Origin of the sequence: Roseibium sp. (genome assembly GCF_039982295.1) — a bacterium.
Lineage (GTDB): Bacteria > Pseudomonadota > Alphaproteobacteria > Rhizobiales > Stappiaceae > Roseibium.
In genome coordinates, this window is the sequence record NZ_JBDWYP010000039.1 from 56,746 (window position 1) to 113,535 (window position 56,790).

At 56.8% G+C, this 56,790-nt stretch carries 51 protein-coding genes and 1 tRNA gene (2 of these 52 cut by a window edge); 34 read left to right on the plus strand and 18 right to left on the minus strand.

The window, feature by feature from the left end:
* On the minus strand, positions 1 to 1,542 hold the 5' portion of the coding sequence (locus ABJZ52_RS07665) for a PAS-domain containing protein (protein WP_348184525.1). The gene continues 411 nt to the left of window position 1, outside the view; 1,542 of the gene's 1,953 nt are visible here — the first part of the coding sequence; it begins with the start codon at positions 1,540 to 1,542; its stop codon lies beyond the left edge, outside the window.
* A gap of 263 nt (positions 1,543 to 1,805) precedes the next feature.
* On the opposite strand from ABJZ52_RS07665, the gene ABJZ52_RS07670 reads away from it, so the two are divergent.
* The 10 genes from ABJZ52_RS07670 to ABJZ52_RS07715 all read left to right on the plus strand — a co-directional run bounded on the left by ABJZ52_RS07670 (position 1,806) and on the right by ABJZ52_RS07715 (position 13,143).
* The gene (locus ABJZ52_RS07670) at positions 1,806 to 3,791 is read left to right on the plus strand and encodes an AMP-binding protein (protein ID WP_348184527.1); all 1,986 of its coding nucleotides are present in this window, start codon (positions 1,806 to 1,808) and stop codon (positions 3,789 to 3,791) included.
* 23 nt (positions 3,792 to 3,814) lie between these two features.
* Complete coding sequence (locus ABJZ52_RS07675; RefSeq protein ID WP_348184786.1) at positions 3,815 to 4,609, plus strand: ABC transporter ATP-binding protein; 795 nt, start codon at positions 3,815 to 3,817, stop codon at positions 4,607 to 4,609.
* Between the two features lie 12 nt (positions 4,610 to 4,621).
* Positions 4,622 to 5,575, plus strand: coding sequence for a branched-chain amino acid ABC transporter permease (locus ABJZ52_RS07680; protein WP_153771856.1), 954 nt, complete (start codon positions 4,622 to 4,624; stop codon positions 5,573 to 5,575).
* A gap of 2 nt (positions 5,576 to 5,577) precedes the next feature.
* The gene (locus ABJZ52_RS07685; RefSeq protein WP_348184530.1) at positions 5,578 to 6,654 is read left to right on the plus strand and encodes a branched-chain amino acid ABC transporter permease; all 1,077 of its coding nucleotides are present in this window, start codon (positions 5,578 to 5,580) and stop codon (positions 6,652 to 6,654) included.
* Positions 6,655 to 6,763: 109 nt separating this feature from the next.
* A complete protein-coding gene (locus ABJZ52_RS07690) occupies positions 6,764 to 8,092 on the plus strand; it encodes an ABC transporter substrate-binding protein (protein ID WP_348184532.1) in 1,329 nt (442 codons plus the stop codon).
* Between the two features lie 91 nt (positions 8,093 to 8,183).
* Positions 8,184 to 9,026 carry an ABC transporter ATP-binding protein gene (locus ABJZ52_RS07695; RefSeq protein WP_348184788.1) on the plus strand — a complete coding sequence of 281 codons (843 nt, stop codon included), beginning with the start codon at positions 8,184 to 8,186 and terminating at the stop codon, positions 9,024 to 9,026.
* 22 nt (positions 9,027 to 9,048) lie between these two features.
* A complete protein-coding gene (locus ABJZ52_RS07700; protein ID WP_348184534.1) occupies positions 9,049 to 10,290 on the plus strand; it encodes an AMP-binding protein in 1,242 nt (413 codons plus the stop codon).
* 167 nt (positions 10,291 to 10,457) lie between these two features.
* Complete coding sequence (gene hemH, locus ABJZ52_RS07705; RefSeq protein WP_348184536.1) at positions 10,458 to 11,537, plus strand: ferrochelatase; 1,080 nt, start codon at positions 10,458 to 10,460, stop codon at positions 11,535 to 11,537.
* Positions 11,538 to 11,680: 143 nt separating this feature from the next.
* The gene (locus tag ABJZ52_RS07710; protein ID WP_348184538.1) at positions 11,681 to 12,676 is read left to right on the plus strand and encodes an SPFH domain-containing protein; all 996 of its coding nucleotides are present in this window, start codon (positions 11,681 to 11,683) and stop codon (positions 12,674 to 12,676) included.
* Entirely contained in the window at positions 12,673 to 13,143 is a 471-nt protein-coding gene (locus ABJZ52_RS07715) for an NfeD family protein (protein ID WP_348184540.1), read from the plus strand. Before ABJZ52_RS07710 ends, ABJZ52_RS07715 begins: the two co-directional genes overlap by 4 nt.
* 28 nt (positions 13,144 to 13,171) lie before the next feature.
* Here ABJZ52_RS07715 and ABJZ52_RS07720 read toward each other — a convergent pair whose 3' ends face one another.
* From ABJZ52_RS07720 to ABJZ52_RS07730, 3 genes are all read right to left on the minus strand, one after another.
* Positions 13,172 to 14,026: a flagellar motor protein MotB gene (locus ABJZ52_RS07720; protein ID WP_348184542.1), complete on the minus strand. Its 855-nt coding sequence runs from the start codon at positions 14,024 to 14,026 to the stop codon at positions 13,172 to 13,174.
* Positions 14,027 to 14,056: 30 nt separating this feature from the next.
* Positions 14,057 to 14,824, minus strand: coding sequence for a MotA/TolQ/ExbB proton channel family protein (locus ABJZ52_RS07725; protein WP_348184544.1), 768 nt, complete (start codon positions 14,822 to 14,824; stop codon positions 14,057 to 14,059).
* 142 nt (positions 14,825 to 14,966) lie between these two features.
* Positions 14,967 to 15,983: a KpsF/GutQ family sugar-phosphate isomerase gene (locus tag ABJZ52_RS07730; RefSeq protein WP_348184546.1), complete on the minus strand. Its 1,017-nt coding sequence runs from the start codon at positions 15,981 to 15,983 to the stop codon at positions 14,967 to 14,969.
* Between the two features lie 201 nt (positions 15,984 to 16,184).
* On the opposite strand from ABJZ52_RS07730, the gene ABJZ52_RS07735 reads away from it, so the two are divergent.
* From ABJZ52_RS07735 to ABJZ52_RS07745, 3 genes are all read left to right on the plus strand, one after another.
* Positions 16,185 to 17,648, plus strand: a complete 1,464-nt coding sequence (locus ABJZ52_RS07735) for an outer membrane beta-barrel protein (RefSeq protein WP_348199882.1) — start codon at positions 16,185 to 16,187, stop codon at positions 17,646 to 17,648.
* A gap of 166 nt (positions 17,649 to 17,814) precedes the next feature.
* Positions 17,815 to 19,014 carry a lytic murein transglycosylase gene (locus ABJZ52_RS07740; RefSeq protein WP_348184790.1) on the plus strand — a complete coding sequence of 400 codons (1,200 nt, stop codon included), beginning with the start codon at positions 17,815 to 17,817 and terminating at the stop codon, positions 19,012 to 19,014.
* A 36-nt stretch (positions 19,015 to 19,050) separates the two neighbouring features.
* On the plus strand, positions 19,051 to 20,190 hold the full coding sequence (locus ABJZ52_RS07745; protein ID WP_348184550.1) for a GDSL-type esterase/lipase family protein: 1,140 nt from the start codon (positions 19,051 to 19,053) through the stop codon (positions 20,188 to 20,190).
* A gap of 94 nt (positions 20,191 to 20,284) precedes the next feature.
* On the opposite strand, the gene ABJZ52_RS07750 is transcribed toward ABJZ52_RS07745, so the two are convergent.
* Together ABJZ52_RS07750 and gltB are read right to left on the minus strand one after the other, a co-directional pair.
* A complete protein-coding gene (locus ABJZ52_RS07750; RefSeq protein ID WP_348184552.1) occupies positions 20,285 to 21,727 on the minus strand; it encodes a glutamate synthase subunit beta in 1,443 nt (480 codons plus the stop codon).
* Between the two features lie 91 nt (positions 21,728 to 21,818).
* Positions 21,819 to 26,555, minus strand: a complete 4,737-nt coding sequence (gene gltB, locus ABJZ52_RS07755) for a glutamate synthase large subunit (RefSeq protein ID WP_348184554.1) — start codon at positions 26,553 to 26,555, stop codon at positions 21,819 to 21,821.
* Between the two features lie 626 nt (positions 26,556 to 27,181).
* Between gltB and ABJZ52_RS07760 the strand changes: the two genes are divergently transcribed.
* From ABJZ52_RS07760 to ABJZ52_RS07780, 5 genes are all read left to right on the plus strand, one after another.
* Positions 27,182 to 27,481 (plus strand): DUF2282 domain-containing protein, encoded by a 300-nt coding sequence (locus ABJZ52_RS07760; protein WP_348184556.1) that lies wholly within the window; start codon positions 27,182 to 27,184, stop codon positions 27,479 to 27,481.
* Positions 27,482 to 27,555: 74 nt separating this feature from the next.
* Positions 27,556 to 28,458, plus strand: coding sequence for a DUF692 domain-containing protein (locus tag ABJZ52_RS07765; protein WP_348184558.1), 903 nt, complete (start codon positions 27,556 to 27,558; stop codon positions 28,456 to 28,458).
* A complete protein-coding gene (locus tag ABJZ52_RS07770) occupies positions 28,448 to 29,227 on the plus strand; it encodes a DNA-binding domain-containing protein (RefSeq protein WP_348184560.1) in 780 nt (259 codons plus the stop codon). The genes ABJZ52_RS07765 and ABJZ52_RS07770 overlap by 11 nt, the downstream gene beginning before the upstream one ends.
* Before the next feature lie 45 nt (positions 29,228 to 29,272).
* Positions 29,273 to 29,857, plus strand: a complete 585-nt coding sequence (locus ABJZ52_RS07775) for a DoxX family protein (protein ID WP_348184562.1) — start codon at positions 29,273 to 29,275, stop codon at positions 29,855 to 29,857.
* 45 nt (positions 29,858 to 29,902) lie between these two features.
* The gene (locus ABJZ52_RS07780) at positions 29,903 to 30,955 is read left to right on the plus strand and encodes a low specificity L-threonine aldolase (RefSeq protein WP_348184564.1); all 1,053 of its coding nucleotides are present in this window, start codon (positions 29,903 to 29,905) and stop codon (positions 30,953 to 30,955) included.
* Positions 30,956 to 31,023: 68 nt separating this feature from the next.
* On the opposite strand, the gene ABJZ52_RS07785 is transcribed toward ABJZ52_RS07780, so the two are convergent.
* Entirely contained in the window at positions 31,024 to 31,470 is a 447-nt protein-coding gene (locus ABJZ52_RS07785) for an Hsp20 family protein (RefSeq protein ID WP_348184566.1), read from the minus strand.
* Between the two features lie 254 nt (positions 31,471 to 31,724).
* Here ABJZ52_RS07785 and ABJZ52_RS07790 point away from each other — a divergent pair, with 254 nt between their 5' ends.
* Both ABJZ52_RS07790 and ABJZ52_RS07795 read left to right on the plus strand, forming a co-directional pair.
* Positions 31,725 to 32,147, plus strand: coding sequence for a hypothetical protein (locus tag ABJZ52_RS07790; RefSeq protein WP_348184568.1), 423 nt, complete (start codon positions 31,725 to 31,727; stop codon positions 32,145 to 32,147).
* A 118-nt stretch (positions 32,148 to 32,265) separates the two neighbouring features.
* Complete coding sequence (locus ABJZ52_RS07795) at positions 32,266 to 33,207, plus strand: alpha/beta hydrolase (RefSeq protein ID WP_348184570.1); 942 nt, start codon at positions 32,266 to 32,268, stop codon at positions 33,205 to 33,207.
* Positions 33,208 to 33,234: 27 nt separating this feature from the next.
* Here the strand turns inward: ABJZ52_RS07795 and hisN are convergent, their stop codons facing one another.
* Positions 33,235 to 34,026 carry a histidinol-phosphatase gene (gene hisN, locus ABJZ52_RS07800; protein WP_348184572.1) on the minus strand — a complete coding sequence of 264 codons (792 nt, stop codon included), beginning with the start codon at positions 34,024 to 34,026 and terminating at the stop codon, positions 33,235 to 33,237.
* Positions 34,027 to 34,345: 319 nt separating this feature from the next.
* Positions 34,346 to 35,266 (minus strand): N-formylglutamate amidohydrolase, encoded by a 921-nt coding sequence (locus ABJZ52_RS07805; protein ID WP_348184574.1) that lies wholly within the window; start codon positions 35,264 to 35,266, stop codon positions 34,346 to 34,348.
* Between the two features lie 191 nt (positions 35,267 to 35,457).
* Here ABJZ52_RS07805 and ABJZ52_RS07810 point away from each other — a divergent pair, with 191 nt between their 5' ends.
* From ABJZ52_RS07810 to ABJZ52_RS07825, 4 genes are all read left to right on the plus strand, one after another.
* Positions 35,458 to 35,817, plus strand: coding sequence for a response regulator (locus ABJZ52_RS07810; protein WP_153771877.1), 360 nt, complete (start codon positions 35,458 to 35,460; stop codon positions 35,815 to 35,817).
* A gap of 144 nt (positions 35,818 to 35,961) precedes the next feature.
* Positions 35,962 to 36,036: transfer RNA gene (locus ABJZ52_RS07815), tRNA-Val, on the plus strand.
* Between the two features lie 176 nt (positions 36,037 to 36,212).
* Positions 36,213 to 36,338, plus strand: coding sequence for a type B 50S ribosomal protein L36 (gene ykgO / locus ABJZ52_RS07820; protein ID WP_008551489.1), 126 nt, complete (start codon positions 36,213 to 36,215; stop codon positions 36,336 to 36,338).
* 86 nt (positions 36,339 to 36,424) lie between these two features.
* On the plus strand, positions 36,425 to 37,081 hold the full coding sequence (locus ABJZ52_RS07825) for a tetratricopeptide repeat protein (protein WP_348184577.1): 657 nt from the start codon (positions 36,425 to 36,427) through the stop codon (positions 37,079 to 37,081).
* 18 nt (positions 37,082 to 37,099) lie between these two features.
* Here the strand turns inward: ABJZ52_RS07825 and ABJZ52_RS07830 are convergent, their stop codons facing one another.
* Positions 37,100 to 37,321: a hypothetical protein gene (locus ABJZ52_RS07830; RefSeq protein ID WP_348184579.1), complete on the minus strand. Its 222-nt coding sequence runs from the start codon at positions 37,319 to 37,321 to the stop codon at positions 37,100 to 37,102.
* A gap of 79 nt (positions 37,322 to 37,400) precedes the next feature.
* On the opposite strand from ABJZ52_RS07830, the gene ABJZ52_RS07835 reads away from it, so the two are divergent.
* Positions 37,401 to 38,204 (plus strand): alpha/beta hydrolase, encoded by an 804-nt coding sequence (locus ABJZ52_RS07835; RefSeq protein ID WP_348184581.1) that lies wholly within the window; start codon positions 37,401 to 37,403, stop codon positions 38,202 to 38,204.
* Positions 38,205 to 38,247: 43 nt separating this feature from the next.
* Here the strand turns inward: ABJZ52_RS07835 and ABJZ52_RS07840 are convergent, their stop codons facing one another.
* The 3 genes from ABJZ52_RS07840 to ABJZ52_RS07850 all read right to left on the minus strand — a co-directional run bounded on the left by ABJZ52_RS07840 (position 38,248) and on the right by ABJZ52_RS07850 (position 39,738).
* A complete protein-coding gene (locus tag ABJZ52_RS07840) occupies positions 38,248 to 38,508 on the minus strand; it encodes a DUF2312 domain-containing protein (RefSeq protein WP_348184583.1) in 261 nt (86 codons plus the stop codon).
* Positions 38,509 to 38,611: 103 nt separating this feature from the next.
* Positions 38,612 to 38,908, minus strand: coding sequence for a DUF1244 domain-containing protein (locus tag ABJZ52_RS07845; RefSeq protein WP_348184585.1), 297 nt, complete (start codon positions 38,906 to 38,908; stop codon positions 38,612 to 38,614).
* Positions 38,909 to 38,922: 14 nt separating this feature from the next.
* The gene (locus ABJZ52_RS07850; protein ID WP_348184587.1) at positions 38,923 to 39,738 is read right to left on the minus strand and encodes an N-formylglutamate amidohydrolase; all 816 of its coding nucleotides are present in this window, start codon (positions 39,736 to 39,738) and stop codon (positions 38,923 to 38,925) included.
* Positions 39,739 to 40,008: 270 nt separating this feature from the next.
* Between ABJZ52_RS07850 and ABJZ52_RS07855 the strand changes: the two genes are divergently transcribed.
* The 3 genes from ABJZ52_RS07855 (at position 40,009) to pyk (ending at position 43,280) form a co-directional block, all read left to right on the plus strand.
* On the plus strand, positions 40,009 to 41,316 hold the full coding sequence (locus ABJZ52_RS07855) for a glycerate kinase (protein WP_348184589.1): 1,308 nt from the start codon (positions 40,009 to 40,011) through the stop codon (positions 41,314 to 41,316).
* 123 nt (positions 41,317 to 41,439) lie between these two features.
* Positions 41,440 to 41,847, plus strand: coding sequence for a DUF1036 domain-containing protein (locus ABJZ52_RS07860; RefSeq protein ID WP_348184591.1), 408 nt, complete (start codon positions 41,440 to 41,442; stop codon positions 41,845 to 41,847).
* Positions 41,844 to 43,280: a pyruvate kinase gene (gene pyk, locus ABJZ52_RS07865; protein WP_348184593.1), complete on the plus strand. Its 1,437-nt coding sequence runs from the start codon at positions 41,844 to 41,846 to the stop codon at positions 43,278 to 43,280. The genes ABJZ52_RS07860 and pyk overlap by 4 nt, the downstream gene beginning before the upstream one ends.
* A 77-nt stretch (positions 43,281 to 43,357) precedes the next feature.
* On the opposite strand, the gene ABJZ52_RS07870 is transcribed toward pyk, so the two are convergent.
* Complete coding sequence (locus tag ABJZ52_RS07870; RefSeq protein ID WP_348184595.1) at positions 43,358 to 45,178, minus strand: DUF882 domain-containing protein; 1,821 nt, start codon at positions 45,176 to 45,178, stop codon at positions 43,358 to 43,360.
* Between the two features lie 261 nt (positions 45,179 to 45,439).
* On the minus strand, positions 45,440 to 47,032 hold the full coding sequence (locus ABJZ52_RS07875; protein WP_348184597.1) for a sigma-54 dependent transcriptional regulator: 1,593 nt from the start codon (positions 47,030 to 47,032) through the stop codon (positions 45,440 to 45,442).
* A gap of 200 nt (positions 47,033 to 47,232) precedes the next feature.
* On the opposite strand from ABJZ52_RS07875, the gene ABJZ52_RS07880 reads away from it, so the two are divergent.
* The 5 genes from ABJZ52_RS07880 (at position 47,233) to ABJZ52_RS07900 (ending at position 52,672) form a co-directional block, all read left to right on the plus strand.
* The gene (locus ABJZ52_RS07880) at positions 47,233 to 49,059 is read left to right on the plus strand and encodes a M3 family oligoendopeptidase (RefSeq protein ID WP_348184599.1); all 1,827 of its coding nucleotides are present in this window, start codon (positions 47,233 to 47,235) and stop codon (positions 49,057 to 49,059) included.
* 37 nt (positions 49,060 to 49,096) lie between these two features.
* Positions 49,097 to 50,002 (plus strand): DUF3445 domain-containing protein, encoded by a 906-nt coding sequence (locus ABJZ52_RS07885; protein ID WP_348184601.1) that lies wholly within the window; start codon positions 49,097 to 49,099, stop codon positions 50,000 to 50,002.
* 94 nt (positions 50,003 to 50,096) lie between these two features.
* Positions 50,097 to 51,476: an AarF/ABC1/UbiB kinase family protein gene (locus ABJZ52_RS07890; protein ID WP_348184603.1), complete on the plus strand. Its 1,380-nt coding sequence runs from the start codon at positions 50,097 to 50,099 to the stop codon at positions 51,474 to 51,476.
* Between the two features lie 122 nt (positions 51,477 to 51,598).
* Positions 51,599 to 51,880 (plus strand): aa3-type cytochrome c oxidase subunit IV, encoded by a 282-nt coding sequence (locus ABJZ52_RS07895; protein WP_348184605.1) that lies wholly within the window; start codon positions 51,599 to 51,601, stop codon positions 51,878 to 51,880.
* Positions 51,881 to 52,000: 120 nt separating this feature from the next.
* Positions 52,001 to 52,672, plus strand: coding sequence for an RluA family pseudouridine synthase (locus ABJZ52_RS07900; RefSeq protein ID WP_348184607.1), 672 nt, complete (start codon positions 52,001 to 52,003; stop codon positions 52,670 to 52,672).
* A gap of 125 nt (positions 52,673 to 52,797) precedes the next feature.
* Here the strand turns inward: ABJZ52_RS07900 and ABJZ52_RS07905 are convergent, their stop codons facing one another.
* On the minus strand, positions 52,798 to 53,667 hold the full coding sequence (locus tag ABJZ52_RS07905) for a tetratricopeptide repeat protein (protein ID WP_348184609.1): 870 nt from the start codon (positions 53,665 to 53,667) through the stop codon (positions 52,798 to 52,800).
* A gap of 183 nt (positions 53,668 to 53,850) precedes the next feature.
* Complete coding sequence (gene rpsU / locus ABJZ52_RS07910; protein ID WP_348184611.1) at positions 53,851 to 54,081, minus strand: 30S ribosomal protein S21; 231 nt, start codon at positions 54,079 to 54,081, stop codon at positions 53,851 to 53,853.
* A gap of 334 nt (positions 54,082 to 54,415) precedes the next feature.
* Between rpsU and ABJZ52_RS07915 the strand changes: the two genes are divergently transcribed.
* Positions 54,416 to 55,810: an MATE family efflux transporter gene (locus ABJZ52_RS07915; RefSeq protein WP_348184613.1), complete on the plus strand. Its 1,395-nt coding sequence runs from the start codon at positions 54,416 to 54,418 to the stop codon at positions 55,808 to 55,810.
* Positions 55,811 to 55,844: 34 nt separating this feature from the next.
* Here the strand turns inward: ABJZ52_RS07915 and ABJZ52_RS07920 are convergent, their stop codons facing one another.
* Positions 55,845 to 56,790, minus strand: partial view of a 5-(carboxyamino)imidazole ribonucleotide synthase gene (locus tag ABJZ52_RS07920; RefSeq protein ID WP_348184615.1) — the 3' portion only. It continues 149 nt past the right edge of the window; the window shows 946 of its 1,095 coding nt (coding positions 150-1,095); its start codon lies off the right edge, out of view — the gene reads right to left on this strand; the stop codon is at positions 55,845 to 55,847.

The window sequence follows — 56,790 nt, forward strand, 5'->3', positions numbered from 1 at the left end:
AATCGCATCTGAAATCGGCAATGCAGGCAGAAAAAGCCTGACCCTCGTGCCGTTGCCGACGGTTGAAATAACCTCGATGGCTCCTCCCGATTGCCGCATGAAACCATAGACCATCGACAGCCCGAGTCCGCTTCCGGTCCCGAAGGTTTTGGTCGTGAAGAAAGGCTCGAAAATCCGAAGCTTGGTGTCCTCGTCCATTCCAGCGCCGGTATCGGCGACGTTGATACAGGCAAACCTTCCTGGTGTGACCTCCAGATCGGCAGCGCGCCGCTCGTCGATCTCGACCTCCTCGGACGAGATAAGCAGCTCTCCGCCCTCAGGCATGGCGTCTCGGGCGTTGAACGCGAGATTGATCAGGGCCGTTTCCATTTGAGTTGGGTCTATCCGAGCAGCCACGTTCGGCGAACAATCGTCCACAACAAGTTGGACGGGGAGAGGAAGAGATCCCTGCAGCAAGGCGGAGACGTTCTCCAAAACGGTAGCCAGGGACACAATCTGGGGATCAACTGGCCGGCCGCGGCTGAAGGAGAGAAGCCTTTGTGTCAGGTCCGCTCCCCTTTGTGTCGCCTGCATCATAGGCGAGAGACGTGCCTTCAAAACCTCGGGCTGCAGAGGCCCCTCCTGTCGGCTGAGGCTCAACAGGTTGCCCATCAAGATTGTCAGCAGATTGTTGAAATCATGGGCAAGGCCTCCGGTGAGCTTGCCCACTGCATCCATGCGCTGCGATTGCATTAGCGTTGCTTCGCTGCGTTTTTGCTCGGTCGCGTCCAGGGACAACACGAATACGCCCAGGGTACGACCGTCCTTGGTCATGTCCGGGATCAATGTTGAGCGCATGGACACGGTTTCGCCATCCGGGCGTTTGCGAACATATTCGTAAGACACAGCGTTGCCGCGAAACGCATGCTCTATATGTGGCGCGATCTCTCGAAAGAGCGCTTCCCCGACGACTTCGGCGGCGGGGCGATTTGCGACCGAGGCAATGGAATGTCCAAACCACTCCGCGTACCGCCGGTTGGCGAAACGAAAAATCGGTCCGGGCGCCATATACGCAATGAGTGCCGGGATATTGTCGGTCACGAGTCGGAGCCAGTCTTCACTTTGGCGTAGAGCCCGCGTGCGCTCCTCAACGGTTCTTTCCAGTTTTTCCTGCAATTTTCGGTCTTTGGTGACGTCGGTATAGGTGGTCACGAACCCGCCCTGAGGGAGAGGTGTTCCGCTTACCGAAATAATCTGGCCGTTGGGTCTGATACGTTCGAAGTAATGGGACTCGAACAGCCTGGCCCGATCCAGGCGGCGTTGGATCTTACCGCTCGTGTCGCCAGGGCCATATTCTCCACGTTCCGCATTGACGCGCAGAAACTCCTCAAGATGAGTTCCGCGCTTGGCGAGTGTCTGCGGAAAGTCGAGCATCTCCCAAAGCCCTCTGTTCCAGGCGACAAGACGCAAGTCCTTGTCGAAAACAGAGAAACCCTGATTTACGTGGTCCAGCGCGGCCTGTAGCAGGTCGATCTGCGATTGTGCGGTTGTTGTCTCCTTCATGGCCAAGACACTATTTCGGCAGATGGCGATTGACCAGAATCTTTCCCTATTGCAACGCGTTGAATGCGGCTGAAATAATTCGTCACAATTGAAACATACTGCGGCAATGTCGCCGTCCTAGCCTTCCCTCGGGCTCATCAGTCCGGTTGGCTGTTTCAATAAAAACAAAAAGGCCTTGAACGGCGCAGCCAATGGGTTGTTTGATGGGTTCATAAAATTCGACCCCGGCAAACGGGGCGAACCTAAAAGGGATGGAACACGCTATGGCAGGGTTGGCCGACGTCGCTTCGCGCGGCGAGGACACCTTTCCGAAGATTCTGCTGCGCAACGCGCGGGACTTCGGAACCCGGACAGCTTTTCGGGAAAAGGATTTCGGGATCTGGCAAAGCTGGACCTGGGCAAATGTTCTCGATGAGATTCGAAGCTTGTCGCTTGGTATGAAAGAGCTTGGGCTAACCAAGGGCGACAAGGTTGCCATCGTCGGCTCAAACCGACCGAGGCTCTACTGGTCCATGGTCGCAGCCCAGGCAGTGGGCGCGGTGCCGGTGCCCGTCTATGCTGATTCTGTTGCTGAAGAGATGGCATTCGTTCTCGGTCACGCCGAGGTGCGGTTCGCGGTCGTGCAAGACCAGGAGCAGGTCGACAAGCTTCAGTCGATGACGGATGAGGTGCCGAGCCTGACCGAGATCATCTACGACGAGCCGCGCGGATTGCGTGACTATGACCATAGCCATCTTCATCACTTCGAGTCCGTACAGGAGCGCGGCCGCGCCGTGCTGTCCGCCGATGCCGGTGCTGCTGATGCCTGGGTTGCAGGGTTTTCCGATGCCACGGGCCCCGACATCGCGGTGATGCTCTACACGTCAGGCACGACAGGCCGGCCGAAGGGTGTCATGCTGTCTTTCGACAACCTCGTGATTTCAGGGCGTAACGGAAACATCTTCGACAATCTCGACGAAACCGAGGAAGTCTTGGCCTATTTGCCGATGGCCTGGATTGGAGACCACGTTTTTTCCCTGGCGCAGGCTTTCACCGCGGCCTACTGCGTGAACTGCCCGGAAAGCATGGATACGATTGACGTCGACCGTCTTGAGATTGCGCCGACCTATTTCTTTGCGCCGCCTCGCGTCTTTGAAAACATGCTGACGTCCATTCTTGTCCGAATGGAGGATGCCGGAACGACCAAGAAAAAGATGTTCGACGTCTTTATGGGAGTGGCCAAGCGCGTCGGCGAAAGGATCCTCAACGGGGAACAGGTCTCTCTGAAGGACAGGGCTCTTTACGGTCTGGGCGAACTCCTTGTCTACGGGCCACTGAAGAACCGCATGGGTCTCACGCGACTGAAAGTCGGGTATACCGCCGGTGAAGCAATCGGTCCGGAGATCTTTCAATTCTACAGGTCGCTAGGCCTGAACCTGAAGCAACTCTACGGCCAGACAGAGGCCAGCGTCTATATCACGCTTCAGCCCGATGGAGAGATCTTTGGCGATACGGTGGGCAAGCCGGCGCCGGATGTCGAACTCAAGATCGCCGAAAGCGGGGAGGTGCTCTACCGCTCCCCGGGTGTCTTTGTCGGCTACTTCAAGAATGACGAAGCAACCCGTTCTACCAAGACGGAAGACGGTTGGGTGCACACGGGCGATGCTGGTTTCATCACCGATAATGGCCACCTGAAGATCATCGATCGTGCAAAGGACGTCGGAAAGCTGACTGACGGAGCCCTGTTCGCTCCCAAGTACATCGAGAACAAGCTGAAGTTTTTCCCGAACATCAAAGAGGCGGTTGCCTTTGGCAACGAGCGCGAAAAAGTTGGGGTGTTCATCAACATCGACCTGACTTCGGTCGGGTCCTGGGCTGAGCGCAATAACGTCAATTACGCCAGTTATCAGGAGTTGGCGGCTCATCCCGATGTCTATGAAATGATCGAAAGCCACGTGGACCAGGTCAACCGGGATCTCGCGAGCGAGCCGATGATGGCCGGGGCACAGATCCAGCGTTTCCTGATCCTGCACAAGGAACTCGACGCCGATGACGGCGAACTAACGCGGACGCAAAAGGTCCGCCGAACCTTCATTTCGGACCGGTATGCGACTTTAATTGAGGCGCTCTACGACGGCTCGAAAGAGAAATACGTTAAAACGGAAGTGACCTTCGAGGACGGTCGGACGGGGGCCATTGAAGCGACCGTCGAGATCCGGAACATGACGCCTCATTCTCGTGGTGCAGTCCACCAGGAGGCGGCAGAATGAACGCCATCACAAGCACTAGTGAAATGCCGCAAGAGGGCCGCGCTGTGGAACGGGAAGACCTCCTGAGAGTCGACAATGTCTCGCTGTCCTTTGGCGGTGTCAAAGCGATCACCAACATCTCGTTCGACATCAAGAAGGGTGAGATCCGTGCGATCATCGGGCCAAACGGCGCCGGAAAAACCTCGATGCTGAATGTCATCAACGGCTTCTATCATCCTCAGGAAGGGACGATCACCTGGCAGGGCAAGGTGCGCCGGAAAATGAAGCCCTATGAAGCGGCCAGCCAAGGCATCGCTCGCACCTTTCAGAATGTGGCGCTCTTCAAGGGGATGACGACACTCGACAACATCATGTCGGGTCGGTCTCTCAAGATGCGTAAGAATTTCTTCTTGCAAATGGCCTGGATCGGGCCTGCGCGGACCGAAGAGATTGAGCACCGGAAAAAGGTCGAGGAAATCATTGACTTCCTCGAGATTGAAGCAATCAGAAAGACGCCAGTCGGCAGATTGCCTTATGGCCTGCAAAAGCGCGTGGAGCTCGGCCGGGCTCTCGCCATGGAGCCTGATCTTCTGCTTCTCGATGAGCCTATGGCTGGCATGAACCTAGAGGAAAAGGAGGACATGAGCCGCTTCATTCTCGACGTAAACCAGGAATTTGGCACCACAATCGCCCTGATCGAACACGACATGGGCGTGGTCATGGATCTCTCTGATCGGGTGGTGGTCCTCGACTATGGCAAGAAGATTGCTGACGGGGCACCGGAAGACGTTCAGGCAAGCCAGGCTGTGATCGACGCTTATCTCGGCGTGAGCCACTGAGGGGGACCAGAGATGCTCTACGATATATTCATTGACCCCTTCGTTCAGATGGTCGAGATGCCCGACTTTTTCCTGCAGGTCTTGTGGGAAGGGTTTGTTGCGGGGATCCTCTATGCGCTTATTGCGCTCGGCTTTGTGCTGATTTTCAAGGCTTCAGGCGTCTTCAACTTTGCGCAGGGCATCATGGTGGTGTTTGCGGGTCTGACACTCGTGGGTCTTCATGAGAACGGCGTTCCAGCCTTCCTCGCGCTGATCCTCACCATCGGGGTCATGGGCGTTCTGGCCTATGGCATCGAGCGTGTGGTCATGCGCCCCCTTGTCAATCAGCCCGATATCATCCTGCTGATGGCCACCATTGGGCTGACTTATTTCCTCATCGGGTTCGGGGAATTCGTCTTTGGCGGTGAGCCGAAACGTATGATCGCCGAAGAGCTAGGCCTTCCGACCGGTTCTACTGCTTTCGAGATGGGCGAACGCGGTTTGGTCATCCTGCAGCACATTGATATTGCCGCAGCCGTGATCGCGATCATCATGGTGACTGCGCTTGGGATCTTCTTCAACAAAACGAGGATCGGGCGGGCACTTCGTGCTGTTGCAGATGACCATCAGGCGGCTCTGTCGGTCGGGATTTCACTCAATCAGATCTGGGCAATCGTGTGGTTTGCAGCGGGTCTTGTTGCCCTGGCGACGGGCATCATGTGGGGCGCGCGTTCGGACGTTTCCTTTGCGCTGGAGATTGTCGCGTTCAAGGCGTTGCCGGTCCTCATCCTCGGCGGCTTTACGTCTATTCCAGGCGCTATCATCGGCGGGCTGATCATCGGCTTCGGAGAGAAGATCGGTGAGATCTACTGGGGTGGTCTTGTCGGTGGCGGGATTGAATCCTGGCTTGCCTATATCATCGCCCTCATCTTCCTTTTGTTCCGTCCGCAGGGTCTCTTCGGCGAAAAAATCATCGAGCGGGTGTAATCATGTTTTATCGCGAAGCAGGCCAGTTCAAGACCAGCTATGAGGCGGATCAGTCACTCTTTCCAATTCGGCAAGACCGGATCGGATTGGCCGTCATCTTGCTCGTCGCTTTCATCGTCGTTCCGCTGACCGCCAATGACTTCTTCCTGACGTCCATCATGATCCCGTTCCTGGTGTTCTCACTGGCGGCGATCGGCCTTAATGTGCTCACCGGATTTGCTGGCCAGCTGTCCCTTGGGTCGGGCGCATTCATGGGTGTCGGTGCCTACGCCGCATATAAGCTGACCAGCATTTTTCCAGACGTGAATGTCATTCTTCTGGTTCTGGTCTCGGGGGTGTTCTCCGCCGGCGTGGGGGCAATTTTCGGATTGCCCAGTTTGAGGATCAAAGGCCTCTATCTGGCTGTTACCACTCTTGCAGCGCAGTTCTTTCTCGAATGGTGCTTCATCCGGATACCCTGGCTCTACAACGACAACGCATCAGGAGCGATCGAGATTCCCAGACGCGAGATGTTCGGGGTGACGATTTCGGGTGCCGAAGCCACGCCGATCGCCCGATACTTTGTGGTGCTCTTCATTACCGTCCTCATTGCAGGATTGATCGCCAATGTGATGCGCGGACGGATCGGTCGGTCCTGGATGATGATCCGGGACATGGACATCGCAGCTGAACTGATGGGGATCAGGCCTCTTCAGACCAAGCTGATGGCCTTTGCCGTTTCTTCCTACATCTGCGGTGTTGCCGGGGCGATGATGGTGTTCTTCTGGCTGAACGCTGCCGAACCGTCATCCTACTCCATCACTCTTTCGTTCCAGATCCTGTTCATGGTCATTCTTGGCGGCCTTGGAAGTATCGCGGGATCCTTCATGGGCGCTGCGTTTATCTGGATCCTGCCGGTGTTCCTGAAATTTGTGCCAGGTGCGATTGGCATCGAGATCGGTGCCGAGACCGTCGAGCATCTGACTTTCATGGTTGTCGGCGCCCTAATCATCTTCTTTCTGATCGTTGAGCCGCATGGTTTTGCGCGGCTCTGGCAAATCGGGAAGCAAAAGCTTCGAGTGTGGCCTTTCCCCTACTAGGCAGCTGCACTCTGACAACGCCATCCGGACTTCGAACCTGTCCGGGGAGGAATGGCGCAACCGGTTCGGCGGTCGCAATATCAATCAGCGACTGCAAGGGAGGAAATGGATGAAGAACTTCAAGCAATTTGCGATTGGCTCGGCCGTCGCACTTGCCATCGGGGCATCCGGATACGTTGCGGAAGCCGCTGCAGAGGATGGCAACTATGTGCCGCTCCTGACCTATCGGACCGGACCTTATGCCGGATCCGGCATTCACATCGCCAACGGCATGAATGATTACCTTCAGATGCTCAATGAGCGCGATGGCGGTATCGGCGGCGTGAAGATCGTGATCGAGGAGTGCGAGACCGGCTACAACGCTCAAAAAGGCGTGGAGTGCTACGAGGCGACCAAGGGCAAGAATGCGGTTGTCTACAACCCCTACTCGACCGGGATTACTCTGCAGCTGATCCCGAAGGCAGCTGTCGACAAGATCCCGGTTCTGTCCATGGGTTATGGCCTCTCGGCTGCTGCGGATGGCAACACGTTCCCATGGGTCTTTAATGTTCCTGACACGTATTGGGATGGTGCTTCCGTTGCCATCAAATACATCGGCGAGCAGGAAGGCGGCCTCGAGAACCTTAAAGGCAAGAAGATCGGTTACATCTTCCTGGACGCCGGATATGGCCGTGAGCCAATCCCGCTGTTTGAGCAGATGGCTGAGAAATTCGGCTTCGAACTCGTCAAATATGCGGTTCCGGGCAAGGAAATGCAGAACCAGTCTTCTCAGTGGCTGAATGTTCGCCGCGACCGTCCAGATTACATGATCATGTGGGGTTGGGGGGCAATGAGCCCGACTGCGATCAAGGAAGCGGTCAAGATCCGTTACCCGATGGACAAGTTCATCGGTGTCTGGTGGTCAGCCGGGGATGACGACGCTGCAGCTGGCGGTGAGGGTGCCAAGGGCTACAAGGCCATGAACTTCTCCGGTGTGGGCAGCGACTATCCCGCTATTCAGGACATCAAGAAACTCGTTGTAGATGCTGGAAAGTCTCAGACCGATCCGAAGAGCATTGGCTCGACGCTCTATAACCGCGGTGTCTTGAACTCGGTCATCATTGCTGAAGGCATTCGTGCCGCGCAGCAACTGACCGGAAAGAAGGTCATCACTGGCGCAGACATGCGTGCAGGTCTGGAGACGCTTGATCTCACAAAAGAACGTTTGGCCGAACTCGGTCTGACAGGCTTTGCCCATCCGATGAAGGTGACTTGTGAAGACCATGCGGGAAGCCACCCTGTCTTTATCCAGCAATGGGATGGAGAAAAGTGGGCCGTTGCCAGTGGATGGATCGAGCCAATGAAGGACCTCGTTCGCCCGCTGCTGGAAGCTGCGGCAAAGGACTATGCAGAAAAGAATGCACCGTGGCCAAAGCGCACGGAAGCCTGCCCGAACTGATCGGTCAGCACGGCCCGTTGCGGGTCACCTGTCCCGCCGCATGTCGCGGCGGGGCTCTTTCCGGAGTGATTTGAGAATGTCGATCCAAGCGATGACCAAGCCGAACGACGCACAGGCCGTCGACGCGGGCGCAGAAACGATCCTGTCGGTGAACAACATCGAGGTGATCTATGACCACGTCATCCTTGTGTTGAAGGGTGTCTCCCTGACCATACCGAAAGGTGGCATCGTCGCACTTCTCGGTGCGAACGGCGCTGGCAAAACCACGACGTTGAAAGCGGTGTCCAACCTGCTGGGCGCCGAACGCGGTGAGGTGACCAAAGGCAAGATCCTTTTCGACGGCGATGAAGTGCAATCACTTTCACCCAATGAGCTTGTGCGCCGTGGATGCATACAGGTCATGGAAGGGCGGCATTGCTTCGGCCATCTTTCGATCGAAGAGAACCTTCTGACTGGCGCTTACACACGTAAAGACGGTGCAGCCGCGGTTCGCGCAGATCTCGAGATGGTCTACAATTATTTCCCGCGTTTGCGAGAGCGCAGGCAGAGCCAGGCAGGCTACACGTCGGGCGGCGAGCAGCAGATGTGCGCGATAGGCCGAGCCTTGATGAGCCGGCCCAAAATGATCCTTCTCGACGAACCGTCAATGGGCCTGGCACCGCAGCTCGTCGAGGAAATTTTCGAGATCGTCAAACAGCTGAATGACAACGAGGGCGTGTCGTTTCTGCTGGCCGAGCAAAACACCAATGTTGCCCTGAGATACGCGACCTACGGGTACATCATGGAATCCGGACGTATCGTGCTTGACGGAGATGCCAAGGCACTTCGTGAGAACGAGGACGTCAAGGAGTTCTATCTGGGCGTCGGTGGCGAGGGGCGTAAGTCTTTCAAGAACGTCAAGCATTACAAGAGAAGGAAGCGCTGGCTGGCCTAGTCCTGCAACGCGGAGACCTATCATGAGCGATGAAATGTTTGATGCGCGCGAGCGGGTGCCGCCTGCTCAGCGCGAGGCGGAGCTTTTTGCCAAATTGCCGGAATTTTTGGCTTTCGCCTGCTCCAATGCGCCTGGTTGGGCACGGCATCTTGCTGGCCAGAACCTATCGACCGTAACCGATCGCAACGCCCTTGCGTCACTCCCGGTCCTGCGCAAGGCAGATCTCTTGCGGTTGCAAAAGGCCGAGCCGCCGTTTGGAGGTTTCTTGGCTGGGGACCTGACCGGCGTCGAGCGTGTGTTCATGTCTCCGGGGCCGATTTGGGAACCGCAGGCAGTCGGCGAAGACCCCTGGAACGGTGCACGCGCGCTTTTCGCCTCCGGGTTCCGAAAGGGAGACGTGGCTTTCAATGCGTTTTCCTATCACCTGACACCGGGCGGCTTTATTCTTGATCATGGTGCGCGTGCTCTTGGCTGCACGGTCTTCCCTGCCGGGGTTGGCAATACTGACATGCAGGTTGAAGCAATCGGGGTGCTCAGGCCCTCTGGCTTCATAGGCACTCCGGATTATCTCAAGGTGCTTATTGACCGTGCCGCTGAACAGGGACGCGATGTATCGTCGATCAAGAGAGCCCTCGTCTCCGGCGGTGCTCTGTTTCCCTCGTTGCGGGAGGAATACGAAGGGGCTGGCATTTCCGTCGGCCAATGCTACGCGACAGCTGATCTCGGTGTCATTGCCTATGAGAGTGAGGCGCGTGAGGGCATGATCGTCAACGAAGATTACATTGTTGAAATCGTGCGGCCTGGTACCGGCGACCCTGTTCCGGAAGGAGAGGTCGGAGAGCTTGTGGTTACCTGTTTCAATCGGACTTATCCGTTGATCCGTTTCGGGACTGGCGACCTGTCGGCCGTGCTGCCAGGACAGTCGGCGTGTGGCCGTACCAACAGCCGTCTGGCGGGATGGATGGGGCGCGCGGATCAGCGTACCAAAGTCAAGGGCATGTTTGTTGACCCTGCACAAGTCGCCGAGATTGTTGAGGCGTATGGTGAGATCGAGAAAGTGCGCCTGACTGTCAAGCGTCTTGGCGAAAGCGACGACATGATGCTTTCGGTTGAAACCACTTCCACCGAGGACGAAAACTTGCGCGAAAGACTGGCGCAGTCCTTGCGCGATGTGACCAAGCTCCGGGGCACGGTGATGCTCGTAAATCCTGGTGCTCTACCGAATGATGGCAAGGTCATCAGTGATGAAAGGGATTACGGCTGAGAGGCCCTGAATGACCTGATTTCGGGTCTTGGGACGGCCTTGCTTTAATTTAGAATCGTTATGATCTAAAAGCTGAGCTGAAGCGTAAGGAATTATGCCGCACTGGTGATAGCTACCTGCGCAGTCTAATGATCCCACGAGACCCATAGAAATTCGCCGGAAATCTCATGACCGTTCAACCGACTTCACCCGTTTCTGCAGATGTTGCAGCTGAGATGCGGAAGGTTCACCTTCCATCTGACCATCCTTCGGTCAAGACCGGCAAGATTGGGGTTCTTCTGGTCAATCTTGGAACGCCTGATGGCACCAGCTATTGGCCTATGCGGCGCTACCTGCGTGAATTCCTCTCGGACAAACGGGTGATTGAGTGGCCTCGAGCCCTTTGGTATCCGATCCTATATGGCATTGTCCTGATGACGCGCCCCGGCAAATCGGGCAAGGCTTACGAGGAAATCTGGAACCATGAACGCGACGAGTCGCCGCTTCGTACGATAACGCGGAGCCAGTCCGACAAGTTGTCGAAGATCATGGGTGATCAAGGCGGGCGGCTGTCGATTGACTGGGCGATGCGGTATGGGAATCCGTCGATCCGATCGCGGCTCGAAGCGCTCAAGGCGGATGGCCGCGACCGCATTCTGATCTTTCCACTCTACCCGCAGTATTCGGCCGCAACTACGGCGACGGTCAATGACGAGGTTTGCAAAGCGCTTTTGGATATGCGTTGGCAACCTGCGATACGAACAGTTCCGCCCTATCATGATGACCCGGTTTACGTGTCCGCGCTGGCCAGGTCGGTGGAACAACATCTGGCCAGTCTGGATTTTGAACCTGATGTGGTGTTGACGTCCTACCACGGCATTCCGCAATCCTATTTCAAAAAAGGCGACCCCTATCATTGCCATTGTCAAAAGACGACGCGGTTGATGCGAGACGTGCTCGGCTGGAGCAAAGACAAGCTGCAGGTTACCTTTCAGTCGCGCTTTGGGCCTGAAGAATGGCTGCAGCCCTATACGGATAAGACCGTTGAGAAGTTTGCAAAGGATGGGGTCAAGAACATTGCGGTTATGAATCCGGGGTTTGTAGCCGATTGCCTTGAAACGCTCGAAGAGATCGCTGGCGAGGCCGGAGAGATCTTCGAAGAAAATGGCGGAGAGAATTTTTCCCATATCCCTTGCCTGAACGACAGCGATCTTGGGATCGAGGTTCTTGAGCATATCGTTCGTCAGGAGCTCGGAGGCTGGATCTGATCAGATCTAGCTACGATTACATCCGTCTAGGGGAGCCCAGTGCTCCCCTTTTTTGTGTCTCACCGTATCTCACGGGGTGGCCTCAACTGCGAAACAAACGCATACTTGGAGAAAGTCCCAAGCCTCGCACTTTGGAGCACTAAATGCCTCAGGAATTTTTCGGTTTCGATATCGTTTTGCTCGTGGTTCTGGTTCTCGTCATTCTGGTCATTTTCGCCGGAGTGAAGACGATACCGCAGGGCTACAATTATACCATCGAGCGTTTCGGCAGGTATCGGCGCACACTTGCTCCCGGATTGAACTTTATTATCCCGTTCATTGACCGCGTTGGCCACAAACTGAACATGATGGAGCAGGTGCTTGACGTTCCTTCCCAGGAAGTCATCACCCGCGACAACGCCACCGTGACAGCGGATGGTGTGACTTTTTATCAGGTGCTCGATGCAGCTCGGGCCGCCTATGAGGTGCTGGGATTACAGAACGCGATCCTGAACCTGACCATGACCAATATTCGGTCAGTCATGGGCTCGATGGATCTGGATCAATTGCTTTCAAACCGCGATGAAATCAATGCCCGCCTGCTCCACGTTGTCGATGCGGCTGCGGAGCCATGGGGCATCAAAATCACACGAATTGAGATCAAGGACATCAATCCACCGCGGGATCTTGTTGAGGCGATGGGCCGCCAGATGAAGGCCGAGCGTGAAAAACGAGCCTCGATTCTGGAGGCTGAGGGCAAGCGTCAGTCTGAAATTCTCAAGGCCGAAGGTGAGAAGCAATCCTTGATCCTGCAAGCAGAAGGGCGTCGTGAATCAGCATTTCGGGATTCAGAGGCACGCGAGCGGGAGGCCGAAGCCGAAGCCAAGGCAACCAGCATGGTGAGCAAGGCCATCGCAGATGGCGACGTGCAGGCGATCAACTACTTCGTTGCAAACAAATATGTTGAGGCATTCCGTGAACTGGCGACGTCCCGGAACCAGAAGACGCTGATCCTGCCCATGGAGTCGACCTCTCTTCTTGGTGCTCTTTCCGGTATCGGCGAAATCGCTAAAGAGGCCTTTGGGGATGCTGAAGGCAAAGCCGCACGACGTTCGGGAAGAGTGCCGAATGCAAGAACAGGCGAGGGAACCGACAATTGAGCATTGTTGAACGGCTGATCGCCGAACTGGGTCCATGGAGCTGGTGGATCCTTGGATTGCTGTTGCTAGGCCTGGAGATCCTCGCTCCTGGAACCATCTTCTTGTGGTTCGGCGTTTCTGCAATCCTGGTTGGAACGCTGGCGTTGTTTATTGACCTGAGCTGGCAGACAGCGCTGGTCATCTTTTTGGTCTTGTCGTTCGTTAGTTTGATCGTCGGTCGACGATTGATGGCCAAGCTGTCTTCAGAGGCGGGAGATCCGGGTCTTAACCGCCGCGGAAGCCGCTACATCGGCCGTGTTTTCGTGTTGGAAACGCCAGTGTCGCAAGGAGCTGGGAAACTATCCGTCGATGATACGGTTTGGCGCATCACCGGCCCGGACCTTTCAGCTGGCACGAAAGTTCGTGTCACCGAGATCGATGGCGCACGGCTGGTGGTTGAAGCTGCAGACGAGGCGGCTGAGGCTTAGGCCGTCGCGCGGCGATTTGCCTCGTTTGTCAGAGCTTGTGACCGGGGGGGACAGGCGGCGCTTCGGCTTTCAAAAGAATGCCGATCCGCCTGTTGGCTGCCAGATAAGGGTCATTCGGGAACATCGGCTCTGTATCAGCCTTGCCGATGACGCCAAAGAACTGATCGTCGGGCACGCCATACTCATTCAGGATTTGCCGGGCGACATTTGCGCGCTCGGTCGACAGGTCCCAACCTGTATAGGACGGGTCTGGTGACTGACGGCCAGCGGTCGTGTGACCGGTGATTTCGATCCGATTTGGCATCTGGGACAAGACGGGAGCCATCTTGGCCAAGAGGCGTCGCGTCGTCTCATACGGATACTTGGAGCCTTCCCGGAACATCGATCGCCCGTCCTGGTCGATCAGGAGGATGTTCAATCCTTCTTCCGTCTCCTCCAGAATGATGTTGCTGGAAATCTCGGTGATTTCCGGCATTTCTTGCCAAGCTTGCCGCAATGAAGCGGCAGCCGTCGCAAACTGGCGTGGTTTCTCGATTTCAGCTTCGGTGGTGTCGTGGGTGTTTGCCTCGGGTCCCTGCTTGCTACGGCTGTCGTGGCGCACTTGAGAAAAATCGGAATCGGCTTCCTGAGGGACTTGTGTGATGTCCTTCATATATTGACGGATCGGGATGCCCTCAACTTCGATAATGCCGGTGCGCTTGGATGTATCCTTCACACCGAATGCTTCGCGCATTGAGCCCGCTACCACCTGGAGCTTTTCCTTGTCCTGAATGGAAAAGGAAATGATCAGAACGAAGAAACACACAAGCAGAGACATAAGGTCGGCGAAGGTCACCAGCCAATCAGGGGCACCGCCGCCGCCTTGCTGCTTCTTTTTCGCCATTGAGTGCGTCCTTTACCGTTTGAGCGCGAGTTAGGCGGCGTCGGCCATTTCGGCGCGTGCCTTATCCGGCAGGTAGGCGATCAACATTTCCTTGATCAGCGCCGGGCTCTTGGATTCGCGGATCTGAAGCACGCCATCAATGATGAGGGTCTGGTTCACTTCGTCGACATCGAACTTGGCATCTAGTTTCTCAACCAGCGGCAAACAGACGATGTTTGAAATCAGAGCGCCGTAGAGCGTGGTCAACAAAGCAACGGCCATCGAGGGGCCAATGGCCGCAGGATCGTCCATGTTGGCAAGCATCTGCACCAGACCGACCAGGGTCCCGATCATTCCGAATGCAGGTGCAGAATCTCCGAGTGCCTTGAACACGCGTTTGCCCTCGGAAAGCCGCGTGAGCTGAAGGTCACGCTCGCGTTCCATGGACTCCTTGATGAACTCTAGCTCGTAGCCATCGGCGATGTATTGAACGCCCTTTGCCAGAACCGGATCAGACACGTCCACGTTTTCCAGGCCGAGTGGGCCGGACTTGCGGACGATTTCACCGAGGTTCGTAATTTCAGAGATCAGGTCCCGTGGGCTGGCGCTCTTGCCTGCAAGGGCGACCTTGATGCCTGTCCCGAAAGCACTGCCGATATCAGAAAGCTGAAAACGGATCAGCGTCGCGAGCAAGCCGCCCCCGATCACGATGAGCATTGAGGGCACATCTATGAACTGGCCGAAGCTTCCGCCCAGGAAAATCGCGGTCACAACAATGCCAAAGGCACCTATAATCCCGACTAGCGTCGCCAGATCCATTACGCACACCAAAAACTACAGGCTCGAGAGCCGTTACAATTTGATGTTCATTCTAAGGTCAGCAAGGCTAATCAATTCCTAACCGCAGAAACCTAAGTGCATCCTGTACGGTAGAATTCTAGCAAGTATCGTCAAATGCCCGCTAGGCGGCGCCAATGCGCAGCAGGTCATGCAAGTGAATGATGCCGACCGGACGATTGTCCTCCACAACGAACACTGTTGTGATTTCGGAGGCGTTGATCATCTCAAGCACCGATCCTGAAAGCGTCGACGGATCGATGGTCTTTGGGCCCTTGGTCATGATTTCCTCGACCGGCTTGTCCAGGAAATCCGTACTGATATGGCGTCGTAGGTCGCCGTCCGTGATGATGCCGATGAGGCGGTGCAGTTCATCAGCAACGCCCAGGACACCAAATCCCTTCTGCGACATCAGAACAATCGCATCGCGCATTGGCAGACCAACGGAGGCAAGGGGGACAGCATCACCGCTATGCATGATGTCTCTGGCGGTCTTCAGGCTGGCGCCAAGGCGTCCACCAGGGTGGAAGGTCCGGAAGTCCTGAGCAGTGAAGCCACGGTTTTCCAGCAGAGCAATTGCCAAAGCATCGCCCGTTGCCATCTGAACAAGAGCGGAACTCGTCGGAGCAAGGCCATGAGGACAGGCTTCTGTTACCGCCGGCATCTTCAAAACAATGTCTGCGGCTTTGCCAAGTGTGCTGTTTTCTCGCGATGTGATGGCAACCAGCGGAACCTTGAAACGTCGTGTGAAGGCAACGATGCTTGCAAGCTCCTGTGTCTCGCCAGACCACGAGAGGGCGATCACGACATCGTCTCGTGTGACCATGCCCAAATCCCCATGGCTTGCCTCGGCCGCATGCACGAAGAACGCAGGAGTACCAGTCGAGGCAAGCGTGGCAGCGAGTTTCACGCCGATGTGGCCGCTCTTGCCGATGCCGGAGACAATGACCCGACCAGGAATTTTTGAAATCAACTCTGCCGCTTCCACGAATGATGCGGACAGACCATTCTGTAAAGCGGCGCGCAATGCACTCAGACCAGCAATTTCAGTTTCAAGCGTGCGTTCTGCCGTTGCGAGGAAACTTGGCGTTTCTGATCGTGAGGCTGCCGCTGCTGCTGAATCCTTGGAAAGGTCTGGCATTGGGTATCCCTGCTCTTTTACTTGTCCCCACGCATCGTGTCTAAGCCAGGTTTGATTGAGGTGCAAGTTGAAGTGCGCACCTCATCTGCGGCACCGAGCGATATATTTTGCTCATCGCCGATTTGCGAAAATCAACAAACAATTAACTATGATTGGGCACTTTGGCGGTACGTTCCATCAGCCTTTGCAAACCGGATATAAATGCAACGCCTTCCGCTCATATTCGCAAGCTTGCTCATGATTTCAAGCAGTCTGGCCAGCGCCCAGGATCTTGGGGCGGGCCTGCGCGGTGGCCTGTCTTCCGACGATAGCGGCAGTTCTGATGGTCTGAACACCGATGATGAGGGAGCAACCGGGGCTGCCGACCCGGGTGTCTTTGCACTTCGCGGTTCTTCCAACGATGCGACAGCAGAGAACGGATCGACTGGGTTAAGCGGGGCCGGCCGGGTGTCGCCTGCCCGTCCGTTTGCTGACCGGCTGGCTGCGGTTCGTCGGCTGCAGTCTGCTGGGGGACCGACGCCGGTCGATAGTGCGTTCGATGGTGACACGAGCTTTGATCAGGCAGAAGGTATTCGTCTTGGCACTTTTACGATTTTGCCTGATGTCACGATCTCAGGCGGCTGGACGGACAATACCTCTCAAACAGCCTCGGGAAGCTCGGGGAAGCAATACACGATTGCTCCGAACATAGCGGCGTCTTCTGGCTGGTCGCGTCATCAGTTGGACCTGGCTCTGCGAGGCAGCTATGTCAGCTATCCGGATGCGTCTGATGACGATGACCCGAACCTCACCGCATCAGCGGTCCTTCGGCTGGATCTGAACAGCCGGACCACCGTCAACGGCACTGCGTCCTATACATATTCTCGGGAGGACGCCTCGAGTGCTGAAAGCTCTGGAGACAATGATGACATCCATCAGCTTTCTGCAGGTCTCGGCGTCACACGGGACGCTGGCCTGCTGGCTGTGACCTTGCGTGGGGCGCTCGACCGAAATGTTTACACCGCGGATGACGATGGCAGCACCTCGAGTGGGCGCGACAACTCGCTCTATTCTGCCAATTTGCGACTAGACGCAAACACCGGTGCGTCGCTTTCGCCATTTGTTGAAGGTTCTCTCCTGGTCCGCCGGTATGATCGAAGCTGCAGCGATTCCATTTGCGAGAAGCGGGATGCAAATGGCTATCAGCTCCGCGGCGGCGTGAACATTGCATCAGGGCCAAAACTGTCAGGAGAGATTGGTGCCGGGTGGCGAATTGAAGATCTTGATGACGCGCGTCTGGACAGCCTCTCTGGAATGGTCGTGGATGCATCGCTGGTGTGGTCGCCGACACGTCTGACGACCGTAACCGGTGGTCTTGGAACGAGCTTCGAAGCGACGGACATCGACGGTGCGTCCGGCTCGATCATCTACTCCGGCGACCTGCGGGTCGCCCATGAGTTCAGTGATCGTATCGTTGGAGAAGCGGGTGCGGGGTACAATTACCGAACCTATCAGGGCGCCTCTATCGAAGAACAGACATTCACAGGTCTGGTCGGGATGACGTTTGCCCTGACGCAGAACATCGCTCTTCGCACTGAGTACAGCTATCAGAAATTCACCAGCTCGAGCGAGGGGGCCGATTATGACCAGAACACGATTCAAGCTGGTGTCCGGTTCCGTCACTGACGGTGTGAAACCGGCTCAACGACATGATTCTGCCGTGAGGCGGTGCCAGCATCTCACAAATCGAGCAGCTGGTTTTGAAACAGGAAGGCACTGGGAGGCCTCTATGAAAACTCTGGGAAGTTTCGCCGTGCCAATGATCTCGGACATAGCTAAGAAGTGGGCAGAAATGCGCCGAATTTCGTTGACACTTTTGGTAACCACTTTTGCTGCGCTTTTTTCGGCGGCTGCAATCGCAGACCAGAGATTTGACCGATTTGTTGCGGACTTCTGGCCAACTGCGAAGGCTTCTGGCATTTCGTCGTCGACTTACCGTTCTGTGTTTACGGGCATGGACCCGGATCCTGACACGCTACGACTGATGGAAAAGCAGTCCGAGTTCGTAAAGCCGGTCTGGGACTACCTTGATAGTGCCGTCTCCGAGGCGCGGGTGACCCGTGGTCGCGAGCTTTTGACTGAATATGATACTGTTTTGCGGAATGTCGAAGCCCGATATGGCGTTGACCGCGAGGCTGTATTGGCCATCTGGGGCATGGAGACCAACTACGGTGGCTTCATGGGCAAGCACAACGTTATTCGAGCGCTTGCAACCCTCGCCTATGCTGCCCCGCGGCGAACCAAATTCTGGCGTAGCGAACTGGTGAAGGCATTGTCTATCGTGCAGGCTGGCCATGTTCGTTTCAGCGATATGGAAGGTTCCTGGGCAGGGGCGATGGGCCACACTCAGTTCATGCCATCCAGCTGGGAAGCTTATGCCGCTGATTATGATGGTGATGGGCGGCGCGACATCTGGACGTCAGTTCCGGACGCGCTCGCGTCGACCGCCTATTATCTGAAGAAGCATGGATGGCAGACCGGCAAGACATGGGGCTATGAGGTTGTTCTGCCGCGCTCCTTCGATTTCCGTCTGGCGGATGATGATACGAGCCTGACGCTGGGTGATTGGCGTCGTCAGGGTGTTCGCCGGGCGAACGGGCGTGACTTTCCGCGGCCAGGTGACAAGGCAATCCTGGTCATGCCGGCCGGTGCCTCCGGACCGGCCTTTCTAATGCTGCGCAATTTCTACGTGATCAAGCGCTACAACAACGCGACCGCCTACGCACTTGCGGTTGGTCATCTGGCCGACCGGATTATCGGCGGTGGGACGCTGGCTGGCGACTGGTCGCGCGAGTATATGCCTCTCTCAAGGTCCGAGACGGCTGAGCTGCAGTCGGAGCTGAACCGACGCGGATTTAACGTTGGCGCAGCAGATGGCCGGATCGGTCCCGCGACCCGGCGTGGCATTCGAGCATATCAAATGGCGAGGGGATTGATCCCCGATGGTTATGCTTCTGTGGTTTTGCTGGCAAGGATCAAACTGGACAGCTAGAATTGCCGGCAATGCACTCCGGTTGGGACAGTTCCAGTGGCTCTTAGTCAGCTTGGCGCAAATTTCTCTCTGTTGGCTAACATTCGGCGCGCGTGCCTGATCGCGCTCACGCTTGTCTTTTGCGCGTCGATCTTTGGCGAGGCGATGGCGCAAAGCTCGGGAGCTGTTATCCGACCGGCGCCTGGGAAGTCGAGAAGCTTCAATCCGCTCAGTCCGTTTTTGAAGATGTTTGGTGTGGAGACCAGAAAGCGCCGCACCACGAGATCCAGGCCTGCGGATACAAGCACCCGTCGCACTTCGAGTGCGGCTACGCCACGTTTTGTCGAAACCCCCAAGGACCCTGATGCCGGCATTATTCTGGTCGTTGGGGATCGAATGGCTCGGGGTGTCGCCGATGGCCTTGCGTTCACACTTGCCGACAAACCCATGGTTCGTGTTGAAACCCTGACCGAGGACAAAAGCGGCCTTGCGGGCGACAACGCTCCGGACTGGAACGCACGTGTTCTTGCGAAGGTGCGCGGGGCCGACGTCAAAGCCGTTGTCATCACAATGGGCCGAGAAGATCTGGGCAAACGCTTTCCGTCCGAACCGCCGATAGAATTTGGTGTCGATGGCTGGTGGTCGACCTATGAGAAGAAGGTCGGCAGCCTCGTGAGAACCATCCGTCAGGAGCGCAAACCGGTTCTTTGGGTGGGTCTGGCGCCGACAGGCAATGCGCTTACCAACACCGACTTTGTCTTGTTGAACGAGATCTTTCGGGGCCAAACGGAAGCCGAGCGCGGATATTTCATCGATCTTTGGGACGTGTTTCTGTCGGATGCAGGCGAATATTCTTCTTACGGTCCGGACGTGGACGGCAAGAACCTGAGGCTGCGCACCAACGATAAAGTCGGCTTTACCTGGGCAGGATATCGGAAGGTCGCGTTCTTTGTTGAACGCCAGCTTTCACGTCTCCTTGGAGGCTATGGGGGCCTCGCTTTCGAGGGCGTCGAGGATGACCCTGATTTCATCGTTTTAACTGGGCGAACCACATCCCCGGAAGATGTGCTGCTTGGCGGTGATGTCGATCAGGAAACTGGTGAGGGTGAAACCCTGGCACACCAGTATTTCGTTGAGGGCAGGCCACTTCAATCAGTGGCCGGCCGCGTCGACAACACGGCACGGATTTCTCAATAGCGGGTGATTTCGGAATTTCGGTCTCGTCAGCATCAACCGAGCAAACAAAAAAGGCTGCCGTTTGGCAGCCTTTTCGTCAATCGTACTGAGAGTTCTAGACTGGCAGATTGGTCGAGCCAGTGAGGAACTTGTCGACAGCCCGTGCGGCCTGCCGTCCTTCCCGAATGGCCCAGACAACCAGTGACTGACCACGGCGTACGTCGCCTGCGGCGAAGACCTTGTCGATGCTGGTCTTATAATCTTCCGTGTTGGCTTTCACATTTGTGCGGCCGTCCAGCTCGAGCTTTTCGCCCGCCTGAGCGATATAGGTGTCGAGCCGAGGACCAGAAAAGCCGATTGCTGCGAGAACGAGATCTGCACGAAGAATGAACTCGGTGCCCTCGATTGGACGACGTTTTTCATCCACGCGCGCGCATTTTACGCCAGTCACATGTCCGTCTTCGCCGACAAGCGCGAGGGTTGCTGCCGAAAACTCGCGTTCAGCGCCTTCCGCCTGGGACGAGGATGTTCTGAATTTCGTTGGCCAGTAGGGCCAAACTGTCAGCTTGTCTTCCATCAGCGGCGGAATCGGCCGGATGTCCAGCTGTGTGACGGACAGCGCGCCTTGGCGGAAAGCGGTGCCCACGCAGTCTGATGCGGTATCGCCGCCACCGATCACGACAACATGCTTGCCTGCAGCCCAGATCGGGGCCTCATTGCTTGTGGCGCTAATTTCCGGCTCACCGCCGACACGGCGATTTTGCTGAACGAGATAGGGCATCGCCCAGTGGCAGCCCTCCAGCTCCATGCCACCGACTCCTGGATCGCGAGGGCGTTCCGCACCAGCGCATAGAATCACGGCGTCATGGCGCTCTGCGAGTTCATCGAGAGACACCGTGCTGCCTACATCGACGTTGTAATGGAAGGTGACACCTTCGGCTTCCAGTTGCGCCACACGCTTGTCGATGTAGTGCTTTTCCATCTTGAAGTCTGGAATGCCATAACGCAGCAGGCCGCCAGCCTTGGGTTCGCGCTCATAAAGGTGAACCGTATGACCGGCGCGAGCCAGCTGTTGTGCAGCAGCCATTCCCGCAGGGCCGGATCCCACCACGGCGACTGCCTTGCCGGTTTTGGATGCTGCCGGCTCGGGGACAATCCAGCCCTCGGACCAACCCTTGTCAGCGATGGCTTGCTCAACGGACTTGATGTTCACCGGAACGTCTTCAAGGTTGAGCGTGCAGGCTTCTTCGCAGGGCGCAGGGCAAATACGACCCGTAAATTCCGGGAAATTGTTGGTGGAGTGCAGATTCCGCACTGCTAGCTCCCAGTCACCCTGGAAAACAAGATCGTTCCAGTCTGGAATCTGGTTATGAACCGGACAGCCGGTCGGTCCGTGGCAGAACGGAATGCCACAGTCCATGCAGCGTGCTGCCTGGCGCTGAACTTCATCTTCGGCCAGAGGGATGGTGAATTCCCTGAAGTGGCGAATACGGTCGGAGGCAGGGGCGTATTTCTGTTCCTGCCGATCGATTTCCAAAAACCCGGTTACCTTGGCCAAGGTGACCTCCTCATAAGTCTCTTGTCACATTGTCGGCTGCGACCGGGCATTGGAAAATGCCCGAGAGCCGGTTCAAGTCCAGATTTACGCGCTATTCCGCCGCCACCATGCCGAGGCGCTTCTCCTCCATTTCACGGAGCGCACGGCGGTATTCGACAGGCATGACCTTGACGAACTTGGGACGATAAGTTGCCCAGTCATCAAGAATGGTCTGCGCCCGCGTCGAGCCGGTGTGAAGCACGTGCTTGGTCAAAAGCTGGCGCAGGCGTTCATCGTCATGGCGGGTCATGTCACAGCTGACGTCGACGCGGCCCTTATGCTCGATATCACCGCCATGGTGATGCAGCTTTTCAAGCAAGTCGTCTTCTTCAGACACAGGCTCGAGTTCAACCATTGCAAGATTGCACCGGCTGCCGAACGTACCATCTTCGTCCAGAACATAGGCGATGCCGCCCGACATGCCGGCCGCGAAGTTGCGCCCGGTCTGGCCAAGAACAACGATAACGCCGCCGGTCATGTATTCGCAGCCGTGATCGCCTACACCTTCTACGACGGCGAGAGCACCCGAGTTGCGCACCGCAAAGCGTTCACCAGCCACACCGCGGAAGTAGCATTCACCGGTGGTGGCTCCATAGAGCACGGTGTTGCCGACGATAATGGAATCTTCGGGTACAATCCGCGTGTTCTGCGGAGGCCTCACTATGATCCGTCCGCCCGACAAGCCTTTGCCGACATAGTCGTTGGCATCGCCTTCCAGGTTGAGCGTAACGCCCTTGGCAACAAAGGCGCCGAAAGCCTGGCCGGCGGTGCCCTTGAGCATGATTTTCAGGGTGTTGTCGGGAAGGCCTTTGGCGCCGTAGCGCTTGGCAATCTCGCCAGAGAGCATCGCGCCGGCGGATCTGTCAACGGAGCAGATTGTCTCTTCAACGATCGTCGGTTCCTTGGACTCCAGTGCAGGCTTTGCCGCAGCGATCAGGCGACGATCGAGGATGTCCGTGATCGGATGTTCCTGACGCTCGGTCCAGCGCGTTTCTTCCGGCTCGGCTTCCGGCTGGAAGAAGATACGGCTGAAGTCGAGGCCCTGAGACTTCCAGTGGCTGATTGCCTGTTCCTTGTCGAGGAAGTCAGACCGGCCGATGATCTCGTTGAGGTTCTTCGCTCCTAGAGCTGCCATCAGTTCGCGCAGTTCTTCTGCGACGAAGAAGAAGTAGTTGACGACGTGCTCAGGTGTGCCCTTGAACCGTTTGCGCAGGACCGGGTCCTGGGTCGCAATGCCGACAGGACAGGTGTTGAGGTGACACTTGCGCATCATCAGGCAGCCAGCGGCGATCAGCGGCGCTGTCGCGAAGCCGAACTCGTCCGCGCCAAGCAGGGCACCGACAAGGACATCCCGGCCTGTGCGAAGGCCGCCATCGACCTGCAGGGCAACGCGTGAGCGCAATCCGTTGAGAACCAGTGTCTGCTGGGTTTCAGCCAAGCCGATTTCCCAAGGGCTGCCGGCATGTTTGATCGAGGTCAGCGGCGAAGCGCCTGTTCCGCCGTCAAAACCCGAGACGGTGATGTGATCCGCGCGAGCTTTCGCGACGCCTGCGGCAACTGTGCCCACGCCGACTTCAGACACGAGCTTGACCGAGATGTCGGCCGCCGGGTTGACGTTCTTCAGATCGTAGATCAGCTGGGCCAGATCTTCGATCGAATAGATGTCGTGGTGCGGTGGCGGTGAAATCAGGCCAACACCTTGCGTCGAGTGACGGACCTTCGCGATGACCGCATCCACCTTGTGGCCTGGCAGCTGCCCGCCTTCGCCGGGTTTTGCACCCTGGGCGACCTTAATCTGGATCATGTCGGAGTTGACCAGATACTCGGTGGTCACCCCGAAGCGGCCAGAAGCAACCTGCTTGATTGCAGAACGCTGCGGGTTGCGGGAACCGTCGGGCAACGGATTGAACCGCTCCGGCTCCTCACCGCCTTCGCCGGTGTTGGACTTGCCACCGATCTCGTTCATTGCGATCGCGAGCGTGGAGTGCGCTTCGCGGGAGATTGAGCCAAAGGACATGGCGCCGGTCACAAAGCGTTTGACGATGTCTTCTGCCGGCTCAACTTCAGACAGGTCGATCGGGTTGCGACCCAATTCGTCCGCGCCCTTGATCCGGAACATGCCCCTGATGGAATAGCGGCCAGATTCCTTGTTCACCATGTCGGCGAAAGACCGGTACATGTCCGGTAGCTTTGAACGGACGGCATGCTGAAGGACGGCAATGGAGTCCGGTGTCCACATGTGGCTCTCGCCGCGCATGCGATAGGCATACTCACCACCGATCTCGAGCGAGCGACGCAGAACGGCCACATCGCCGAACGCTTCATCGTGGCGTTGAACGGTTTCGGAGGCGACTTCGTGCAGGCCGACGCCTTCGATCGTTGTCGCGGTGCCCGAGAAATACTTCTTCACGAACTCGCTCGACAGGCCGACAGCGTCAAAAATCTGCGCGCCGCAATAGGACTGGTAGGTGGAGATGCCCATTTTGGACATGACCTTCAAGATACCCTTGTCGATCGATTTGATGTAGCGCGACGCCACCTCGCCAGCATCGACTTCCTCAGGGAAATCGAGTTCGGCATGCATCGAGAGCAGGGTCTCAAACGCGAGGTAAGGGTTGATTGCCTCGGCTCCGAAACCGGCCAGAACACAGAAGTGATGGACTTCCCGCGCTTCACCGGTTTCGACGACAAGGCCGACCGATGTGCGCAAACCCTTGCGGATCAGGTGATGATGAACCGCTGCGGTAGCCAACAGGGCTGGCAGGGCGATCCGCGTGCGGCTGATCAGGCGGTCGGAAAGGATAATGATGTTGTCGCCGTACCGGACAGCTTTCTCGGCGCGCTGACAGAGTTCTTCCAGGGCAGCTTCCATGCCCTCGGAACCCTTTTCAGACGAATAGGTGATGTCGAGCGTTTTGGCGGAAAACTGATTGTCACCAATCTCGCCAATGGCACGGATCTTCTCCAGATCTTCGTTCGTCAGGATCGGCTGACGTACTTCCAGGCGCTTCGACGAGGACAGTCCCTTGAGGTCGAACAGGTTCGGGCGCGGGCCAATGAAGGACACGAGGCTCATCACCAGCTCTTCGCGGATCGGATCGATCGGCGGATTGGTAACCTGCGCAAAGTTCTGCTTGAAATAGGTATAAAGCAGCTTCGACTTGTCGGAGAGTGCCGACAATGGCGTGTCGGTGCCCATGGAGCCGATGGCTTCCTGACCAATGGTCGCCATGGGTGTCATCAGCAGCTTGATATCTTCCTGGGAGTAGCCGAATGCCTGCTGGCGATCGAGAAGGCTCTCGCCGGCAACAGGCGCGCGGCCACGAACTTCCGGCATGTCTTCAAGAACGATCTGAGTACGGTGCAGCCAGTCCTTGTAAGGATTGGCTGTCGACAGCTCCCGCTTGATTTCGTCGTCGGAAACAATGCGGCCCTGTTCGAGATCGATCAGGAGCATCTTGCCAGGCTGAAGACGCCACTTGCGCACGATACGCTCTTCGTCAACCGGGAGAACGCCGACCTCAGAAGACATGATGACAAAGTCTTCGTCAGTGACGATGTAGCGTGCTGGGCGCAAGCCGTTGCGGTCAAGTGTTGCGCCGATCTGGCGTCCATCGGTGAACGCAACGGCAGCCGGGCCATCCCACGGCTCCATGATCGCGGCATGGTACTCGTAGAAGGAGCGGCGGTTTTCATCCATGAGCGGATTGCCGGCCCAGGCTTCCGGGATCAGCATCATTGCCGCGTGGGCGAGCGAGTATCCGCCCATCACGAGGAATTCAAGGGCATTGTCAAAACAGGCCGTGTCCGACTGACCTTCATAGGAGATCGGCCACAGTTTCGAGATATCGTCGCCGAACAGCGGTGACGATACGGATGCCTGCCGCGCGGCCATCCAGTTGACGTTGCCGCGCAGGGTGTTGATTTCACCGTTGTGGGCGACCATCCGGTAGGGATGGGACAAGTCCCAGGACGGGAAGGTGTTGGTCGAGAAGCGCTGGTGTACCAGGGCGAGCGCCGAGATGAAGCGCTCGTCCTTCAGGTCCTTGTAGTAGGCACCCAGCTGATAGGCCAGGAACATGCCCTTATAGACAATCGTGCGGCTCGACAGGGAAACGTTGTAAAAACCCTTCTCAACCGCGTCGGTCTCCGCACGGATTGCGTTGGAAATCACCTTGCGCAGAACGAAGAGGCGACGCTCGAATGCGAGTTCATCTTCGTTTTCCGCGCGCCTGATGAAGACCTGGCGCGAGACGGGCTCGGTCGCTGCAATGTCAGGGGCTTTTGACAAGGAAGAGTTGTCGACGGGAACATCGCGCCAGCCGATGAGGCTTTGACCTTCGGCGTCGATTGCTCGTTCGATGATTTCCTCACACTTGGCGCGGAGGACATCGTCCTGAGGCATGAATAGGAAGCCGACGCCATAATCGCCCTGCTTGGGCAAGGTGATGCCCTGTGCTGCCAGTTCTTCGACGAAGAATGAATGAGGGATCTGTACCAGCATGCCTGCGCCATCGCCCATCAGGGGATCTGCGCCAACGGCTCCGCGGTGGGTCAGGTTCTCCAGGATCTGCAGGCCATCTGCAATCACGCGATGGGACTTTTCGCCCTTCATGTGAGCAATGAAGCCGACACCACAAGCATCGTGTTCGCGCGACGGGTTATAGAGCCCTTTGTCGGCGGCCTCGCCCAGTCGCGTGGCCAAAGAAGAATTGGTGACGGTGGTGTTCTCCGCTTCCAGTCCTTCGGCCTGCATGGCTGTGCTGGTCGTCAGCTCTGTCTTCGTCATGTGCGCCCTCACGTTTGCCCCAGTTTTACCGTAGCTAAAGCGTCGGGTCACGTTCGGGTCGCGTTCCTGTCCGGACGCGGCTCGTGCGACGACCCTGGCTGCCAGCCTCGGCTCTGTCGAAATATCTAACGTTTCGCCCCCATTAAAGCGAACCGTCGCATTGACGCAGCAGTTGCGTACTGCCACCGAGTGCCCGATCTCCGCCGGGCCTTCGCTTCAGAATTGCCCCGATTTGGCAATTCTCTGGTCGGCTCGGGATGAAAGCCTGTTTCTGTCCGCGCTTTTAAGCTGCCACAATCCGGGCGCGCTAAAAGGGACAGTGGTCCTGTCCTATTCCGAGCGGCGCGAACATGCCAGATTTCGAAGCGAGGAGCAAGAGCGTTTATATACTCTAAAATTATATTTGTTTCGCCTCTCAAGTTGCGAGTGGCCAATTTAATAAACTTAAACGCATTAGCGAGTAAGAATGTTGCGCGGCCGCGTTTGGGGATTGCTTCCTGCTCTCCCAAAGGTCACGGCCGTTTGATTTCCTATTGATGGAAGAAATGCTCATTTCTTTCTCATGACACGGCTGAATCAGGAACGAAGCCTGTCGTGTTCAGAGATCCTAGACGGAGGAAGTTTCGATGCAGAAAAAGGTCATGACTGCCGCGATCGTCGCGGGCGCTGTTGCAACAGCAGTTGCCGGTGTTGCGGCGCCAACAGCTGCGAACGCGCAGGCCAAGGAAAAATGCTACGGCGTTTCCCTGAAAGGCAAGAACGACTGCAAGGCAGGTGCAGGCACGACGTGCGCAGGCACCTCTACGGTTGACTATCAGGGCAATGCATGGACCCTCGTACCAAAAGGAACCTGTGTTTCCATGAAGTTGCCTGATGGCCGCAAGGGTTCTCTGACTGAACTCGACCGCGACCTTCCGAAAGCATAATATAGCTTTCATCGATCGTGTCCGGGCCGGGGAGACCCCGCCCGGAACCATCTCAATGCCCTATGAGTAGTCTGATGTCCCACTCATCCGCCGAGGAAATGTCCCGGGCCGACAGAGTTACGCCCCGGTTGCCGGCGAGAGCCGGTGCGGGTCTCAAGGGAGAGCATGTGCCGCAAATTCTCGAGGCCAGGCCAGATATCGGCTTTTTCGAGGTGCACGCTGAAAACTACATGGGCGCTGGTGGTGTGCCCCACCGCCAGCTCGAGGCTATCCGACGCGACTATCCGATATCTTTGCATGGCGTAGGCCTTTCGATCGGTGCGGAAGGACCGCTGGACACTGCCCACCTTCAGCGCCTCAAGTCTTTGAATGAGCGTTACGAGCCGGGTCTCTTTTCTGAGCACCTGGCCTGGTCGACCCATGACACGACCTACTTCAATGACCTCCTTCCGGTGCCCTATGACGAAGCGACCCTGTCGCGCGTTTGCGAACACATAGATGTGGTGCAAGAGACGCTCGGACGCCGGATGCTTCTCGAAAACCCGTCGACCTATGTTGCTTTCGAACAGAGCTCCATGACCGAGCTTGAATTTCTCAAACGGATTGCCGAGCGCACGGGCTGTGGATTGCTCCTGGACGTCAACAACGTCCATGTTTCTTGCGTCAATCATGAGAGATCTGCAGAAGACTATCTGGACGCTTTCCCCATGGCTGCGGTGGGGGAGCTCCATCTTGGAGGACATGCTCCGGATGTGGATGATGCAGGCCGACCGCTGTTGATTGACGCTCATGACCGGGCCGTGGACGATGCAGTCTGGCGACTCTACGAAAAGGTGATTGACCAGTGGGGCCCGCTGCCGACATTGGTCGAGTGGGACAATGACGTTCCCGCATGGCCCGTGCTGCTGGCAGAGGCCGAGGCGGCCGACTGTATTTTGGCTCGACGTGGAAAAGAGGAGGCGCGGCTTGTCGGCTGACGGTCAACCCGCTGCACCAGCTCTGCCTGCGTTCAGTGAGGCCCTTCTGGACACGTCCTTGCCAGTTCCAAGCGGTGTCATCGGGCCTGATGGAAAACCTGCGCCCAAGCGGTTCAGCGTTTATCGGAACAATGTCGTCGTCAGTCTCGTTGAAGCGATCGAGCAGACATTTCCCGCAGTCCAGCGCATGCTTGGAGAAGACTACTTCAAGGCGCTCGCGCGGGTGTTCGTTGTCGGGAACCCGCCGACATCACCGGTCCTGATGTGGTATGGGGCTGAATTCCCCGCCTTTTTGGAGACGTTCGAACCGTTGGCGGCTTATCCCTACCTCGCAGATGTTGCGCGGGTCGAGTGGAGTTGGCTGCGGGCGTATCACTCAGAAGATGCCATGCCGCTTTCTCCAGGAGAGCTTGGCGAAGTTGCCCCTGATACGCTTGGCAACATGACGCTCAAGATCCATCCGGCAGCAATCCTTGTGGAATCTGCCTGGCCAATCCTGTCCTTTGTGGCTGCGAACAGGTTTTTGCCGGATGATGACATGGCCATCGATCTGAATGATGCGCAAAGTGTTCTGATTACACGCCCGGATCTGGATGTGGAATTAATGCTCCTGCGTCCAGGAGGGGTTTTGTTTCTGGAGCAATTGACCTCGGGATCCACATTGGGCCAGGCGGCTGAGGCCGCAAGTGCCGAGGTTGAGAGTTTTGACCTGTCAGGTGTTCTGACAGATTTTTTATCCGCAGGGGTCTTTCGCACCTTTGCATCATGATGCTGTGCCGGCTTGGTTCTGGTCGCAATGCCAATTGGGGGAAATATGAGCACGATAATCGGACTACTCGTCAGTCTCTATCATACAGTCTTCGGCACGCTGGAGCGCCTCACTAACGGATGGTTCATCGGGCTTGCCGCCCGGTTTGTCTTTGCAAGCGTTCTTCTTGTCTATTTCATCAATTCTGCCCTCACAAAGATCGGTCCCGGAATTTTCGGCTTCCTGTCTCCAAGCTCTGGCGCATATGCGCAGATTCTCCCGGGGATGATGGAGCAGGTCAGTTACGATACGAGCCAGATTGCCTTCTTCCCCTATGGACTCATCGTTCTTTTGGGAACGTGGAGTGAGTTTATCCTTCCGGTGCTTGTCACACTCGGGCTTTTCACAAGAGCAGCCAGCCTTGGGATGATCGTCTTTGTGGTTGTCATGAGCTATGTCGACATCACCGGTCATCATGTTGACGCGGCAACGATCGGATCGCTTTTTGACGGCAACCCAGGTTCGCTCATCGCGGACCAGCGTCTGATGTGGGTTTTCGTGCTTCTGGTGCCGATGCTGAAGGGACCGGGTTTCGTATCGCTCGACGCCTTGCTTGGCTCCTACTATCGCAAGCGTGAACGCTACTACTGATCGAGTGATCTTGCCCCGGTTTGATAGAGCTGATTAAACCGGGGCATGAATTTTTCCAGCGATAATTGGGCGGGAGCCACGGCGCCGGTGATGGCTGCCCTGGCCCGTCATGCCACAGGGCTTGCCCCTGCCTATGGTTCTGACCCACTGACCGAGAGCGTTACGGCCCGGTTTTCAGAGATCTTTGAAACGGACGTCTCCGTGTTTTTCGTCGGAACGGGCACGGCGGCCAATTCGCTCGCCCTTGCAGCCTTCGCCAAGCCTGGCGGCGCGATCTTCTGTCATCCAGATTCTCATATTCAGGTTGATGAGTGTGGTTGCCCGGAATTCATGACCAGCGGCGGAAAACTGGTCTCGGTTCCAGGCGAAGATGGCAAATTTTCGGCTGAGGCGTTGCAGGAGGCCATGTCAGCCTTCCCTGATGGGGTTGTTCATCATGGGCAGGTCGCCAGCGTTTCCATCACGCAGTCGACCGAGTGCGGGACTGTCTACACCCTGGATGAAATCGCGCGGATCAAAAGCGTTGCGCTTGAGCGCGATGTCGCACTGCATATGGATGGTGCGCGATTTGCCAATGCTCTGGTTTCGCTTGGAGTAACACCGGCCGAGATGACATGGAAGGCGGGTGTCGACGTGCTGTCCTTTGGGGCAACCAAAAACGGATGCTGGTGCGCCGAGGCGGTCGTGTTCTTCAATCGGGAACAGGCGCGAGGGTTCGAGTATTTCCGCAAGCGCGGGGGGCACCTGTTTTCCAAAAGCCGTTTTGCAGCTGCGCAGTTCGAGGGCTATTTCGAAGAGGATGCCTGGCTCGGGACAGCAGCCCATGCGAATGAAATGGCGCAACGGCTCGCAGATGGTATCCGACTGGCTGGTGGGCGGACCGCTTGGCCGGTTGAAGCCAATGAAGTGTTTCCGGTCCTCAGGCGCGAGCTGGTTGAAAGGCTTCGCGATGGAGGCGCTGCGTTTTATGAATGGCCGGCCAAAGGGCTGGATCTTTCCATTGCGCCAACAGCGGATGAGGTCTGTTTGCGGCTCGTCACGAATTTTGCAACTTCTGAAGAAGACGTGGATGTTTTCCTGAACTTGCTGGGGGCGTAGAGCCTCCGGATAGAACAAAGGACGCCCGGTTTCCCGGGCGCCCGATCCGTTCTCTCAAACGAATGTGTTTAGTGAGCTTTGGTTTCGATCTGTTTTGGTGAGCCAGCGCCAATCTCGATCTTGCGCGGCTTCATGGCTTCCGGGAGTTCCCGGACAAGATCGATGTGCAGGAGGCCGTGCTCCAAATGAGCGCCGTCAACACGGACGTATTCCGCGATCTGGAAACGGCGTTCGAAAGCGCGGGAAGCTATGCCGCGATAAAGAATGTCGCGTTCGGCCTCTTCTTCCTGTTTCTCACCCTTGATCGTGAGCACGTGTTCCTTCGCTTCGACCGTGAGATCGGCTTCAGCAAAGCCTGCCACAGCCATGGTGATGCGATAGGTGTTCTCCCCCGTACGTTCAATGTTGTAGGGCGGGTAGCTCGGAGCGTCTGAATTTGCGGTGTCGAGCATTGAAAACAACCGGTCAAATCCGACGGTCGAGCGATAAAGTGGTGAAAAGTCCAAGTGACGCATGTGTTCTGTCCTCTTTAGTTGAGCAACGGATATGGTCTTGCTTCCCGGTCCCCCTATCTGGCGAGATGGAAAGCTCTATGTGAGCCCGATTGGCGCCCATAGAATCTAGATGGTGGCTGGCTTTTTCGCTTTCAAGTGGGTCGGCTTCTGCTGAACCGAAGATGAACAGGTGCTTCCGTTTCGGTTCAACCGCCTTGGAGCAAAGTCTCTTCAACATCAGTACAGCGCTGGTGATGGGAACGAGGAGACACGAGATGTTCATTGCCAAGAAATTCATAACTGCACCAGTTGCCGCCGCTCTTGTTGCTGCAACTCTGATCGGTACGGCTCAGGCGGGGTCTCGCCACCAGCAGGTTCCCGAGGCGCGTGGCGGAGCGATCACGCTGGAGATTGACTACCGGAAGGGGCAGCATAAAGGGCGCGGGAACGGGGCGAAGTGGGGTCATGGTGTCAAGCGCGGACACTGGGGCAAAATGGGTCCGCGCCAGGTCCGTCGCAGTCTGAAGCATCGCGGCTTTCACAAAATTCGCATCCTCGGCGAGCGCGGTCCTGTCTACATGATCCGTGCGCATGGCTGGCGCGGCATGCCGATGCGTCTCGTCGTTGACGGCCATACCGGCCAGATCCTTCGCAAACGCCCAATCCACCGTCACGGCCACTGGAACTATCGCTGGTGATCCGCGATTGCGAGCTGCATCAAAGGGCCGTTGCCATTTTGGCTGCGGCCGTTTGCAGTTGTGAGGTGCGTCGGCTGCAGCTATCAAAAGGGTGGTAAAACCTTGATGGACAGTGCCCGTGACTTTGATCGACCATCCGGACAATCCCATCCCCGAGGGTTCTAATTCGGGTTCGATACAAACCGGCGACGGTGTAGCGCTTCGCTACGCTCACTGGCCAGCGACAGGTAGCCCGCGCCGTGGAACTGTGACGCTTTTGCAGGGGCGGGCGGAGTTCATCGAAAAATACTTCGAGGTTGTCGAAGACCTGCGCCAGCGAGGTTTCGCGGTAATCGCATTCGACTGGCGTGGGCAGGGCGGATCCGAACGACTTTTGCGCAATCGTTGGAAGGGTCACATCGGCAACATGCGTCAGTTTCGCGAAGATCTTCATACGATCCTTCAGAAGGTATCTCTGGCCGAGTACCCGGGGCCTCACTTCGCTCTTGCCCATTCCACTGGCGGTGCCGTCTTGCTGTCCGATGCGCTTCGCTTGCGCACCATGCTTGACCGGGTTGTCCTCAGCTCGCCGCTTACGGGCATGCTTGACAATGGCTGGAAGGAGCGCTGGGCCTTTCGAGTTGCCGCCGCCCTCAAGTGGTTTGGCCTTGGCCGTCTTTATATTCCCGGTGGTAATGGCGATCTTTTCATCGACTTCGAAGAGAATCGGCAGACGTCGGATAAAACGCGGTTCGATCGCTTCAATGCCGTCCTTCGGCAAGCACCGGAACTGGGGCTTGGGTCGCCGACGATTGGCTGGCTCAATGCGGTCTCGAAAGCCATTTCATCGTTCCGCAAGCGAGAATACGGGCCAGGCGTCTCCTTGCCATGCCTCGTGATAGCGGCTGGCAAGGACAGGATTGTCTCGACGCCAGCCACCGAAGAGCTGGTGTCGCGGATGAAGTCGGCGGGCTATCTGGAAATCGCTGGCGCTGAGCATGAGCTGATGATGGAACGCGATGCCATTCGCGACCAGTTCTGGGCAGCCTTTGATGCGTTTATCCCCGGTCAGGCTGGCTGACAGGGGGGCTTTGTTCTCGGCACTTGCTCAGACTGCGGCGCTTGCCAGCTCCTTGAGAACCAGTTCGTGCAGTCTCGGGTCACCGCTTGCGACGATCTGCCCACCGTCTGCCGCGGACCCTCCGGTCCAGTTTGTCATGACGCCGCCGGCGCCTTCCACGATTGGAATCAGAGCGACAACGTCATAGGCTTGCAGGCCTGTTTCGACGACAAGGTCAGCGTGACCTGCGGCAACCATGCAATAGCCGTAGCAGTCGGTGCCATAGCGTGTCAGCTTGGTCCTGGCCTCTATCGCATCATATGCACTCCGTTCCTCGCCCTGGAATAGTGCGGGTGTGGTCGTGAACATGACTGCATCAGACAGGTCCTGGCAGGACCTTGTCTTTAACGACTTGGAGCCGATTGGACCCTTGTACCAGGCTGTCTTGCAGTCACCCACGTAAGCTTCCCTGACATAGGGCTGCATCATCATGCCGAGACGTGGGGTGCCTTTTTCTGTCAGGCCAATGAGTGTGCCCCAGGTCGGCAGGCCGGTGATGAAAGCGCGCGTTCCGTCGATTGGATCAAGCACCCAAACGTGTTCCGCATCGGTATTCTCGGGGCCATGTTCCTCGCCAAGGATCCCGTGATCGGGAAGCTCGGCATTGATCAGGGCTCGCATGGCGGTTTCCCCTGCCTTGTCGGCGACAGTCACCGGGTCGAAGCCACCTGCCAGCTTGTTTTCGACATCGTGCCCGGTTCTGAAGTGCGGCATGATGGCGTCGCTCGCCGCCGTTGCAAGGCGTTCGATAAAATCCGAGTAGATATGCGAAGTTCGCATGCCTTCATTGTCCATTGAGTGCACCTTGTGGTTGGGTGGCAGATCTTCTTGGCTGGCTGAGTGTCACGGCTATTGCTTATATAAAACAGGCGTTTGTTTTGATAAAGATTAGAGTGCATTTACTTGAAAAATGGGCAGTTGCTTAGAATTTGACCATGCCTTGCCTACAAGCTGCGCTTGACGTTTGTGCGATGCGGTGCGAATTTTATTGCAGCGCGAAACGAGCTTTCGTTTAGCGCCGCCCTCCTTGGGCGTTTCCTCCCTAGACTCGGGCCGCCTTTTGAGCGGCCCTTTTTTTATATTTTTTGGGGGGCGGAATTTACTCTGCGGCCAAGGCGTCGCCGATGAAGGACGCGTCAGGCATCGAAGTCAGGTCCCTTGCAAATCGCGCGAGGTCATCTGCCAGCGCGTTGAAGCCATTATGGGGTGCATGCGTGGCTTCATCCATGTACAGGCCCCGATTGATTTCGATCTGAAGCGCATGCAGACCCCGCGCCGGGCGGCCGTAGTGCTCCGTGATGAAGCCGCCTGCATAGGGTTTGTTGCGGTTGACCGAGTAGCCCATGCCAGACAGGAGTGATGCAGCATACTCCGTCAATTCGGGCGCACAGCTTGTACCGTAGCGGTCTCCGAGGATGAAGTCCGGGCGCTGGTCCGTTGTCTGACACCTAACGGTCGAGGGCATGGAGTGACAGTCGATGAGAATTGCATGGCTGAACATCACATGCGTTTGTGCGAGCAGTCGCCGCAGGGTCGAGTGATAAGGCTTGTAGATACCCTCGATCCGCAACAGCGCTTCGCTGACCGGCAGCCTGTGATGATAGATCTCCTGCGCTTCACTCACGACGCGTGCGACTGTCCCAAGGCCGCCTGCGACCCGAATGGAGCGAATGTTCGCGTAGGAAGGCAGCCGCCCCTCGAACATCTTCGGATCGAGCTCATAGGGCTCACGGTTCACATCAAGATAGGCGCGCGGAAAGTGTGCCCGCAAAAGTGGGGATCCGAGCGGTACGACATGTTTGAAGAGGCTGTCGACGAAGGCATCTTCAGACCGGCGAATGGTGCGGCTGTTCAGACGCGAAGCTTCCAAAAAGCTCTGCGGATACTGACAACCCGAATGGGGTGAGTTGAAAACAAAGGGTAGGCGCTGATCTGCCGGGGCAAGAACCTCGAAAGGCGGGTGGCCGTTGAAGTCGACCTGGTCAGTTCCGTATGGATCTCTGGGGCCGCTCGTCGCCAATTGATACCCTTTCGTTTCCTGACCTACTATGGTGCCAAGGAATTAACACTCAGTCCACAGAAACCGCCCGCCGTCCCCATCAGATCGGTTTCACTCTATCTTTACGCGGGATTCTCACTATAACCGAGCGGGAGGTTGGCGGGGCGTCACCCGTTAGAAATGGTTCCCTCGTGAGGTAATGGTTGCAAACGATGTCGCGTATCCTTCTTGCGGAAGATGACAACGACATGCGTCGTTTCCTGGCCAAGGCGCTTGAAAATGCCGGCCACGACGTTGTGTCTTTCGATAACGGCAAAAGCGCATATGAGCGTCTTCGGGAGGAGCCCTTTTCGCTGCTTCTCACCGATATCGTAATGCCTGAGATGGATGGCATCGAGTTGGCGCGCCGTGCGACGCAGCTGGATCCCGACTTGAAGGTCATGTTCATCACCGGCTTTGCGGCTGTCGCGCTCAACCCGGAATCTGATGCGCCAAAGGATGCAAAGGTCCTTTCCAAGCCTTTCCACCTGAAAGACCTGGTTCAGGAAGTGGATAAAATGCTCGCCGCCTGATGGTTGGGGGCGGCTTTTGGCCGGTATCCGGTTGCTATGTGGAATTGTTTGACGGTTCTGTGAAAAAGGGTGTTGCGTCGGTCACAGATCCTCGTTATATCGCTCCCCACCACAGCGTTTCGGCGCAGTGATACCGAGTAATTCGGGCGTGTAGCTCAGCGGGAGAGCACTTCGTTGACATCGAAGGGGTCACAGGTTCAATCCCTGTCACGCCCACCATTTTTGCGCTGTTGGCCATTACGGGCTTGATCGGCGCGGGTCTTCCCGGACCAAGAAAATCGGCGCAATGGATCTTCCATGCTGCGGTTTTTCCGGAGAGGGCCAGTCACAGCGAGCGCTTGGGGGCGCTCGTTTCATGTTTACGGGTAAGTAAGGCCCTTTCGGGGGACAGTGTCATGAAGATCAAGAATTCGCTTAAAGCGCTTATGGGACGTCACCGCGACAACCGTATGGTTCGCCGTAAAGGCCGCGTCTACATCATCAACAAGAAAAACCCGCGCTTCAAAGCTCGCCAGGGCTGATGCGGGGCGCGATCTCGCGCCTTTGTGATCTCTTGATTGTCCGTTTAACGGATTGACCGCTGCAGCCGACAGGATATCTTGTCGGCATGCGGCTTTTTCTGTTTGTCATTTTGATTCTTGGAGCCATGGGCTCCGCCCTTGCACAGACGTTCCCGGACTTGGGGCCGGAGGCTGGTGTTCCGTCTGTCGATGATCTGGATACGTTGATACCGGACGTCGATGCGGACCAACCTGCTGTTGTCGATCCGGACGGTCCACCTGAGGCCTCCGAGCTGGATGCCCTGTTTGTGCGTTTAAAAGATGCTGATGGAGTTTCCGAGGCGAGCCGGATCGCGCGACAGATACAGCTTCTCTGGCTGGATTCGGGCAGTGATACAGTCGACCTGATGATGGCGCGGGCTGGTCAGGCGCTGAAGGCTGAAAATCACGCCTTGGCGCTCGATATGCTCGACATTGTCGTGACGCTTTCCCCGGACTTTGCCGAAGGCTGGAATCGCAGGGCGACCGTCTTCTATATGCGACGGGATTTCGCCCGTTCTCTTGTCGATATCGAACGAACGCTTGCACTGGAGCCGCGCCATTGGGGCGCCATGTCGGGACTTGCGATCATCCAGCGCCGTCTCGGACAGGAAAACCGGGCACTGGATACTTTCAAGAAAGCCGTCGAAATTCACCCCGGTCTGACCAATGCTCTCGAAACGATTGAGACTTTGGAAAAAGAAGCTGCCGGTGAGCCAATCTGAGCAGCTTGAACCGGTGGCTCAGTCGGCACGCCTTGCCCTTTTCCAGTTGTCGGGCAAGTCGTCTCCGAGAGACTGAAAAACCCTTTCGAATTGATCCTTGAGCGAATGAACATTCAGGTGTTGATCTTTCTTCTGTCTGCTTTCCCCTTGGCCCTGCTCATCTACACCCTTGTGAGAAGCCGCCGTATCGCAGGAGAATTTCCGCCAGAAGGCGAGCTGAAGACCGTTGGAGGTGTCCATTTCCACTATCACTATCGAAAACGCTTCTCTGGATCTGTGTCTCTGCCCGTCCTGGTGTTTATCCACGGAGCCAGCGGGAATGCCCTGGACCAAAAAAATAGCGTTCGAAGGACAGTTTGATGAAGACTTCGATCTGCTGTTCGTGGATCGGCCCGGACTTGGGCACAGCAGTCGCCGGATGCCCGATCACAGGGACCCGATCGAACAGGCGCGATCAATCGGAGCGCTTCTGGATGCATTGGGCATCTCATCGTGTTTCGTCGTTGGACATTCGCTCGGCGCAGCTGTCACGGCCGCCCTTGCGTTGGAGCGAGCTGATCTCGTTCGGGGCCTCGCCTTTCTCGCTGCTGCGACCCATCCATGGCCGGGCGGTGTGAACTGGTACTATCAGGTTGCTGCAAGGCCCGTTTTGGGGCCTGTATTTTGCTGGACGCTGACATTGCCCGTCGGGGAACTTTTGGCTCCCAAGTCACTCACGCAAGTGTTCGCCCCCGATCATGTGCCGCCGAATTATGCGAATGAGATTGGCTTGCCTTTGCTTTTTCGCCCGCACAGCTTTCGCGCCAACGCGCAGGACGTTGCAAGCCTCAAGCGATGTTTGTCTCGGCAGTCCGAGCGATATGGAGAAATAGATCAGCCTAAACTTGTGGTCACAGGCACACATGACAGTGTTGTGTGGCCAAGCATTCACAGCGACGGTTTGATGCGAGATCTGGGCAGTGCAAGATTACTGGTGCTTGAGGGTGCCGGGCATATGCCGCACCATACGCATTCAGTTCAGATCGCGGCCGAGATCCGCGAAATGATGGCAGCTTTGATGGACGATGAGGATATGAGTTCTGATTCTGGGCCGTCCGGCGTGCAGAACGAGTCGGTATGGTAGGCGTTCAGCGGCAGGGATGCCGCTGAACTGCGTTGCGCTGGCTTTAACCTTCGGCGGAGCCGGCCATGCCGAGAGCGTGGAGATAGAGATCTAGAACAGCCTCTTCTTCTTCTCGTTCATGTGGCTGTTTCTTGCGCAGGGAAACGACCTTGCGCAGGATCTTTACGTCGTAGCCATTGCCCTTGGCTTCCGCGTAGACGTCCTTGATGTCATCGGAGATGACCTTCTTTTCTTCTTCGAGGCGCTCGATACGCTCAATGAAAGCGCGCAGCTGATCGCCGGCCACTCCGCCCGGATCTGACATGGGGATGCTTCTCCTTGTTGGTATTGTTGTCGCTTGGTTTGAAGTTGGAATGTGCCGTGCCAGAGATGATTGGCAAGGTCAAGCCGCTTCGCCGTTCCAGTCCTCAATGCTCTGGTTTGTTCACTTCGAAGGCTGCTTTTTGTTCTGCGGTTGCCTCACTCTGGAATTTTTCCTTCCATTCCGAATAAGGCATTCCATAGACGATTTCCCGTGACGATTCCTTGTCCATTTCAAGGCCGTGCTCTTCGGCGGCGTCACGGTACCAGTTCGACAGGCAGTTTCTGCAAAAGCCGGCCAGGTTCATCATGTCGATGTTTTGAACATCAGTTCGGTCCTGCAGATGTGAAACAAGGCGGCGAAACACTGCTGCTTCGAGTTCGGTTTGCGTGTTCTTGTCCATATGGCTCTCCTAGCTCAATCGGTGCGATCGGCTCGCGATTGATGATGGCTGATTTGCCTGAGGTCGGCACGTTTCCTCAAATCTTCAAGGATGGGCTGCAGTCTATCTGCCCATTCCAACACGCCAGGCCGGTCGGCGATCAGATCCTGCCTGACCTCTAGCAGGGCGTGGGCAATGCCTTTGCGTGTGGCATGTCGGTACATGGTGTCGTTCTTGAGAGCTCCGTCGTAGGGTTCGTTGTCCCCGACCACGAGGTCTTTCTGGGCTTTCAGCTGGTTGATAAATGGGCGCACGGCGCGCTCATCGCTGTCCCATAAAATGCCGGCATGCCAAGGTCGCGGCACCCCGCGCCAGACGGCTGTGTAGCTGTGGATCGAGATGATGACCGGTGGTGGTGCCTTGCCGAGCATCACGTCGAGAGTTGCGTCGACCAGGTCATGGTACGGGCGATGAAAGCGGGCAATGCGGCTTTGCCGTTCTGTCTGGTCAATGCGGGCATTCCCGGGAATCACGGCGCCGTCCGAGAGCCGCATCACGATTGTCGGGTCGTCCTCACCCCGGTTGGGATCGATCAGAAGCCGGGAGTAGGTCGTCATCAATGCTGGTGCGCCAAGACGTTCGGCCAATTCCACGGTCAATGGCCGGACACCGATGTCGTAGCCGATATGCCTTTCGAACTCTTCCGCTGGCAAGCCGAGGTCGCCATATTCTGGCGGCACCGCATTTCTGGCGTGATCGCACAGCAGCAGAAGTCCTCCAGCGAGGTCCCCTTCTATGGTCTCGGTGGGGTCGAACCGGGCGTTTGCGGGCGCGCTGGGAGCGTTGGGCATGGCGGCTGATGAACTGTCTGCTTGGTCAATTGCTGTTGTGAACGCACTTGCCGTGCGCGGTTTAGATTTAGACCAAGCGCCGCAATGAACCAAGCCTGTTGGCGTCTGGATCGACGTAAGGAGCGATCAAATTCGGAAAAGCTGCTATTTCAGGCGGTAACGGCCTTGGCGTGGCGCGGACAACGCTGCAAATTGACGGAAACCTTGTGATTCTTTTCAGCGCATACGTTTTGTGCCGCGACTGAAGAAAGCGCAAATGAAAGGCAAAGCATGACTGAGGAACGCCCGAACCAGGAGCTGCTTCGTGCCATGTTCGGTGCAGCCGTAGCAGCGGCGCTTCCGGAGAATTGCCTTCCACCGTATCTACCTGCTCCGGCGGAACACGGTCGGATCGTTCTGCTTGCCGCAGGTAAAGGCGCTGGGGCAATGCTGGAAGTGGCGGAGCGGCACTATCGTGAGACCTTGGGGCTGGGTCGTGATCGATTGATCGGGCTCGGTGTGACCCGCCATGGCTATGGTCGTCCTACCGGAACGATCGAGTTGATTGAGGCAGGTCATCCGGTTCCGGACGAGGCTGGTGTAAATGCGACACGCCGATGCCTGGAGCTGGTCAAGGCCGCACGCCCCGGCGACCACATCGTTGTTCTGCTTTCAGGCGGTGGGTCGGCCAACTGGATTGCGCCTGTCACGGGTGTGACGCTTGATGACAAGCAAACGCTGACGAAGGCATTGCTGAGATCCGGCGCAACAATCGACGAGATCAACAAGGTGCGTAAGCATCTCTCGCGCATCAAGGGTGGTCGGTTGGCTGCCCTTGTCGGCGATGCACGCATGACGACGCTGGCCATCTCTGATGTTCCCCATGACGACCCTGCTGCCATCGCATCCGGTCCGACTGTCCCGGATGGTTCGACGCTTGCGGATGCCCGTGAAATTTGCACACGCTACGACCTTGAGCTTCCCGAGTCTGTGCGCATGGCCTTGGATGATCCCGAGAACGAGACGCTGAAGCCAGATGATCCGGCTTTTGAGCGAGCGGAATTCAAGATCGTTGCCCGGCCTCAAGCGTCACTGGAAGCTGCTGGCGAGATTGCACGACTTGCGGGTTACGAACCTGTTTTCCTCGGAGACAGCCTTGAGGGTGAAGCCAGAGACCGTGCACGAGAGCATGCCGACCTTGCAAAGCAACTCGCCAAGGACGGACGGAGGGCTGTCTTCCTCTCTGGTGGCGAGCTGACGGTGACTATCGCTGGTGACGGCATTGGCGGACCGAATCAGGAGTATGCGTTGGCGTTGGCCTTGGCATTGTCAGAAACTCCGATGGTCTCCGGGCTGGCTGCCGACACGGATGGAACGGACGGTGGAAAAGGTTTGGCGAGTGATCCTGCCGGTGCCTATGTTTTTCCCTCGACCATTGGCCGAGCACGTTCTTTCGGCCTTGATCCCGCCTCATTTTTGGTCAGAAACGATAGTACGCGTTTCTTTCATGCGCTTTCGGACCTTCTTGTCCCCGGTCCGACTTTTACAAACGTCAACGACTTTCGAGCTATCATCGTTGACAATACTGACATGTCCTAGCAAAAAGCTAATGTTATAAAGCCGCGAGACAAACGACTGAATATGAGCAACGATGGGGAACGACGCCGGACGGGGCCTCTTGGGCTTTTCCGATTTGCTGTGAAAACGGCATTGGGCGCATGCGTGACTCTGCTGCTTTTGTCAGCAACTGGTGGTGTGGCAAAGGCAGACCTTCGTCTATGCAACAAGACGGAGAGCAAGGTCGGAATTGCAATCGGTTACAAAGACAAGACCGAATGGATTACCGAAGGCTGGTGGAATTTAGACGAGAATTCCTGTGAAACACTTGTTCCAGGGCCCCTCGTGTCACGCTACTATTACATCTACGCTGTCGATTATGACCAATTCGGCGAATGGGGTGGACGTGCGTTCATGTGTACGCGCGAAAAGGAATTCACCATTCGCGGTATTGAAGACTGTGTGGCTCGCGGCTTTGAGCGCACAGGTTTTTTTGAGATCGACACGGGTGAGCAGAGTAGCTGGACAGTTCAGCTGACAGAGCCCGTGCAACAGGGGACAGGCGGGCGATGAGACGTAACCGACGAGTTAAGATACTAGCAACTCTCGGACCCTCCTCTTCAGAACAAGACATCATCGAGAAGCTGTATTGCTCCGGTGCGGATGTGTTCCGCATCAACATGAGCCATACTGACCATGATCGTCTCAAGATGCTCGTTGAGCGCATCCGTTCGGTTGAGGAAAAGGTTGGGCGGCCGATCGGAATTCTTGCTGATCTGCAAGGGCCGAAACTTCGGGTTGGCATCTTCAAGGATGGCCCGGTCATGCTTGAAAACGGTTCGACCTTCACGTTGGATTCGGATCCGGCTGAAGGTGATGTGAACCGCGTTCAGCTGCCACATCCGGAAATCTTGAAGGCACTCGAGCCGACGCACCGTCTGCTTCTGGACGATGGCAAGATTCAGCTTCGTGTCGTTGAGTGCACGGACACGTCTGCGGTGACTGAAGTCATCGTCGGCGGCAAGCTTTCCAACCGCAAGGGCGTCAGCGTTCCCGATTCTGAAATCGCGACGAGCGCGATGACGGAGAAGGATCATCGCGATCTTGTCGCAGCTCTTGAGCAGAATGTTGACTGGGTTGCGCTTTCCTTTGTTCAGCGTCCGGATGATATCGCCGAAGTGCGCAAGATCACACGCGGCCGCGCAGGTGTTCTGGCGAAGATCGAAAAGCCTCAGGCGATCGGTCGTTTGGCTGAAATCATCGAACTTTCCGACGCCATCATGGTGGCGCGTGGCGACCTCGGAGTCGAGATGCCGCTTGAGCAGGTGCCAGGTCTGCAAAAGCAGATCACGCGCGCAGCAAGGCGTGCGGGCAAGCCGGTCGTGATCGCAACACAGATGCTGGAATCCATGATTTCTGCTCCGGTGCCTACACGTGCTGAAGTTTCTGACGTCGCAACTGCGGTTTTCGAAGGCGCTGATGCGGTCATGTTGTCTGCAGAATCTGCCGCCGGCGATTTCCCGGTTGAAGCTGTCGAGACCATGGACAAGATCGCGCAGGAAGTGGAGCAGGATCCGAATTTCCTGAACATCATCCATGCGCAACGTACTGAGCCGGAAGCGACAGGCGCTGATGCGATCTCCGCCGCGGCGCGGCAAATTGCTGAAACGCTGAACCTTGCGGCGGTTGTCTGTTACACGACGTCGGGCGCGACTGGTTTGCGCGCTTCACGCGAGCGTCCATCCTCGCCGCTTATCGTGTTGTCGCCGGTTGTTGCAACAGCACGACGGCTTGCGCTGGCCTGGGGGCTTCATTGTGTGGTCAGCGAAGACGCGGCCAATGAGGACGATATGGTCGATCGTGCGTGTCGTATCTCTGTCACCGAAGGTTATGCCAAGCCCGGGCAACGGGTCATCGTAACAGCTGGGGTGCCTTTCGGGACGCCTGGCTCGACCAACATGCTGAGGATTGCCTTTGTCGGCAGCGACGGGCAGGGCGGCGTTTGACAGTCTAATCGATTAGACAATCCAACGTAAAAAGGCGGCCGCATGGGCCGCCTTTTTTGTTTGATCCGATGAGCGACTTAGCGTGCGAATGTCACAGGCAGGACAATGACGGCCGGTCCGTCAAAGCGATCCGTACGCAACGCACCGTAGGGGAAGATCTCGAAGCCGCCGCTGACGAACCTGTTGCCCGGCGCAAGGAAATTTTCCAGCGTTCTCTGCTTTGGATGACTGAGCGACGCGAAAAGCCCATGCCGGGTGGTGCCGTTGCCGGAAATCAGGCGAGGTTCGGTTTTGTCTGGCAAGCCGGCAAATCCTGCGAGCGGATCCTTGATTTCATCAAGCGGGATGCGACCAGAAACGGACCTCGCGACGGCATTGGTTGCAGCGCCCGGTCGCGGAAGTTGCGAAGCTGCCACGGAGGATGCGCTGCGAGGGACAGGTTTGGAAAGCGATGGCACGGCTGTTGCCGACGCATAGGCGAGCGTTGCCGGTGCCAAGGTGTCAGACGCTGGCAAAACCGTGCTGCCGCCAGTTGCAGCCACTATAGCTGCGACCGGGTCCGTCGCTGGCGCGACCGGCGGGACCGGTACATTTCCGGAAATGCTTTGTTCGTTCAGTGCAGCCGCCTGGGTTGCCGCGACCAGTTGGTCAGCGGGTTTTTGCGCAGGTAGTCTTGTGGCGACGTCGAACCTGCTGCTATCGGCGAGCGGAGCTGGGGAAGCCGGTGTGATGCCCTGTTCGAGTGCAACACGTTGACTGTCCAGCGTATTGGGCGCTGCAGCAGATGCCAGCTGCGTTGTGGCTTCAGCTTGAGCCGGTAGATCTGGTGCGATAGACGGCTTTGAAGACGGAACGATCCCGGCAACTATAATCCTGTCATCGGCTTGCGGGGCAGCTTCGGGTTCGGCGCCTTCCTTCAGCACGGGAATTGGCGGTGCCTCGGTGGCAGGAGCCGCAGCGCGAGCTGGTGACGAGTTGTCACCAGACCTGCGAACACCAGGCAACGCACCCGGTGGAAGTGGTGCGTCGTTTGGTCGAACGGCTGCGACTCTTGATCGTTGTGCCACGTCATTCGAATTGTTGTTGCGGAACAGTGACGCAAGGAGGTTTCCGCCACCTGAGGCCTGCGTTTCCACAGGTGAGGGCCGCACAATGTCACCAGAATTTCGTGCCGACTGACCAGTGGTTCCGCCTGATCGCACCACAGGTGCGGGGCTTCTACTGGCGACGATCGTCGGGCTGCTCGAACGCTTCTTGCCTGACTTGCTTTCTGCGAGTGCGAGCTTGTACCCCTTCATCGGTTTGCCATCCGACGGGAAATGCAGAGTCTTTCCATCCGGGAAGACCTTGGCAAGCTGAGATCGTGTCATGCGCGGCCAATGACGGACACTGCCGGTGTCCATGTGAACGAAGGGCGAACCCGATCGCGGATAGTAGCCGACGCCACCGACTTCCTGACGCAAGCCCGTTGCACGCAATTTGGCCAGGTTCACGCCAGGGATATAGAAATCCATGGCCTTGCCAAGCGTATGCTGGCTGTTTTTGGCAACGCCACGTGAGCGCTTGCGAAGCATGTTGTTGGTGGCAGGCGAGCGGTAGCTGGAGACGACGTATATCGGTTTTTTGCCACGAACCTTCTGATAGACTTCCCAGACAAGGTCGAGCAGCTTTGGATCGATGTTGGTGATCTCGTTGCGGCGCCAGTCGCGTAGAAACCGATTTGCTTCACGCAGACCCGAAGGAATATAGCGGCCGTTCTTCTTGAACGTGACTTCGACGCGTTCCTTGGTGTGCGTATTATAGAGCTTCAGCGTCCGGGTCTCAGCGGATGCAGTGCCAATTGCAAAAATGGGCAGTGATGCCAGCAGACACAAAAGGGTTGCCGCACGCTGCAGCATCCTTACGGCGTCGAATCCAACTAACCGTTTACGCAAAATACCATCTCGCCGTTTTTGATGGCCCTTGGCCCATCCCTTGCTCCCCAGCAAAAGCGAAAATAGCTCTCGCAGGTTAAGAAGCTTTTACCCTGTTTTCATTTGAGCCAAAAACGTGGCGGAATTGCAACTTCGCTTTCTTTTTTTGAGAAAGTTTTATCCTGAAAAAGGCGAGCTAAAATCGGGCGCCGACCGTCAGTCGTCCGCTATGGCTTCGCCGTTGTGTCAGGCAGCTGCATCCTTGTTGCCGTCCTGATCCTCCAAACCGTATTCTTTCAGCTTTCGATAGAGTGTCGAGCGGCCAATGCCCAGACGCTTGGCGACCTCTGTCATACGACCTGAATAATGGTTGATTGCGGTTCGAATAAGTTCTTCTTCCATGTCCGCAAGCTTGCGGACATGGCCGTCATTGTCGAGGCTACGCATGAACCCGAAGGGAGCCGCGTGGCGAAAGGCGTCTTGAGATGCTGCAGAGTGTGATTGCTCGATCTGGTCATGATCCGGCATTGCCGTGTCTGAAGCCTGACCGTCAGCAGGGGGCGTCGTGGATGCTTCTGCCGTCGTTGATACGCGGATCGTATGGGCTGGCGTGGACGGGCGGCCCGACATCGCTGGGCTATGGTCGATCGCAGCAGCGACTTGGGGGAAATCATCAACAGACAGACTGGCGCCATCGCAGAGAACAACGGCGCGGAACACGGTGTTCTCAAGCTGGCGGATATTACCTGGCCAATTGTAAGCCTGAAGCATGGCAAGGGCGTCAGGCGTGATGCTCGCAACCTGCGGCTTTCGTTCTTCTGCGGCAAAGCGCGCAAGGAAGTGACGGGTTAGCGCGGGGACATCCTCAGGTCGATCACGCAGCGGCGGGATCCAGATGGGGAATACATTCAGGCGATAGTAGAGATCTTCGCGGAATGCCCCTTCCTTGACCTGGTCGATCAATCGACGATTTGTCGCAGAAATCAGGCGGAAATCGACTTTTGCAGGACGCTTGGCACCTATGGGGTCGATCTCGTTTTCCTGAATTGCACGCAGCAATTTGACTTGAACCTCCGGTGGCAGCTCGCCGACCTCGTCGAGGAAGAGAGTGCCGCCATGGGCTTCCTGAAATTTTCCGACATGCTTTTCGACTGCGCCGGTGAAAGCACCTTTTTCGTGACCGAACAGGATCGACTCGACCAGATTGTCGGGAATGGCACCGCAATTGACCGTCACGAGCGGTTTGGACTTGCGGTCTCCCGACCCCTGAATAGCGCTGGCGATCAGCTCTTTTCCGACGCCGCTTTCACCTTCGATCAGGATCGGGATGTTCGACGAGGCGGCACGTTTGCCAAGATTGATCACACGTTCCATCGCAGGTGAATGTGTGATGATATCCGAGAAGGTCAGTGTGCCGGAGGCCTGCTTGCGAAAGCGGGTGATTTCTCCCTCGAGCGCGGATGTCTTCAAAAGGTTGCGAATGGAGACATCCAGGCGTTCTGGCCCCACGGGTTTGACGACGAAGTCCTGGGCACCCGCGTTCATTGCGCTTACGACCGCATCGATCCCGCCATGTGCTGTCTGAACAATCACAGGTACCGAAATCTTTTGGCCGCGAATTTTGGTCAGGACGCCGATTCCATCAAGCTCCGGCATGACCATGTCCAAGATGACAAGGTCGACGTCAGCGCCTTCCGATCCGGTCAGGATACGCACCGCTTCAGCGCCATCTTCGGCGAGTTTGACCTTGTGTCCAAATTTCTGAACAGCCTCTTGAAGCAGGCGCCGCTGGATCGGATCGTCGTCGACTATCAGGATTTTGCCGCTATTGGACTGCATCTTCGCCGTTCCCGGATGTTCTATTTTGTCTCAATTCGGGCCATTCTGGTCTGATACGGGTAAACAAATCGTCCTGTACGGCCAAAAAAATCAGGGGTGGACCGATTGCGAACCCGGGCCTGCAAAGCCTACACATTTGAGTAGCTGGTCCTGGCGCTGATCTGTGCCTGACTGATTTCTTTCAGTTTCGGAGATAACAAATGCCCTTCGACAAAATCGTCCGCACTGTTGCAGAAGGGGCGACCCCCGGAACACTGGGATCCTTGCCCGAGTGGGATCTGACAGACCTGTATGGTGGGGTAGATGCCCCGGAAGTCGCCGCTGACCTGCAGGCTGCCCTGGATCGGGCCAAGACGTTTGAGACTTCCTACAAGGGAAAACTTGGCGAGCTAGCTGAGCAAAATGTTGGCGCACTCGTGACTGCGATACGGGCCTACGAAGACCTTGAGGATCTTCTCGGACGCCTGATTTCCTTTGCCGGTCTGGTTTACGCCGGAGACACGACCGATCCAAAGGTTCAGAAGTTCTATGGTGACGTGCAGGAGCAGATCACCTCATCAAGCTCCCATTTGCTGTTCTTCACGTTGGAGATGAACAGGATCGATGACGAGGTCCTTGAGTCGGCTCTCAAAGACAAGGCACTCGCACACTATCGTCCATGGATAGAAGACCTCCGCAAGGAAAAGCCGTTTCAGCTGGAAGACCGCGTCGAGCAGCTGTTTCACGAAAAGTCCGTGACGGGACGTGGAGCCTGGAACCGGCTCTTTGATGAAACCATAGCGTCGCTCACGTTTGATGTGAATGGCGAGACTCTGTCTGTCGAGCCGACTCTGACCTTGCTTCAGGATGCTGATCCTCAGAAGCGGCAGCAAGCTGCCGAGGCCTTGGCCAAGACGTTTTCGGAGAATTTGCGAAGCTTTACGCTGATCACGAACACGCTGGCTAAGGACAAGGAGATTTCCGACCGTTGGCGCAAGTTTGGTGACATCGCGGACAGTCGTCACCTTGCGAACCGCGTCGAGCGGGAGGTGGTTGATGCCATGGTATCAGCCGTTCGGGAGGCTTATCCAAAGCTGTCTCACCGTTACTATGCGATGAAGGCGAAGTGGCTCGGCGTTGAAAAACTCAATCACTGGGATCGTAATGCGCCGCTTCCTCAAGCCGACAAGAGCGTTATTTCCTGGGAAGAGGCCAAAGGGACGGTGCTGTCGGCGTATGGTCAATTCTCACCCGATATGGCGGACATCGCCCGGAGGTTTTTCGACGAAAACTGGATTGACGCACCAGCGCGATCTGGAAAGGCGCCGGGCGCTTTCGCTCATCCAACGGTTCCGAGCGCGCACCCTTATGTACTGGTCAACTATCAGGGCAAGATCCGGGATGTCATGACCCTTGCTCATGAGCTTGGGCACGGGGTGCATCAGGTTTTGGCCGGGCACAATGGGCCGCTTATGGCTCCGACCCCGTTGACGCTTGCCGAAACCGCAAGCGTGTTTGGCGAGATGCTCACGTTTCAGTCGCTGCTTGAGAAGGCGGAAACAAAAGCTGCGCGAAAGATCATGCTGGCCGGCAAGGCAGAGGACATGATCAACACGGTGGTTCGCCAGATCGCGTTTTATACCTTCGAGCGCAAGCTTCACACGGAACGCCGGAATGGCGAACTGACGTCGGATCAGATCGGCGATCTTTGGCTGGATGTCCAACGAGAGAGTCTCGGGCCGGCGGTCGAGATCAATCCCGGCTACGAAACCTTCTGGACCTATATTCCTCACTTCATTCATTCGCCCTTCTATGTGTATGCATATGCGTTTGGCGATTGCCTCGTGAACTCTCTCTATGCGGTCTATCAGGACGCGGAAGAGGGTTTTCAGGACAAGTATTTCGAGCTGCTCAAGGCCGGTGGAACCAAACACCACTCCGAGCTTCTGGCTCCGTTCAACCTTGATGCGAGCAATCCCGCTTTCTGGAAAAAGGGCCTGTCAGTGATCGAGGGCATCATCGACGAACTCGAGGCAATGGAAGACTGAACCACACCACGCGTGGAGGCTCTAGGAAGGCTAACTCATGTCTTTCAAGCATACGCCCTATGATGGCTCGAAGCAGCCGTTTACGGTCGGTCTTGAACCGGTTGCTGAGGCGTTTTGGCTGGAGCCGGATGACCATATTGCGCAACACCTGGAACGCAAGGCGGAGCTTCTGCGGTCCAATCGTGAAGCCGTTTTCCGGGCGGAGGCGCATACGGAACAAGCCCAGCAGGAAACCTTGGCGCTGGTTGTCGATCACCTGGAGCGCTGTCATGCCGAGCGCTATGACTTCACGGGAAAGCTGCCGCATCCGCTTGGGCTGACCGGCAGCGCTTTTCAGGACGACGACGCGCCGCTCGTCGTTGCAGCGCAGATGGTTCAGGAAGATCTGGTCCTTATGCGCCCAGGTCCTGAGGGCTACCGGCTTGCTGCCGCCTGTCTTTGCTTTCCTTCATCATGGTCTCTGGCGCAGAAATTTGGTCAGTCCATGCATGATATTCATGTGGGCGTGCCAGCGTTCAACGGTGCGCGCATGGGACGCGTCGTTGGTCGCATCTTCGAGAACCTGAAGGCTGGCCAGCTGATAGAGCGCTATAACTGGTCCATCTACGACGACCCGGATTTGCATCATCCACAACCCAAGCGCATTGCAACAGACACTGCTGAAGAAGACCCTGCATTGCTCGGCCGTTTGTTTTTAAGGGTGGAGCGCCAGACACTACGCCGCCTTGAAGGGACGGGTGACATCCTCTTCACGATAAAAGTTCATCATGATCCAATGTCTGCGCTGCGGGCTCACCCACGCAGTTCGGAGTTGGCCACTGGCCTGCGGCGGCAACTGCTTGACCTGAAGCCGGATCAATTGGCCTACAAGGGTCTGACTGACCATCAGAGACGTCTTGCCGATGCCCTTCAGCGCCTGACCGCACAGACAACGGCCGAGTGAAACTTTCAGCAATTGCTTAGATGACTGGTCAAAATTGGTCAGAGTTCTACATGAAGATATTGAATTCGAGTCGTAGCAAAGGAGTCCGCTCGAGATGGCACGGGAGAAGGACCGGGAAGGCAACCGGCTGACAGCGCGTGTCGGGCGCTACGCAAAAGTGGGAACCAATGTCGGCGGAATTGCCGCCAAGCTTGCCGGTGCACGCTTGCTTGGCTTCGATATCGACAATGAGAAAAATGCTGCAGAGATCGCAGCCGCTCTTGGCGGGCTAAAAGGACCACTGATGAAGGTGGCGCAGCTGCTTTCTACAATTCCAGATGCCTTGCCGCCAGAGTATACGACAGCACTCGCCGAGCTTCAGGCTAATGCGCCACCCATGGGCTGGGCCTTCGTCAAGCGCAGGATGCGCGCCGAGTTGGGCGCGGACTGGCAATCCCGGTTTGGAGAATTCGGGAAAGAGCCGGCAGCCGCTGCATCGCTTGGCCAGGTCCATCGTGCGGTTGGAAGAGATGGGCGCGATCTTGCCTGCAAACTGCAGTATCCCGATATGGCGTCGGCGGTCGAAGCGGACCTCCAACAGTTACAGATGCTGTTTTCACTGCACCGGCGCATGCAGCCGGCGATTGATACCAGGGAGATCGCGAAGGAAATCAGCGCCCGCGTCCGTGAGGAGCTGGACTACAAGCGCGAGGCTGCCAACATGGCGGTCTATCGGAACGTTCTTCGTGACCGCGATGATATCCGTGTGCCGGATGTTGTCGAAGAGCTGTCTACAAACCGTCTGTTGACCATGGGCTGGCTTCAAGGCGAACCTCTGTTGTCGTTCAAGGAGCATCCGCTTGAAGAGCGCAACAGAATTGCGATGACGATGTTTCACGCCTGGTGGCACCCTTTCAGCCACTTTGGTCTGATCCACGGAGATCCGCACCTAGGAAATTATGCCGTCTTTAGCTACGAGGGTGCACCAGCCGGCGTAAATCTTCTCGACTACGGATGTATTCGGATCTTTCCTGAGAGCTTTGTCGGGGGCGTTGTGGATCTTTATCTCGGCTTGCTCGAAGGAGATGATGACCGCGTTGTGGCTGCTTATGAACGCTGGGGCTTCCAGGGGCTGACCAAAGAGCTGATTGAAATTCTGAACATCTGGGCCCGCTTTATCTACGGGCCGTTGTTGACAGATCGCGTGCGGTCCATCGCCGATGGGGTGAGCGCTGCCGAATACGGCCGGAAGGAAGCTTTCAAGGTGCATAAGGCACTTAAGGAACTTGGTCCGGTGACCGTTCCACGTGAGTTTGTCTTTATGGACCGGGCAGCGATTGGTCTTGGTGGCGTCTTCTTGCACCTGCGCGCGGAATTGAACTTTTTCCGTCTGTTTAACGAGCAGATCGACGGGTTTTCTTCCTCTGCGGTCGCCGAGCGACAGGAGAAAGCGCTTCGTGCGGCTGGTGTGCCAGTAGTGACAAGTGCTGCCTGATGGGCATTTTGCCGCAGCCATGCCTTTCGCAATGCGGTTATTCTTTGCGGAAAGCGTTGCCCGAGTATAAGGCTTTAATGTAAACCCGCTATCGAACTCGCAATTTGAACCTGGGGGACTGAATGTCTGATAACTCCGCGCCTGCAATGGACTACGAAGCGCACGAGCGCACGTATGAAGGCTTCATCAACTTCTCCAAGATCGGCACCGTTGCTGTCCTGAATGTCATGCTGTGCCTGATCCTGTTTGCGTTCGGTGGCGCTGCGGCAACGGTTTTTGGCTGGATCATGCTCGTTGCGACTCTCATCGCGACTGCGATTGGAATGGCGCTTGGCGAAAAAGGCTGGGTACCGTCCGCTGTGGTTTTCGGTCTGACAGTGGTGATCGTAGTCCTGACGGTCTGATCTGTGCTGATTGTCTTTCCGGACGTTTGACGTCAACGCTTGGCAACAAACTCTATTTAAGAGGCGCGGGAGACATCTCCTGCGCCTTTTGTTTTGCTGTGCTTGCGCTATAAGCGCTGCATGGCTTCAACGCAGCTTTCTTCCTTCATCTACGATCCGCCTCAAGATCCGTATCTAGAGGTTATTCATGCTGATGACGATATTCTGGTCGTGAGTAAGCCTTCAGGGTTGCTGAGTGTTCCCGGTAAGGCGGAAGAGCACTCTGACTGCCTCGAGGCTCGGGTCAAGGCTGCCTATCCTGAGGCTCGCATTGTCCACCGCCTTGATATGGACACGTCAGGCGTGATGGTGCTTGCGATGAACCCTGTCGCCCATCGTCATCTGGGACTGCAGTTCGAGCGCAGAAAAACCGCGAAGAGTTATATCGCCAGGGTTTGGGGCACACTGAAGGGCGAGCAGGGTGAAGTCGACCTGCCGCTTCGCTGTGACTGGCCGAACAGACCAAAGCAGATGGTTTGTCACGAGCATGGTCGAAGTGCCGTCACCGGCTGGCAGGTGGAAGCGCGCGAAGCGCGAGCCACAAGGCTCAGGCTCTTGCCTGTGACAGGACGTTCACACCAATTGCGAGTGCACATGCTTGTTCTCGGGCACCCGATACTTGGGGATCGCTTTTATGCAGAGGGGGAGGCCTTGGCTGCGGCAGACCGGCTTCAGCTGCATGCGCAAGAGTTGACGCTTCATCACCCAACGGGCGGCGAACGCGTCACCTTCAGCGCAGAGTGTCCCTTCTAGTTGAGGGCAGATTTTTCACCGCCTGCCTTAATTCTTCGGAGCAGGCGTTTTCTTTTTCAGACTGACTTTTCCTACCGTTTCGAAAATTGTGCCGCGAATCGGCTTGGTCCCGATTGTAACCAAGATCAGAGAGATCTTTGTCCCTTGTTCACCCGAGCCAGACCTTCTCTTGCGAGATCATTCGAAGCGTCCAGGTTAAGCGCCTTGTTGTAGTTGCGCCGCGCGTCTTTCGCCTTTCCGAGCAGCTCGAGAGCAACGCCACGATTGGCCCAGGCGATCGACGAGCGCTTGTCCAGGTTGACTGCCACCGAGAGGTCGGAGAAAGCCGCGTTGGGGTCATTGATTGCAAGGTAGGAGATGCCGCGGGCGATATAGGGCTCATCCGCATTGGGATTGAGACCAATTGCAGTCGCAAAATCCTCGATCGCGCGCTGATGCTGGCCCTGTGCCTGATGGATGAGGCCGCGGTTGTGAAACGCCCTGGCGTCGGAGCTGTTTCTGGCAATGACGGCGTTGAAATCGTTCAGGGCAGGGCCGAATTGCCCAAGCTGTCTGTATGAATTTCCACGGCCGACATAGGCTACATCATAGTCCGGCTTGATACTGATCGCTCGGGTGTAGTCGGAGATTGCAGGCTGCATTTGCCCGAGCCGACGATGCACCAGCGCCCGGTTGGCATAGGCTTGATAGGACTGTGGATCAAGCTGTAGCGCTGTGTTGAAGTCGGCGATTGCCTTGTCGAGTTTGCCTGCCTGGCCATAGGCAATACCCCGGGTGTTGTAGGCACCTGCATCGCGGGGGTTCGAATCGATGACTGCCGTCAGTGATTCGATGTTGGCGGAAGATCCGACTGCGGTGTCGACAGGAACGCCCTGATAGATGCCGGACGATTGGCATGCGACCAGCAGAAGAGAGCCCAACAGCAAGATTGCTGATCGGAGCGACGCAAATCGCGATGTATTCATGAGAACAGGAGCGGATTTGTCATGCTTCATCGATGGGACTGCCTGCTGATCGATCGCGCTGTTCGCCGCGCCTGAATTTAACCTGCGTCTGTTTTTTGGCAAGTAAAGCCATTCGACAGTTGCAAGTGCCAAAAAGCCAGCTGCGGTCGGCAGCCAGCTTCATTCATAGCGTAGTAAAGATTACTTTTCCGAAAAGGTTCGGTCAGGCGCAGTTCAACCGCGGCCGCCGGAGCGGCCCGGGAGAAGACCTTCGCGCTGAGCAAGCTTGCGAGCCATCTTGCGGGCACGACGAACAGCTTCGCCTTTTTCGCGCGCCTTTTTCTCAGACGGCTTCTCGAAATGACCGCGAAGCTTCAGTTCGCGGAAAACGCCTTCGCGCTGCAATTTTTTCTTCAGCACCCGAAGTGCCTGATCGACATTGTTGTCGCGAACCAGAACCTGCACGCCTCTGTTTCCTGTATTGTGACGGTTCCCGAGTGTTTCGCGACCGTAATTTGCGATTATCAAGACTAAAAAGCGATTGTGGCAGCCGAAAAACGAACATCCCACTTGCTTTGGCGCGCGTCATATCAAAGGTTGCAGCTTCTGTCCACAGGCCTTTGGGCGCTTCTGGACACCGTCGGGGAATAATTCGACGCTGTTGTTGCCGAGAATGGCCACGCATGTTGCTGGACAGCTCCCTCCTTTGGGACTAGAGGGGATAGTCAACCCTCTTTGAATCGCAAGGGGTTTCCCAGTCGCGAACTACAAGTTTTAAGCATCAGTTATGGAGGCCGATTTGGCCGTTGACGACCGATCAGGACAGTCTGACACAGGGCTTTCTCGGCTTTGGCGCAGCGATATTCGACCGACGCTCGCGCTTGGTTTGCCTCTTGCTGGTGCGCAGATTGCACAGATGGCAATCAACACCACGGATGTCTTGATGATCGGCCGTCTTGGTGCGGAAGAACTCGCGGCATCGGTACTGGCGTTCAACATGTGGATGCTGCTCTGGTTCTTCGGTATGGGCATTATCCAGGCCGTCATTCCTCTGGGGGCTCAGGCGCGTGGGCGTCGCGCGGCTCGTGATTTGCGCCGGACCGTGAGAATGGGCGTGTGGGTGGCCGTTCTCTATTGTCTCCCCGCCTGGTGCATCACGTTCTTCGCTGAAGAAATTCTCGTGGCGCTCGGTCAGGATCCGGAAATTGCCGAGATCGCCGGGGGCTATATGGATGCGCTGCAGTGGTCCCTTCTGCCTGCGTTGGTGATCATGGCGATCCGTGGTTTTTTGACCGTTATGGAGCGCTCGCAGATTGTTCTTTACGCGACGCTCGCCGGACTCGTTGTGAATGCTGCACTGGATTACGTGCTGATCTTCGGCGAGTTCGGTTTTCCGCGGCTTGAACTGGTCGGTGCTGGTATTGCGTCAGTCTTTACCTCGGCTGTCACCACGGTGATCCTGCTTATCTACACGAGCCGACAGCGCCAGTTGAAGCGATATGCAATCCTGGGCCGGCTCTGGCGATCGGATTGGCAGGTTTTCTTCAAGATCCTCCGTCTCGGTCTGCCGATTGGAATCACGCTGGTGGCGGAGGGGGCGCTTTTTGCCGCTTCGTCCATACTGATGGGTTGGCTTGGCACGATCCCCCTCGCGGCACACGGGATCGCGCTGCAGCTCGCGTCCATCACCTTCATGGTTCCAGTAGGATTGAGTCAGGCTGCTCTGTCGCGCGTTGGCTTTGCAGCGGGCAAGAAAGACTTCGATGCCGTGGGGCGTGCAGGCTGGACCGCGCTTGCAATCACAGTGGCCTTCATGAGCTGTTTCGCGCTGGCTTTCTGGATCTTCCCTGCGCCGCTTGTCTCGCTCTACCTTGACCTGAATAATCCCCAATCGTCGGAAGTCTTGTGTCTGGCAACCTCGTTTCTCGCGGTGGCTGCGATTTTCCAGATCGTTGATGGCGGACAGATCATCGGGACCAACAATCTGCGTGGCTTGGGAGATACGACCGTCCCGCTGATCTATGCGGTGATCGGCTATTGGGTGATCGGTATCAGCCTGTCACTCGGGCTCGGCTTTGGAGCCGGCTTGGGCGGAGTTGGTATCTGGAGCGGTCTCGCAGGAGGGTTGGCTTTTGTCGGGATCCTCACCAACATTCGCTTCTACAGGCGTGAACGACTCGGCTTGATGAGCTGAGGCTGCGTCCAAAGCGCAGCCTTGTCTCATTGGGTCAGCTTGATTTGGGCGTGATGCGGTTCACGTGGCCCATCTTGCGGCCTGGTCTGGCTTCCGCCTTGCCGTATAGGTGCAGTCGAGCGGATGGGTCGGCGAGAACTGCAGGCCATGTATCGCATTCGTCACCGATCAGGTTTTCCATGACAACATCGGAGTGGCGGTTGCCTGAGCCAAGTTGCCAACCGGCTACGGCGCGAATGTGCTGCTCGAACTGGGAGGTCAGACAAGCGTCTTCCGTCCAGTGCCCGGAATTATGCACACGCGGGGCGATTTCGTTGACCAGAAGCGTTTCTTCCGCACCTGAGCCACTCAAGAACATTTCGACGCCCATTACTCCGACATAATCGAGGCTCGACGCGATACGCTCCGCCATGTCCCTTGCCATTGATGCTGTCGTCTCGGAAACACGCGCTGGTACGGTCGACGTCTTCAGAATGTGGTTTTCGTGATGGTTCTCGGCAATGTCGTAGGCCTGGCATGTGCCGTCGACGTCGCGCGCGACAATCACGGAAACTTCGCGTTCAAAGGGGATCAGTTTTTCAAGCACGGCTGGAGCGCTGCCGATCTTGTCGAAAGCGCCTCTGGCGTCGTCCGCGGTGCGGATCATGACCTGTCCTTTGCCGTCATAGCCAAAGCGACGGGTCTTCAGGACGCCCGAACCGCCGAGACGCGTCAGAGCTGCTTGCAGATCGTCGTCACTGTCGACGGTCGCAAAATCGGCGATTGCGACGCCGGCTGAACGGAGAAATTCCTTTTCATTGAAGCGGTCTTGAGAAACCTCGAGCGCCTTTACGCCCGGGCGAACGGGGACCCGGCTTGCGAGATGTGCAGCGGTCGGTCCGGGAACGTTTTCGAACTCATAGGTCACGATGCCGCAAGAGGCGGCAAACGTGTCGAGCGCTGCAATGTCCTCGTAAGGTGCGACCGTATGCGTAAACGAA

What these genes read in the sequence shown, in the direction of transcription:
- ABJZ52_RS07685 (WP_348184530.1), top strand. Translation starts at nt 5,578, where the DNA reads ATGTTTTATCGCGAAGCAGGCCAGTTCAAGACCAGCTATGAGGCGGAT.
- ABJZ52_RS07775 (WP_348184562.1), top strand. Translation starts at nt 29,273, where the DNA reads ATGAGCACGATAATCGGACTACTCGTCAGTCTCTATCATACAGTCTTC.
- ABJZ52_RS07710 (WP_348184538.1), top strand. Translation starts at nt 11,681, where the DNA reads ATGCCTCAGGAATTTTTCGGTTTCGATATCGTTTTGCTCGTGGTTCTG.
- ABJZ52_RS07785 (WP_348184566.1), bottom strand. Translation starts at nt 31,470, where the DNA reads ATGCGTCACTTGGACTTTTCACCACTTTATCGCTCGACCGTCGGATTT.
- ABJZ52_RS07835 (WP_348184581.1), top strand. Translation starts at nt 37,401, where the DNA reads ATGCCCTGGACCAAAAAAATAGCGTTCGAAGGACAGTTTGATGAAGAC.
- ABJZ52_RS07830 (WP_348184579.1), bottom strand. Translation starts at nt 37,321, where the DNA reads ATGGACACCTCCAACGGTCTTCAGCTCGCCTTCTGGCGGAAATTCTCC.
- ABJZ52_RS07840 (WP_348184583.1), bottom strand. Translation starts at nt 38,508, where the DNA reads ATGTCAGATCCGGGCGGAGTGGCCGGCGATCAGCTGCGCGCTTTCATT.
- ABJZ52_RS07735 (WP_348199882.1), top strand. Translation starts at nt 16,185, where the DNA reads ATGCAACGCCTTCCGCTCATATTCGCAAGCTTGCTCATGATTTCAAGC.
- pyk (WP_348184593.1), top strand. Translation starts at nt 41,844, where the DNA reads ATGAGACGTAACCGACGAGTTAAGATACTAGCAACTCTCGGACCCTCC.
- ABJZ52_RS07790 (WP_348184568.1), top strand. Translation starts at nt 31,725, where the DNA reads ATGTTCATTGCCAAGAAATTCATAACTGCACCAGTTGCCGCCGCTCTT.
- ABJZ52_RS07690 (WP_348184532.1), top strand. Translation starts at nt 6,764, where the DNA reads ATGAAGAACTTCAAGCAATTTGCGATTGGCTCGGCCGTCGCACTTGCC.
- ABJZ52_RS07695 (WP_348184788.1), top strand. Translation starts at nt 8,184, where the DNA reads ATGACCAAGCCGAACGACGCACAGGCCGTCGACGCGGGCGCAGAAACG.
- ABJZ52_RS07680 (WP_153771856.1), top strand. Translation starts at nt 4,622, where the DNA reads ATGCTCTACGATATATTCATTGACCCCTTCGTTCAGATGGTCGAGATG.
- ABJZ52_RS07850 (WP_348184587.1), bottom strand. Translation starts at nt 39,738, where the DNA reads ATGCCCAACGCTCCCAGCGCGCCCGCAAACGCCCGGTTCGACCCCACC.
- ABJZ52_RS07740 (WP_348184790.1), top strand. Translation starts at nt 17,815, where the DNA reads ATGCGCCGAATTTCGTTGACACTTTTGGTAACCACTTTTGCTGCGCTT.
- ABJZ52_RS07720 (WP_348184542.1), bottom strand. Translation starts at nt 14,026, where the DNA reads ATGGCGAAAAAGAAGCAGCAAGGCGGCGGCGGTGCCCCTGATTGGCTG.
- ykgO (WP_008551489.1), top strand. Translation starts at nt 36,213, where the DNA reads ATGAAGATCAAGAATTCGCTTAAAGCGCTTATGGGACGTCACCGCGAC.
- ABJZ52_RS07905 (WP_348184609.1), bottom strand. Translation starts at nt 53,667, where the DNA reads ATGAAGCATGACAAATCCGCTCCTGTTCTCATGAATACATCGCGATTT.
- hisN (WP_348184572.1), bottom strand. Translation starts at nt 34,026, where the DNA reads ATGCGAACTTCGCATATCTACTCGGATTTTATCGAACGCCTTGCAACG.
- ABJZ52_RS07725 (WP_348184544.1), bottom strand. Translation starts at nt 14,824, where the DNA reads ATGGATCTGGCGACGCTAGTCGGGATTATAGGTGCCTTTGGCATTGTT.
- ABJZ52_RS07675 (WP_348184786.1), top strand. Translation starts at nt 3,815, where the DNA reads ATGCCGCAAGAGGGCCGCGCTGTGGAACGGGAAGACCTCCTGAGAGTC.
- ABJZ52_RS07870 (WP_348184595.1), bottom strand. Translation starts at nt 45,178, where the DNA reads ATGCTGCAGCGTGCGGCAACCCTTTTGTGTCTGCTGGCATCACTGCCC.
- ABJZ52_RS07895 (WP_348184605.1), top strand. Translation starts at nt 51,599, where the DNA reads ATGTCTGATAACTCCGCGCCTGCAATGGACTACGAAGCGCACGAGCGC.
- ABJZ52_RS07900 (WP_348184607.1), top strand. Translation starts at nt 52,001, where the DNA reads ATGGCTTCAACGCAGCTTTCTTCCTTCATCTACGATCCGCCTCAAGAT.
- ABJZ52_RS07670 (WP_348184527.1), top strand. Translation starts at nt 1,806, where the DNA reads ATGGCAGGGTTGGCCGACGTCGCTTCGCGCGGCGAGGACACCTTTCCG.
- ABJZ52_RS07855 (WP_348184589.1), top strand. Translation starts at nt 40,009, where the DNA reads ATGACTGAGGAACGCCCGAACCAGGAGCTGCTTCGTGCCATGTTCGGT.
- ABJZ52_RS07845 (WP_348184585.1), bottom strand. Translation starts at nt 38,908, where the DNA reads ATGGACAAGAACACGCAAACCGAACTCGAAGCAGCAGTGTTTCGCCGC.
- ABJZ52_RS07825 (WP_348184577.1), top strand. Translation starts at nt 36,425, where the DNA reads ATGCGGCTTTTTCTGTTTGTCATTTTGATTCTTGGAGCCATGGGCTCC.
- ABJZ52_RS07885 (WP_348184601.1), top strand. Translation starts at nt 49,097, where the DNA reads ATGTCTTTCAAGCATACGCCCTATGATGGCTCGAAGCAGCCGTTTACG.
- gltB (WP_348184554.1), bottom strand. Translation starts at nt 26,555, where the DNA reads ATGACGAAGACAGAGCTGACGACCAGCACAGCCATGCAGGCCGAAGGA.
- ABJZ52_RS07765 (WP_348184558.1), top strand. Translation starts at nt 27,556, where the DNA reads ATGTCCCACTCATCCGCCGAGGAAATGTCCCGGGCCGACAGAGTTACG.
- ABJZ52_RS07730 (WP_348184546.1), bottom strand. Translation starts at nt 15,983, where the DNA reads ATGCCAGACCTTTCCAAGGATTCAGCAGCAGCGGCAGCCTCACGATCA.
- ABJZ52_RS07780 (WP_348184564.1), top strand. Translation starts at nt 29,903, where the DNA reads ATGAATTTTTCCAGCGATAATTGGGCGGGAGCCACGGCGCCGGTGATG.
- hemH (WP_348184536.1), top strand. Translation starts at nt 10,458, where the DNA reads ATGACCGTTCAACCGACTTCACCCGTTTCTGCAGATGTTGCAGCTGAG.
- ABJZ52_RS07890 (WP_348184603.1), top strand. Translation starts at nt 50,097, where the DNA reads ATGGCACGGGAGAAGGACCGGGAAGGCAACCGGCTGACAGCGCGTGTC.
- ABJZ52_RS07810 (WP_153771877.1), top strand. Translation starts at nt 35,458, where the DNA reads ATGTCGCGTATCCTTCTTGCGGAAGATGACAACGACATGCGTCGTTTC.
- ABJZ52_RS07760 (WP_348184556.1), top strand. Translation starts at nt 27,182, where the DNA reads ATGCAGAAAAAGGTCATGACTGCCGCGATCGTCGCGGGCGCTGTTGCA.
- ABJZ52_RS07880 (WP_348184599.1), top strand. Translation starts at nt 47,233, where the DNA reads ATGCCCTTCGACAAAATCGTCCGCACTGTTGCAGAAGGGGCGACCCCC.
- ABJZ52_RS07700 (WP_348184534.1), top strand. Translation starts at nt 9,049, where the DNA reads ATGAGCGATGAAATGTTTGATGCGCGCGAGCGGGTGCCGCCTGCTCAG.
- ABJZ52_RS07875 (WP_348184597.1), bottom strand. Translation starts at nt 47,032, where the DNA reads ATGCAGTCCAATAGCGGCAAAATCCTGATAGTCGACGACGATCCGATC.